Here is a 57,671-nt window from a genome sequence, read left to right as displayed (position 1 = left end):
AAAACAACAACTGGCATCCATTTAAACCAAAGAGTACTCCTTATGTCCTTTCTTTTTGTTTTAAGTTCAGATGGTTTATGTGGATCAAGAATCATATCTAATGCGTTTTTAGCCTCAGGATATCTGATTCCAAATAAAATAGATGAAAATGCTAAGAGTAAACTTATCGCATCAAATGCCTTATCCAATACTTGCTCTATGTTCATGCATTATTTTGATTTGCGACTGCTACTTGCCCGGTAGGAAGCAATCTCACCTGTAACAGGTTATAAGTATCCGGCATAATTTTGAATTTCTTTGCACTTCCTCGAACATGGGATATAGGATCAAGGTGTGGCCCATATTGATCGACTATTCGGTTCAGCTCCTCTAAGACATTGTTGGACTGAATTATTACATGGTATTCGTTTTGTGCTATGTTTAGGGTAGCCTGTTGAAGAATATCCCTCAGTGTATTTAGAATATGTTCATCTAGTTGATATCTGAACCTTGTTCATACATTTCTTATCAGTGCTCTTGCTTCTGTCTCAGTTAATTGGAACATTGAGCTAACTTCTGCCTCATTAGGTAAAGAATTTTGAAAGAAGTATGTAATCAGGTGAAGTAATCTGTGTTGCTTAATTTCGTCAGCTCTTGTCGGCAGTCCTTTACCTAATAACATCTCTTTATATTCCGTCAGTGCTGCTTGACATAATTTATTAAGGGACTGTTCAAAACTAATTGGATCTGCTGAGTCAAATAATTTGTAAAGCTTCTCCAGTTCCTCAGTACTAAAAAAGTTATCAGGTAAAGTAACTGTGTATGCCATAAAAACACCTCCGGAATCTAATTTTTGGTTCTGTAGTATGTATTCATTTCGACCCCTTCCATCATATTCCTGCAAAAAGCCCCACTTGAACACACAAAAAAAGTACCGTAAATTGTGTTTGCTAACCCAACCTAACGGTACTTTCGATTTGACTTGCTACCCCTTATACTATTAACAGTAAGTACAGTGGGATTTGGTTTATCATTAGAAAATATCTCAATCACATTTTCTCTTAATCAAAGTAGCCTGTGCTACACTCAAACACCTCATCAATTACGATTTTCCATTTCGCCCTCGCATACCTAAGAATAAGTATTGTCTTTATTTAGTCAATAACGGTTCTGTATGCCCCTTAGGAGCTGTGCTCCCTTAAAAATAAAAGTACCGTCAATAGCGCCATCAAGACAAAATTTACTGTACCGACGCAATGTAGAGTTAGTAGTCGTAACGAACTCCTGTCCTGCATAAAAGATGGTTTTATTCGGAAAAGTGCTCAATTTTCCGAACCATGGCCTGGCAAATCCACAATCCGTGGCTTTTTATTGCGGATGTTTAGAGAGGTAGTTTAACCTAAATCTCATCTTCCAATTCCAATTCAATTTCATTCTGAATTTGAACGTAATGGTTAACGCTGCTCCAACATTCCAAGAATAAATCCTGAATATCGTCAACATCTAGTTCAAAATCAGACCCTTCCGTCTGAAAACTAAGGCTACCTGTACCCAAATCGTACTCCGTATCAAAAATTAGATCTCCAGATTTATGCAGACCGGAAATATGAAGTGATACAGCTAAGTTAATTTTAGCAGCAGTAGAATCCTCATCAGCGAAGAGGATTGCTGATACGTCTACTTTGCTATCATTCTCTCGTTCAAAATATACTTCATCTTCCCACTCACATTCACATAGAAATTCAATAATCTCCTCCAACATGCTTTCGATCTCTCGTTTCACCCGACTAATCCTTACACAAAAAGTTTCAGTATCAACTTCTTCCAAACCTTCATAATCGTAAAAGGGATACTGCCTTCCATCATTTTCAAACGCATGATAAGGTGCGAATATAAGATCATCGTCCGGATGAATAATTATTTTTATTGGAATCAGTACAAGTTCGATATCTTCAGATACATCTTTAGTCTCGATTAATTTTGATATATTTTCAATTAATTCAATTGATTTACGAGATAGAGTTTGTCCGAACTTAATCCCATGCTTATACCTCTTCTTTGTTACTACTTTCTGCTCCACATCAAAGAGATCCGCAATCACTCCATCAGTTATTACTTCATCTATAAACATCTCTTGCAAATCATCTGGAGGAAGAGTTTCGATGTCCAGTATTTCGCCGTTTGCCTTCTTCATTACATAGGATCTGAAAACAGGTGTTTCACGCTCCATAAAGTATTTAAACCGGTCGAACACTGATTTATCCATAACATTCCTCCCAGAACTATTCGCAGTCTATTATACTCCATTATAAGCTTTCGATCATATTAATACTCTTCCACTCGAACAACGCTACTACTAATAAGTGCTAACTCTAACTTTTCACGTTCCGTGGTTGTTATGGTAATTTTCATTCGATCATTTTGACCCGGATAGCCTAAGATACAATCAAAATGTTGTTTTACTTGTTCATTCTGAAAGATATATATACAATTATACCCAATAAGAAACGGATAAGAATCCGATAATGTTGTTGGAAGCCGATCCCAGAAATAAGATGCAGGACTAAATCCCCTTGCTGGTTTTACTGCAATTGATGGAATAAGCCAATCTCTACCCACTTTTTTGGCTGTCCGTAATTTTCCACGGCGAATCCACTGGCGAACCGTTATTTCCGTCACATTATTAATTGCAGCAAACTGTTCCACATTAACATAATCACATTTCACGCTTAAAAGAGTAAATTCCTCTGTGAAAGTCATGGATTCTATACCATTCTCACCTATTTCAAACTCTTCACAGAAATAAAGTTTAAGGTCTATTCCATCATTTGTCCTCTCATAATCATAAAACCACCAATCATCAGTTAATTGTGGCAAACTACAATTATCAAGTGCAAATTGGAATCTCTTACACAAGTCAATCATTGTGCTTCTGCAGGGCTCTGGATAATGTTCTTCAGGATCAAGTACATTTAGCTCCATGTAATTCTTAAAAGCTAATTGAACATGTGCTTTATTGAAACAATGTGTCTCCTTGAACAAGGCTAAATGTTCCGTCACAATATTACCCCCTAAATTGTATTACTTCGATACAAAGATCGTATCGAAGTAATACAATTTAGTCAAGATGACATTTTCTTAGATTTCCAGAGTCAAGAGTAGCAGAACTCAGTACCAATAGTGGCTGGAAAGCCGTCGAACTGATAGGATATCGAACAATTCGCCACCGCATGGACAAGAAAGAACTGTTTCGCTTTCGGCAACGATGCCATGTAACACAAAAAGGAGCCTACCACCGTACTTCAGTAGCAAAGCTTATCGTTTAAACCAAAAGTTTGCCGGAGTTTGAACCAAATATTTGCCGAAAAGACTGCTGATTGGACAGTGTTTTCGTAGTAATAATAAACTATATTAAAGCATATTTTTGCCGGAAGTTTTTTATTAAATCAATCGATTGCCGAAAGTGCCTCACACCTTCTTTTCCACAAATTCTTTAATCTGATCATGATAATGACTCATTAATTCTTGTTTAAAGGTTACATGAGAATTTCCCAAAAGCTTTTTTAACATTGATATTGTCGGTACTGATCCGTTGGCTTGATAGTAATCATTTAAGACAATTTCTATTTTTTCTTTTTGCAACCGCATCTTCTCGTTCTTTTTATTTGTTCTATATTCTGTATATTTCGCAGTAAGTAATTTTGATTCTTTGGGAAACATTTTCCGAAGGTATGATTCTTGGATATCAAGTTCCCTAGATATACTATTAAATGAACGAGGATGGTCATTGCTCAAAAAATCCATTAATTTTTCTCGCACGATCTCCTTATCAATTTTTGACCATTTACTCTCGAGCATGAAATACTTTTTTGAGTCTTGTAGTAATTCACTAGGCTTTCTTTCAATTTGAGTAAACTCCCCTCCAGTGCACACGCTGATTAATTCTATCCCTAGAACGTAACAAAACCATAATAATAAATTAAAATGGGGGTTAGCTGCGCCCCTGCAATAAGCATTTATTTGTCTTCTCTTATTTTCCAACAAAAAAAGCCTGGATAATACTCTGTCATTATTATCACAGTAATTTTCTCGGAAAGACTGTAGTGCATTACATATTGAGGATGTGTCAACAAATTCTTTTGAATACATCAGTAATTTTCCGATACTATCACATAACCACACTTGGAATAAAAGCTCGTCTTCCGATTCAACTAGTCTGACTTCATTAACGGAAACCAAAGACTTGAAACAATAAATACAATGAGATAGCAAAGAGCGCTGATTAATAATTGGTATCTGCATATTGCAACCAGAGCAACTTGTCTGAAGCAATGTCTTATGTACTGGACATATTTTTATTAACTCAATCGACCATAATAAAGGGTCATAAAGAGCCTTCCCCTCTTTTTCCCATTCAGAATAACATTGTATACACCAATGTTTTTGCTTCTTAACAATTGCCTTATTTCTAGGGGTAAACACCCATTTATTTAGATTCATTTCGGAAATATCTGATCTCTGGGTTAACTTTGTAAGAGCATACTCCATATCCGTGCATATGGCCCCAAAGCAATTAATTGTATAAGCGTCTTTATAAAACGAACTATTCACTTTATTTGATTGGTAAGAATAGATTCTGGGATTCTCAAAATTCGGGGAACATTCATAGGAAACCAAAGACCCGACGTCAGTGCAATGAGCCTCTGACAGCCGGGTTATATAACTAACTAAGCCTTCTTTCATTGCCGTTCCCAATCCTCTTGGCTGCAGCGGATAAAGACGACTCCTAGTATCCATAATATGCTTAACTTTATCCTCGTCTATGCTAAGAACATCAAACAACAAATTATCCTCCATTATTAATTCCAGAGAAATTACACAGCATCCGCATCTGATTCTGCTTTAGTTTCTCCGGTGCTCCATCCGGTAGCATCTCTTTTCGGTTTTCTATTCCCCGGTTTTGGATTTTTTGATTTACCTTTACCGTTGGTCTTATTATCTTTCTTTCCCTGCGCCGTGGAAGACTTCTCTCCCTCCTCGTTTTCCTCTACTGGCAATGTATTTGCCATTAATAAGTTGTATAACCTAGTTCTTTTCTCATTACTATCTAATAACTTAGCCTCGCCTTCGGTCGCCTCTCGAGCCATCTTTATACACTGATCTAGGGAAAGCGCATATTCTCGGAAATCATCCATTGTTAATGACTCATTCCCCTTTAGCAATCCCATTTCCAATGTTTTAGTCAACCAATCTTTCAAGGTACCAATACAACCGATACATCTTTCGTAGAAAAAATCGGTGTTCCCAACAAGGTCGGGTTCACTCTTTAACGGCATGTTCTTTTGAAACATATATAGCGAACTCTCAAACCAATCCATATGCTCCGGATTATCCATACGATACCGTTGAAAATGAACATCGTCGCTTCGCCGCGATAACTGCCCACTTAAATTCGTAAATTGCAGCAGTTCATACGTTCCTATTAAAACAATCGGAGTATTTGAAAGAGAGGCCATTGATTTTATGGCATCCATCTGGCTTCTTAATCTCCTCCCGTTAGCCATTTTCATCATATGTTGAGCTTCATCTATTAGCAAAACAATTGGGCGACGATTTTTTAATGTTGATTCTACCGCAATTCTGAATTTGCGATTCGGGTCCTGCGCTTTTGTTTTTGGTAATCCATCTCTTTCACGTAGCGCATCGTAATCGATTTTATTGTTTATTGCTATTTCTCTAAATTCTTCAAGTAATCGAATGTAAAAGTCCTTCCAGTCAAAAATACCAGTATCTGAAGCAACAGCTTCTAAAGCAGCATATGGAATTACTCCTTTATCCATCTCAAGCACAGGCATCATTCTTTCGATGATCGTACTTTGCACCTTTTTATAAATGGTTGTTTTCCCCACTCCACTTGGACCATACAAAAACTGAATACTTCTATTAGAAGGATTAAAAATGTTGTCAATAAATTTATTGTAGGCTTCAGTTAATAACGGATGAGCAACAGTATATTTTTTAAAATAATTTATTTTCTCTTTAGTTGATTTATCGAGCAAATGCTTTGGAAATCCAAATGATTCTTCCTGCTCTACTTCACATCCAGTAACTTCATTCATTTTAAAACTCCCCAAAAATTTTATACTTAGATCCTTGATCCCGCAACGTTGCATTAAAAGAACTTGAATCTGTATCCTTCGAACCAGCCTTCTTGTCAGAAACAACTGCTAACGGTTTAGTCTTCGATTCTTTGTTTTTAATTGCTGCATAATTATTGATACTTTCGCTCGCTTTACCACCTTCAATCACTGTAAACGAACTTCTCATTTCACTATCTCGAAGGCGTTGAAGTAGCAAGGCTTCCTCTGCTTCAACAGATTTCAAAAAATTAGCCAACTTAGAGGCAGAAATATATACTTCCTCGCCGCGAAGCCTCATTCTACGTTTAAGCTCTTCTAATGCCTGTTGAACTTCCTTCTCTGTCCGATCTACAAATACGCTGTAATACTCAGAATTCATGTATATCCATGTATTACGAATATAAGCGTACGCTACACCCATGTTAAAGGGGTCATACCTAACTGGAACTTGTCTTCCAGCAAACTCAGGATCAAGCAAGCTCTCTGACCAGTAATATATGTGATTGATTTTAATCCCTTTACTGGGATCTAGCTTAGCTGTTCCTTTTTTAGTCGTTGGGAGAGTGAGCATATAAAACACTTCGTCATACGCCACATAAGTAGATGTCCTTTCCCCCGAAATGGCTATGCCATTTAAAAATTCATCTCTAGGCGTTCTCCCCAAGGCCGGATGTTCAATAGTATCATAAACTTCATAAGCAAATTCCTTCAGCCTATCAAGAAATCTTCCAAATGTCCAAACTGCTTTATATTTAGGATTAACTGCTGCTGTTACTTGCCGAACGTTCTTCATCAGTTGTGTATTTCCAAGCAAATTATCAATAAACATTGTATTATTAGTGCCAAATAATCTCTCAATTACAGAGCCATGCTTTGGTTTACCCTTACGCAGTGACTTACCTACATTATAGAGGGCGAGCAGCGTTTCAAAATAAGTACTGCCAAATTCCTTACCACCGTCGACTACTATGTGCTTAGGTAATCTTGAATGCCTTCGGACACATTCCCTTAGCACCATCATGTTCGAACGGTATCCGGGCTCATCAAATGTTAAATATATAGCTAGAATCCTTCGAGTAAAGGCGTCAACTAAAAAAGTAACCCAAGGCTTTCCTAAATTTTTTTGTGTTTTCGAGCACTTTAGCTCTATATCTAGCTGAGTATGGTCCAAGTGACATATTTCAAAAGGGTAATCGCCATGACGAGGGGTGGTTAAGAATAGCTCCAAATAATTTGGCTCAAGTGCATAGGCGACCTTCCTACCTTCCCTTTTTAAAGTAATATCGTATTGCAGCCGCTTCTTTATTTCCTTCAGAAAGCTTGTAAGGCTAGGTGCATGGTAACCCCTTTCTTCGCATTCCGTAACAAGCATCTTCCAGACTGTGCTTGCGTTTCGGTTTACAACAGTTTCATACTTGTCCTCGATAAAAGTATTCATTAACTCAATTAATTCCTTCGAGAATCTTCTAACATAATTACCTGGCTTCCCATCTCTTAATAGACCCACATATCCGTAGCCAAATAAATGCTCTGCATTTTTATATTTGGAAACCCAATACCGAAGAGTTCGTTCCGGGACATCCCCATACGGAATTCGGTAACCATCCAGTATTGGCTTTATTTTTTGATATCTGTCGTTGGCAGCTGCCAGATCCTCTTTTGATGCACTCTTTAATTTTTCGATAACCTCCTGCTTTTTTTTCGTTTGAGAAATTGAAAGGCCTTTAATTTTCCCCTTCTGAACTAATGTCATAAAACTTTCACGCGGCAGATCTATTTGTTTTTGACCTTCCTGTGCCAGTAAGGAAATACTCGTTTCTCCATCATTAAGAATAATATGGGCTCTTCCATCCCACTGGATGGTATTCCCCGGACAAACCTCCACTTTTGTAATTGGAATTGATCCAGCACCCACGTCCTCATCTAAAAAAGAGTAAGCTTGTGCCATTTCTTTATCGGGGAATATTCTAGCCCTATCAATTTGTGTGATACGTACTCTATTTAGATCAAAGTATAAATCATCAGAAACAATAAGTTTATAAATATCATCTGAGACAAAACCATTCTGATCATCTAGAAGCTCCTTTAAAGAAATTCCAGGCTGCTCCATCACACTATTGAGTAAAATCTTCTTGGCATTTTCGTCTACAACTAAAGAATCCGAAAGTAGATAATCCTCCAGAAATCTAATGTTATTTAAATAAACCCAATTAATATCCTTTGACGAACGAACTCTAAACGATAAACCAAGCTTCTTAGCATATTCTTCAGCTGGAGGCATATACCATGTTCCATCATCTGCTCGTACATAAAGATAAGGTTTCTCCTGCGAAAGCTTAATGAGTTCCTCTTCAGTTTTCCATTCTTCCCAACCAATAAAGTCTTCGCCGATTTCAAAGAAATCAGGATGATACATACGTCCGCTATTTTTCCCATTTACTTGGTACCTAATTGTAAATGGAGGAGGTTGATCATAAAATTCATACACGTTTAGATCATGCTCTTTTTCGTAAATCCCGGCAAACTCAACCCTATGGCTTTCAAATTGTATTGTTACCCCCATTTTTTTACTGGGGTAGTTCCCAGGAGTATTCCCCCGCCCACTATTTACCCGACGGGACGGCTCCGAGGAGCGAATAGTTTCAATTATTCTACGAGTCTCTGGACTTATCCCTTTCCTAGTAAATAAGTTCACCAAATTAGCAGGAAGCATGAATCCTTCTCCTATCCTAAAAATACCAATCAATCGCCGATAGTATAACAAATTTCTGCATTGGAAAAAATCTTCAGTTTTCTGAATACTTATTTATTCCCTGTGCTTATCTAGCCTTCTCCTGAAGTTTCCATTCTAGAGTCTTGATATACTCAATAACTTCAGCCTGCGTTTTCCTAGGTATGAAACCTGAATACCTACTATCGACCTGAAATATTTTTTCAAATTTATCGCTCTTAAAAGACTCAATCGGGATACAACGTTTTTTCCGATACCTCTCCAACAACTGGAGACATCTTTCCCAAACTTCCAATGTTTTATGAAGTAAAACAAGCCTATAAAAATGGTCGCAATCATTCATAAAAGGGTACTCGTGATATTTTTTATTTCGATCAATTATGAGCTTCTGTGTCCTGATTATATCTTCAACCTCCAAAATTAATTCGTTCATAATTTGCCTCCAGTAATCGTTTTTTTAGATGGTTCTTAACTTCAGCTTCCCGGAAAATAGCTGGTTTTTTCATATACTGTTCCAGTTTTGGTACAGTTGGATGTTCCCCTCGTTCGGAACTCCACATAAGTGCAGTGTCTACTTCTCGTCTAATATTTTCTAATCGATTACGTTTCCGCTTCTTCAAATATTGCTTCCATTTCATTGCCTGGGCTTTACAAAGGGCAGGGAAGTGATTGTATAGTGTCTTTTTATTACACCCGATTTCATCTGCCATAGCCTGTACGTGCATATAACCATTTGCTGAATTCATCACCAAATTCTTAGCTATCGACCTTACTTCGATAAGAGGACGAGTTGTTAACTTGATATTTATTTTCTTTTTTCTTTTCGCAAATATAACTGGGGAGTGATCATCATTAAAATGGCCTAAATAGAAATCAACAATATCGATTCCATACTTATTGCAAATTCGAAGTACATCTTCTAATTGAGGAAGGTTTCTTCCCTTGTACCATGTCCAAAAAGTCGTCTTCGGTACAGATAATTTCCTTGCCGCACCAGTAATATTTGAGTTTTCTTGATCTACAATGCGATTTAACGAAACTACTATCCCATCTTTATTCGGAATTTGCATACTCTCTAACAAACGCTCTACCATTTTTGCTTTACTATATTGTTCATAATCGCATCTATCCGTTTTTTCTGTATTTGCTCTCCCAAGCCAAGCATTACAGTGCGAACAGAATCCTGAAGAACTACGTCGATCAATTAATAAATTTGTTCTTGTACAGCTCGGGCAGAGATCTGTTAGAAACCGATGATGTTTTCTGCATATAGAGACTGCTCTTAGCGACCATATTAAGGGTTCATAAACAATGGCCGAATTTGACTGTTTCATTTCTTCATAACACTCAGGACACCATGCTCTCACATTTCTCAGTAATCCTCTTTGGGGTATAGCTTTTGCAAATCTCAGCAAAGTGAGTTGTTGCAGATTTGTATTCCCCGTTAGATCATTCAACATAGTCGAAAACTGTTCGGCAGCGACTGAGTTTCCATTAATCATGTGTGATGAATCATAAAATCCGTTTCCACCCCTCTTCGATATTTCATTTAAATAAAATTTGTTGAGGTACGGAGTGAGCACATCGATAAACAATCGACCGGTTTTAATACAATGTTCATTAGCCAATCTCACAATATAACCAGCGAGACTTTCAACCATCGAAGTGCCCAATCCTTGTGGTGATAGCTGAAATAGCCTAGTTGTTCTCTTCCAATCAAGAGAGGTATCCGTATCGTGCCAGGTCTTAAAATGATGTACTGCTTTCATCACCGAGGTACCTTCCGACGGTATTTAGATCCAGATTTTCCAAATCTCTTTCTTGCGATTTTTAAACAGTCAAGTGCCTCATGATATTCTGTCAATCGTTTTCCCTCGAAAGGAGTAATCATAACTTGTCTACAGACATCTCCATCCTCGATATTCCCTATAATCATTGTTGAGATATCATCAAGACGATATAATACCGGTATAGTTCTTTCATAATGTGTTGAGCATCCAAACCATTGTTCCTTTATTGCTCGCCTACATGTATACGTTCGTGTGTTAAATACAATACCATTTGGGGTTATTGTTGCTTTTTCCGATTTATACATTATTCCCACCCACCACCTGTAATATTTATATTTCGATAAATTTATAATAAATTATTGAAACACAGATATAACTAGTGGTTTTTTGGTTGCTACGCCATTTATTTCTTCAACGCAAAGAAACGCCAGATCCATGAATTAAGACGGCGGGCGTTATAAGTTATGATTTATTCTGGTGAATGGTGTAATTCCCACGACGTTTCGATTATACTTGAATGCTGATAAGAGGGCGGATCATGGAGACAATGGTATATGTATCCTTGAACGAAGTTGTTACGGAAGCAGTAGGCACGCAACCCAAAGATGCGTTGTTATTTGCACCTTCTAAGAAAAGCGCGGCGCAAGTTATACTTGAGCCGCAGGCGAATCGACGGAGAAGCAGTCAATTCATTAAAGAACGTCTTGAAAAAGCGTTCAAAAGTTAAATAGCTCGTGAAACGAAAAAGCACTTCACGAAGCATTTTCCTACCCAAATGTAAAGTAGCATCGATTAGAAAAACCAGCGACAGTCTAGGACTATTTTCCGGTCCTAGGCTGTCGCTGGTTTTATATTCGTACCAGTCTAAACCCATTTCAACGAACCTGACGTTTTTTGTCATTGAGCCAGCGTAGATCAGTACAATCAATCAAACACTCCGACCAATGAGTTCACAGTGCTTATCCAAAAAAAGATTTTTCAATTTTATACTTGATTAGAGCCTCATTCAATAAATCAAATCGAAACTTTCGAATTGTGTTATTTTTGTTCCGCAACTCATCAAGCATTTGTTGAAGCGTTCGGCCTCCCCTATCCCTTGAAATAATCGTATTGATCGCTTTAATTTGTCTGGGGAGTGGTTCGCGACTTTTATATTTCTCAAGATCGTTCTTGATTTCTTGCAGTGCGCTTCCAGGAGCAATTCCCCAACATATGATTAACAAGTTAATTGCATTAAACAGTTGCTTTGCAGCCGGATGCCATGTTTCATCGAGAACTGCATTTCCATTTGCGCTGCTTGTTCCCGTTCCAACGGTTTCAGATGCTAATGGGTCAAAAAGTGTTAATTTAGGATGATGAATCAATTCAAGAAAATGATTTGCTGCATAGATTCCGCATAAAAAAGTTCCGGTAACATCACCATTTTTCGCTCGATAAGAAAAGCAATAATAGCTGTCAGTAAGTGAGTCTTTAGTACAACTTCTACGTTCTTGCCCGTTTAACAAACGAACATGAGCAATGGGTTTTATATCATATTCCTGAACCAGCTTCTCTCTAACCTCTGGTGATCTGCACGGAAGCATCCCAAACACCTCATTTCTTGTTTCCCTTCCATTATTTACAGTACATCAACCCCCAATACTATACTGTTTGATTGGAAGCAAAGCCTGGTTAAAGTTATCTTTTATTTGTCGTTCAACATCTTCATATGAGCAACTCCAAAGCGAGCTTAAGTATTTCTGAACAAGCGATATATCTTGGGACGTAACAATCTTGTCTTCAATTTTGACAAATGGCCCATCAGTTTCCGTTAATAATCGGTTTCGAGGAATCTTTGCGATGATTTTACATCCGTTTGACGATTGGAGCATTGCCGGATTAACTGAGAAGTAATGACCTGCTGCAACAATTTCTTTAAGAAAGGACAATGAACCGCTATACCAATGAAAAACGGCTCCCTTTATTGAAAACTCTTCTAACATTTGCAGAACAGTAGCTTCTGCCCTTCTTGAATGCAGCGTAATAAATCGAGGGCGATCACTGATATGAGTCAACACGTGACGGAAACTTTGGATTTGTTTTGTTTTAGTAGCAATGCCTTCTCGTGAGAAGTCTAGTCCTATCTCTCCGATGTATGATGTCTTTTTCACAAGATCAATGAATCGTTTCATTTCAGTAGGCGTATGTTTATTTGCATAGAGTGGGTGTAAACCTAGAGCCACTCGAATATATTTAAAATCCTTTAAATGGGAATATCCCAATTCATAGTGACTCGGTAAATTTGTAACCGCAATTGTTGAAATACCTTTTTTTTCATTTTCATTCGCTACCACATAGGGATTTTTGTACAAATCTATGTGGCAATGAACATCAATCATTTTAATTCACATCCTTAAGTAAGACCAATTAATCGTTTGATATCGGTTGTCCCTTTGTCATTAATAAGTTCCTGTACCTCGGCCATCGCTCGAACAACAAGACTCGAATATTTATCAATTTCTTCGATAGGCACGCCACTTGAAAGCAGCAACCTTTTTATTTCCTCAATATTATATTTATGCCCAAGAAACGCCAACACAGCCCTAAAATCATAAGCAGAAGTTTTGTTGCCAGTCAAATCGATTTCATCACTACAAATATCTATCCCATAATTTTCAGAATCTGCATTGATTACATGCAATGATGCTCTTCTAAAAATACACGGAACGCATCTCCCACAACCTTTTGCATCTCTTCTAATCCAGCTGGACTTGTGACCGCTTTTTCCACAGGAGACTGAATCAGGAATCGCATTTCGTAGTATTTGTTGGTTTTTACATTGGCTAATTGCCTCTCCTTTTGTTTTCTCACCTAATGGATTTAATATTGGGTTAGATATCCCAACGCTTTGAAGAACATGACCCAGCATTCGTAAATAATTCGGATGAGCAGTTCTGGTGCTACAAGTTCCTCTTCGAGACGGTGTAAGTGGTACGTTTAAAGCGATTGTTCCATTCTCCGGTATCATCAATGGAATATCCTCACCGATACTCGCGGCTGCATAGATACCGATTGCAAGAAACAAAATGGAACGACTTCTGAAAGTTGTCTCCTTACCCGATGGATGCTGGCCGGCCCTAATTTGTAATGAATCTATCCTATTAGAGTACTGTGGCCGTAAATGATTGAAAAGATTGCTCTGATCCGTCTTTGGTCCACTTACTTGACCATCATAATGCCCTACTAACAAAATATTTTTCTCTGGGTTGCTCTCCAACCAATCAATAGCGCCAACTAATGAATCTAATCCACCTGAGAATAAGCAAACCATGTCTGCTTGCACATGTGGCAAGACTAGCCTTGGCCGACGTCTTCTTTCAGTTGGTCTATGTAAAGGAGAGCTATTAAGATAAAACTCTATATCCCAAACGTCCCCGGTCAAAAATGACATGCACTTATCTAGATTCTCCTTTGTCATTTGCCACTTCGTCAGCTCATATACAGGGATTTTAAGCTTAATATCACGAGTCCATTTATCCTCTGTTGTTTTTCTTCCAACAAATTTGTCTGTTGCATAAAACACAGAAGCCATAAATAAAAAGTCCAAAACTGTTAAATTTGGGATTCCGCATCTTTGGTATACTGTTTTAAAATCAAAATCGAGATTACAGGTTTCTTCAGTATCAGTATTATGAATGGATACTTTTGCTAGTTCGAGTTTGGTTTTCTCCGTCGCGCTTACCGTTACGTTTATCATGGCTAACCTCCGAACACATCTAGTGTTTTTTCTAACACTTGAACACAAATTGCTTCGCCTTCTTGTCCATTCCAATCGATCTGTGAAATGTCTCTATCAAGGGCTAAGACTGTTATTTCGGATTTAATATAATCCAATATATCATTGAGAAAAGCATCAGCTTGAGCATTACCAACTTTAGAAGCCAATCTTTCGTAAAAGGAGCGACAAAATTGTTGATACACATAGTAACCAAAAAACCTTTCCAACATCTCGGTAAGGTTGTCAGGTTGAGCAGATTCCTCTAATATTTGACCAATACCATCAATCCCCTCAGCCTCACTGAACAACTCATCCATAAGTTGAGAAAGGGCATTTCTAGCATCCACTTGATCAATAGTACTTGCGTCTTCTCCGAAATAGTCAATAAGTGAAAGTATAATATCAGATGTGGTCTTACCTTTTAAATGCTCTAGTCCTGTTTGTTTCAGTGCTTCGTCGAGACCAACACGGTTAACTAATGAAAGAAAAGAACCTAAGTTTCTCGCGACGGCCTGTGCGCTTTTAGCACCCATGCCGCCGTTTCTTGCCACACCTTGCGATCCGCCATTAGCACGAATAAACTGTCCCACTAATTGCTTGGAGTTATCCAAACCTGGACGACCTTCTTTAGCCAACCTTGAGACTTTTCCCTTCAAATCTCCCCACTGAGGGGTTGAAGGGGCATCATAACCTTTAGATGTACCCATTTAAAATTACCTCTTTCCTTCAATAGGTCTTAAAGCTCGACCAATTCGTGTCTCGGTCGATCTCAAGTGATTCATAACAGGTTCAAAATGCTCTTTCAACATAGGTTTACTTCTATTTAAGGCGGTCAAATCACTACCAACCGCTGGTGGAATAGCACCAGCAGGAACATTAAATAATGTGCGAGTAAGACTTTCAATACTTTCTACAACATCCTTCTCAATAAGCCCCCTCAATGCGTCATAACCAACTTTTTGATCTGGATTACGCTGAATATGCTTTTCAATCAGATTCAACAATAAAATACGATCATCTGCGTTTAACTTTAATGCAGACTCAACCGCAGGCCTCATCTTTCCTGCGTTAGAAGAAAGAATATCGTCAAGTATCGTCCTTACAAGTGGCGGAATCATAGATACCCCGGATAAAGTTGAACTCAACTTGTCTCTCGCTACCCAGAAATAATCTCTTAAATCTATCTCACTCAATAACGGTTCCATTGCGATCCAGCGGCGCATAAAAGAAGAAGACCATTGTGAATCAATTTTTTTAGCCTCTTCTTCGTTATCAACATTGCCATCAGGTGGTGCCAAAACCGCTTCAAGCTGCTTTAATTCGCTAGACCTTCCTTCTTGTTTTGCCTGCCATTCGAATAAATCCATAAATTGCTTAGAGTGTCCATATTCAAGAACCATCAATTTTACCAGAACGTCATCCCGGATACTTTGCAATCCTGCAACTTTTGCCAATTCCTTTCTCAGAAAATAGGCATTTAAAAATCGCTTAACTTGCCTTGGATTTCCCTTAAGTCCTTCAGTAATGAGCGGGGCAATGCTGGAACTGAAAATTAAACTCTCGCTTAGCGCAGTTGGAAGTTCGGCCTCTCCAAATGCTTCTTTCACGGCAGCGTAACCGAATACGGAATAACGATTCGCACACCTTTGATCTTCGCAAGCCTTGTGAACCTTTCCAAGTAAGGTTTCATCTTCAATGTCCCTAGCACAGAACAACAGTGCCATATAGCTTTCCACCTCAGCCGGTGACAGCTTAGGCAATCTATATGGAATTTGTATCAACTTCTCTAAGTAATCGGTTACAAGCCTCTCTGATGCCTCAGCAGGGTCCCGCTCATCCTTGAATTTCATTTGAGCATACCTAACCTCAATTGCATGACGCACTATCCGAGGATCAGCTCCTATTATAAATGCAGTTCTCTCAACATTTAAAAACAGCTTAATCGCTTCTAAATTTTCTATTATGCGTTCGTTTGAACACCTGTCTAAATCATCGATTAATACGACTAAGGATTCAATATTTGTATCTTTAAGCAGCTTTTCAAAGTCCTGACGAAAAGTTCGAACATCCATGGCACTTGCTTCGCTCTTATCTTCCTTGATCATTTCCTCCCAATTGATTTCAGATTTTGATTCACTTTCTTCTCCGCCTTCCTCTTCATCATCTTTTTTAGGCAGTATTGAACCCAATATTTTTTTACCAGAGCCCACTAAACTCGGTACAATACTTGCACCGCCCGTTATATATGCTGCCAGAGCAGGCATGCCGATTTCTTTTACACCGAATTTTGCTACACGCATCCAATTAACAGACTTTATTAGCCCAGCGACTTTTTCTTTAACTTTAGGTCCGAATCTCTTGTGTTCCCCAAGCTGTAATAAAATTGAGCTAAGCAGCGCAGACTTGGCATCGTCATATCCTTCAAAAAGCCAACCATTGAAATATAAAACTGCGATTTTTTCATATTTCTCTTTTTCGGGCGAATCCGGAGGATAATTTTCGGAATCTAAATCATGCTCTAACATTTTCATAATACTTGTTTTTCCACTACCCCAGTCCCCAAAAACCCCTAATGTAACAGGTAGTAGCTTGGGATTGGTAACAACTGATCTTATTAAGTCAGCATGTACTTTAAAACCCAACAAGTCTTGCGAAGTTTCATTATCCGCCCACATTGCAGTGCACCTCTTTATTAATTAATATCGAACGTACTCCAAGACATCTCAATAATTCGACATATTCCCTCTTTTTTCCTGCCAATTTGAACGTAGTACATCCATTTAACTCGGTTCTAAGGACCTATACCTCACAGCACATTTCATCACAAGGATTCCTACTTCAATCAGGCATGTCTCTGTGATAATATTGGAAGAGAATGTAATGAATTTGCTGAAAAAGAGTGATTACAATGCAGACCTTTCCTAAAGATATTACTGATGCGATGCGTACCTGTATCTTAGCTATTTTTTGGCCAAAAGAGCAGATCATCGATTTTTTTAAAAATAATGGTTGTACGAATCGTGACTTAAAAACCGTCTTAAGCCAGGGACTAGAAAAAAATCGAGCTGCCATTATTGATGAAGTTTTCGGCCAATTAAATGCACGTGACGATAAAGGAATTGGGCAATTTAGATCAATGCTAGCTTCCATTATTAACTGGGATCATTTTGATCCATATTATTTTAAACAGCTAAACCGTTTAGATGAGGCAGAGGCGAAACGTTGCATAAATCACTTGAAACAAGTTCAAGAGTTACGTGATGCAAAAACTAAAGAATTAAGGAAGCAGGCTGATGAAAGGAGAGCCGCGGCAGCTCCCAAGATCTCATTAGTCGATCTAGAGGCAGAATTTATTAATCTATACCGCGGAAATTCTTCAAATCAAAATAGGGGTTACCAGCTAGAAATCCTTCTAAAGAAGCTATCTGATTTCTCAAATTTGCCTTTTTCAGAGCCCTTTAAGCTTAACGGGGAACAATTAGATGGTTCATTAAAATTGGATGGGGAAAATTACTTAGTAGAAGCAAAATGGCATGATAGTTTGACGGCTAGCGATGCACTTTATCATTTTGCATATAAGGTTGAAGGGAAAATGTACGGACGGGGTTTATTCATTTCTATAAACGGCTACTCACGGGATGCCGTTAAGGCTTTAATTGCCGGAAAATCAATTAAGACAATCCTGATTGACGGCGGTGACCTTTCAATGGTATTCTCCGGAAACATATCATTTTTCGAAATGCTGGATGCAAAAATAAGAGCAGCACAAACAAAAGGTTTAATATATATTGATCCTTTAAACTTTAAGAGCAAGATCGAATAGAAAAAAAGAGATGTTCCGATGGTACAAGGGGAAACGCGAGACATCATCGCCCCCTTTCTTTTTTTCCTATCCCCAGTCCTCCGTAAGATCCAATTCTCTGTTGCAGATATCGCATCGAACCTTGATAACTAGTCCAATGCTTGTTGGAATGAATGTGTAAGAAAACTTTGCTCCTGACACATCTACTGCCTTACATGTGTCCCATTCCCTAATCTTTTCGTCCATTTTTTTAGTGATTTCGAATATCATCCTAATCCCTCTTTAATTTTCATCATCCTTTATAAAACCATCCACCTTCCTGCCCGAACGGTAAATTAAGAACATCATAAAACCAATCGTTATCGATTCGATGGCCCTATTCCAGTCATGGTTCAGTAAAAAACCTGTCCCCAATCCAAGCATTATTATAATTAAAACTTTAAAAATTGGATTCTCAAGCTTATCTAACCACCGATTCATCAACAACCATCCAATCCATGTAAAATTGTGTAGTGCCAAGTTTTCATAAAAACTCATTTGTATCTCTACCCTTTGTCCGTATTTTAGCACAATCTCAGAATAACTACTCATTATTTCGTTAACGATTAAAAAGGAGTTGATCGTTTATCTGGATGCCTACCGATAATTCTGTAAATTTGTCGAAACTGCTATAATAATAGGAAACGACAAAAAGGACAGATTATATGAACAAAGAATGGCTTTTGAACTATTTGAACACCCAAAAAAATCGTACTTTTGATATCCATCGGCTGGAGAAAGCATTTATGTCCGCCGTTGGTATAGATGCCTTTTCCTATAAAAAGTTTGCCAGTTTTGTGCGGGATTTAGAATATGATGGAGAGATTGTACCTGTAAAAAATAAACAAAATATCCACAATGGAAAGGACCCCCACCTCCCTGTGGAATGGCGATTGATAAAAAAACAGATTGAATCGAGGTGGAATATAGGACAGTTTATGACCTTGGCTTCGCTCATTGATTTGTCCTTTTATCAATCCCACCCTGGAGAACAAACTGAAGAAGCCTGGAGTCGCATTTTGGCCGTAGCCGCTTTCCTAGAAAGCCACGGCCCTAAAATTTGGGTTTCCCGGGAAGAACGATCGTACCAGCTGTTCCATGATGAAAAATGGATGGATACCAGCGAGGGGAAAGAATTTTTGCGGCGGATCAAAAAAACTCTTCCTGACCTTTATGCTCGGGTCTATGGTGAGCCTTTTGTGTATTGGCTCCAGCCCCGTATGCTGACAGAGGACGTACGCCGCATCTTGATCGTTGAAAACCGCTCCCTTTTTCACTCATGCAGAAGGGTGCTAGAGGAAAGCGGGAACATATATGGCCTAAGCCCAGAACTCTTGATTTTTGGACGGGGGAAACATATTGTCTCTTCCTTGTCATACTTGGAAGACTTGCGAGTCCCTGTTCCTTTAACAACCATTTGGTATGCAGGAGACTATGACCCTAGCGGCTTTGCTATTTATGATAGTTTGAAACGCTCCTCCCCCGACTATCCTATTCAGCTAGCGATAACGTTATATGAAGAAATGGCTCAGCAAGCCAAATCGCCTGTTCCTGTAAAACCGGGTCAAGTTCAAAACCGAGAACAAGTCGCGCTTTTTTTTGAAGAAGTAAAACCGTATCCACTTATTTTGGATAAGGCCGAACAATCATGGAGCAACCGGGTTCGCTTCCCTCAAGAAGCAATCTCCTACGAAAACATGCAGAAAGGGGGCCTCACATGAACGCTGAAATTTGGGAAGGGTTCCGGGAACGAACCACCATGCTAAACCCCATTTTTATGTTAGGAAAAGGGATGGAAGTCGGGGCCACCTTGGCGCCTTATCTCCCCCAACTGTTGTTGGCAATATTACTGGAGGTCTTTTACCGGGAAATCAAGGATGATGGGAAGCGATCTCGGTCTGATCTCGTTGCCATCGCCAAAACAATCATGGAACATCAAAACTTACCCCATGACGATGACAAAGCCGAACGGTTAATTAGTGGCCTTGTGTCCTACGGAAATCCCAATCTACGGAACCCGTTCAACGCCAAAGTGTTCGACCCATCGAGTGGATTGTTTAGCGATAAACCATTCTTGTATTTGACGATCGATACCGAATACCGAAAACGGGAAGCCATCTATAAATTGACGCAAACTTCTCAAAATATGATCTTTTTAAGTCGAGAGGTCATTTTAGAGTTTTCCATTGAGTTCGAACAGCTTTATACCTTAAAACTGATCCGCAACAATAATTTTCGGTCCGCCCTTCAGTCACTAGATGTATTGATTACGAAAATCAAGCAATTGATCGCACAAGAGTATGATTACCGGAGGCATCTGCACCGCAATCCCAAAATCCTCATGGAACAAGGAACGCAGGCAAGAAAAGAACGACGGAATGAAATTGAGCGTCAGTTTGAAGAATCCAATCAGCGATTTGATAAAATGATTCGGATGCTGGCTAACGTGGATTTGGCCACACCGGAAGCCCGTTTCCACATTCTCGAAATGGAAATGAAAGTCCATGCTACCATGGCTTTATCGGCCAAACTGCATGCAGAACTTTACCAAAATATTGAGTTGGAGCTTTCCATTCGGAAGTACCGTCCGTCGGCCTTTATGAAGCGGCGTAACGTTTCTTTTAAAACCGATATTTGGGAAAATGAGTTGCTGGTAAAAGGAATTCCGGCCAATACAATGGAGAAGTTGCTCTCCCCCTTCTTTTCCCCTCGAGCGCCTTTTATTTATCCAATGGGGTTAGTCTGGAGCGAACAGGAAGTACGTCATCATGATGATGAGATCCAAGAAGAGGATGAGCTCGAAGAACAGTCCTTGGAACCGAAAGAAACCCGAGATTGGTCCGCTTTATGCCGGTATTGGGCCCCGGTAGTCCGTGATTTGATTTACACGGGAGAAGTCAGTTTACGGGACATCCCTGCAAAAGAATGGACTATTGAAGCACTGGAGTTGTGGATGATCTTTAAAACGGATGTGCTGGAAGTCCCTCACCTGTTTACAACCCATCAACCTTATGAGGATGAGCGGATGGAGCTGATTCGGCATCTCATCAACACAGATCCGTTTTTTAGCGAGATTGCAGGAAAAACCATACGGGCTCGTTTTGAACGAGGAGCTCCCCTTCAGTTTTTTGGGGTTCGCATCTCCCCTATCATTATCAGCATCAAAGATCCTGCCGAGGAGGATACTTCCAATGCCATTTACAGCAGAACAACTTCATAAAAGCGCGTCCATTTATTTTTATTTGCTCCGTCATAAAATGGTCGACCGAAATCAAGATTTTCTGGCTCCCTATTTTTCCGAACAAGAAATTCACGAGGCCACGAACATCATTGCCAAACAATCTGGAACTATGATTCTGGAGACACCAACGAAACTCCATTTGGTTGTGGAACCGGAAGGTAGTGTGTACGCCTCTTCTTTTACACAGTTAAAGGACAAGCATTCACGAATTAAAAACAGGGACGAATTGGATTTGCTTCACATCCTCCTCATGGTGCTGCTGTCTGAAATGGATGGGGATTTATTGATTCGTAACGAGCAGGAAATCAGCGGGGTTACCATTCATAAATGGATTGAGCTGGTGGACCAAACCATGGCCCGATGGGAACAAGAGTTGCAGAAACAGCCGGAAATTGAAGCCGAATGGGGCATCGCTATTGTTCAGATTAAGGACATGTGGTTTGCCAAACAGCCGTATGAAGACGGAGTCGGTAAGCCTGTAGCGTCTACGAAAACAAAGTATTCGTATTGCACCTTAGCTGCAAACTTGCTGGTGGAAGAACGGCTTCTTCGAATTATCGAAGATGACGATCAAACCATTCTACTCCCAACCGATGAACTTTATGACCGGCTTGATCTTCTCTATCACGACCATGACCGGTTTAAACAGCTAAAATCCATTATTGATGCAGGGAGGAACCAGGATGCCAGCAATTAATGCCTTGCGTATAACCGGGCCGCGCTATAACAAACAGCTTAAATTTTACTTGAACAGCATGTTCGATTTCAATGCCGACCACACCCTTCTATCCATGATTAACAGCGGCGGAAAGGGCGTATTGCTGCAATTGTTGTTTCAAGTGGTCCTTCCCATGGTCTCTTGGGGCAAGGAGGGGACTTCCACCGTACGCCACTTCTTTTATGATGAGAAGGGAAACTTTAAACCATATCCTTTTTATGTATCTGTCGAATGGGTACTGGATACGACTCCGAAGCGCTATTTAGTTACGGGGATTGCATTTTTTGCAACGAAATCCATGAAAAAAGAAGATAACACCGAAAACGTTGAGGTGGACTATACGACCTTTGTTCGGGAATATGGGGAACACGAACGCTTTACTATTCGTGATTTGTCATATTACGACGAGCAGAACCGCTCAATTATGCCTTATAAAGAGTGGTGCGATCTTCTTCGCTCCGGAGCAGACGAATTCCGATATTTCACAAACTCCTCCAAAGATAAAAGAAGATACAAGGAAACGCTGGCGTCCTACGGCATTTATGCGGATGACTGGGCAGAAATGGTCAAAATGAATCGAAATGAGGCCGGGATTCAGGATTATTTTGAGAAGGTGTTTCCCAATTCACGTACCAATATGGGGTTGTTTAAAGAGCTTTTAATTCCAACGATTGCCGAACGCATGCACAACGATTCGGAAAGCAACACAGATCTGGCCAAATTATTTAAAGATGCAGCTGTTATTGCTGAGCAGCTTCCATTTTTGCGAAACCGGGAAGAAGCACTACATGTGCTTATTGAAATGTGTATTGAGCTGGAACTTGCTGTTTCTGCTTGTGTTACCGCCAAAGAGGATTTGGAGAACACAGAAAGTGAAGGTGTCCAGTTGTTCAGGTCGATTGAGGAGCTTCTCCGCATGACCAAAGCGGATATAGCACAAAAGCAAACCGATCAGAGCGCCTTACAGAAACAAAAAGAAGACTTTACTTGGCAGCAAAGTAATCTAGGCTATGTACGCGCCTTACGGGCGGAACAGCATCAGCTAGAAGTGTGCAAAGAGGCAGAGAATAGAGACAGTGAAGCCAAAGCTGAATTGAAGCGTAAACAGGATACCCATAAAAAAGCTCAGCTCCAAAAACTAAGGAAAATTCAGCACGACTGTTGGCAGATTGTCCAAAACATCAAACTTCAAATGGACGCCATTGAAAACTCTGCCGAAGTGAACGCGAATAAACAAAAGTTGACTGAACTTCGGCAAAAGGCCCTTTCCGAGTGGAACATCCTCCGTCAGGAATTGCAGAATGTTCAAGAACAATATGAAGCGTATAATAATCATCTGACTCAATCTAAAACCGAGCGCGATCAGACCTTGAAGAACCTTAATGACGAACTAATTCAAACAAAGGCAACGATACAAAGTCTGGCAACACAAATCGATGAATTCGAATCCAAAACCTGTCAGATGGAAAACTTACATGGAGTCGCCATTCGTTTAGATCCGGAAGGGATCTTTAAATCTGAACAAACCGAGCTCGAATCCCGGGTTGAGCAAGTGCGGAAGCTATCCTCAAAAATTGAACAGCTATCGCAAGAAAGCACAGAGCTTTTTGGCCGCGTGCAAAAGGAAGAAGAGCAGTTTACTCAAGCTTCCAAAGCAGCATCTCATTTATATGAACAGTACCATAAACAATATCAGAGCGAAGAAACCCTGACCGGTGAGTTGATTCGCGAGCTAAGAGCTGTCCCTTTAGAAGAAGTGCCTGTACCGGAATTTTTACGCGCTCAAAAGGCGGTTTTGAAGGCTAAGATTCAGCACTGGGAACAACGCAAATTGCAGTTTAAAGAAGAGATCTGGACCTTGAATCAGGAGCTAGACTTGGACCTTGGCACCGATGATTCGCCGGTTTGGGTACCTAACGCCAGTCTGCTTCTGGCCAAACAAAAACTCGAGAAGCGTGGCTTCGCGATCATGTTGGGCACAGAATATGTTCATCATTTAGAGATTTCCAAACGAAGAGATATGTTGGCATCATTTCCTCTTCTCCCTTATGCACTGGTGGCGTATAAGAATGAGGATATTCAGAGTATTCTACAGGCAGATTTATTCCAGGACGACGTTCATTTTTCTCCCGTCCCTCTTTATGCTGCTGAACGCCTTGAGGGCAGTGAGACCCATCTGTTTGCGATATCAGCAAACCAGGCTTATGAGCTGTCTGCCGTTCCCGGGGCATGGGATGCACGGAAACAAACCATGATTGTTCGGCTGCAGGACTTGACTGATCAGATGGGGAAGTGCCAAAAGCAAGAAGAGATTCACCGACAACTGTTGGAGAAGGTGAAATCAACTCTCCTTCACACCACCTCTACTCTCCTCTTACAAGAGTATGAGAAGAAAAAAAGCGAGACTCAACATGTGGAATTACGCCTACAGGAAAGCCGGAATCTCTTGCAGGTGAAGGTGGAGTTAGTTGATCAAGCGAAGGAAGAGAAGGAACATTTGGAGTTAGCTGTTCGTGAGCTTCGATCCCGTGTACAAGAGTTGGAGACCTATGTGACGGATTATTGGAGAACCCTGGATCGCATGAATGAAAAGGACCGGCAGGAGAAACAGGAACGGAGTTTGGGAAAACAGTATGATGAAGTAGTCGAACAAGCCAAGAACGTGGGGGATTTGCTATTTAACTGGAGTATAGCTTATTCCAAATGGAACCAAGAAATTCAAGGGAAAATCGAACAAATTCGTTTCTATGTGGACAATGCAGCGCTCCCTTCCGTTTCCAAAACCGAACCATCGGAAGAGCCTCCTCATCTGCACGTTCACAGCGAAAGTCTGCTCCATATCATATCAACCATGAGAAGCATTGACCAGGATATTTCCATGAATAATGCGGAGTTAATCCGTTTGCAGACCGAAATGAAGCGAGCCCTCGATGATTTGCAAAAAGCAAAAGACCATCTCGAAGGTGTTGAACTGAATTGGGATCGTATCCCAGTTCCTATAGAATCGGTCGATTGGCTGGAACGTCGCGAACGTGTCTTGGAAGAGGAAGTCAAAGCAGCCGTTAATGCAGAACGAGCCTATGAAAATGCATTGGGAAAAGCTCAAACCAGTCTGGACCATTTGGTGAAAGACCGACAGAAAGCAGAGAGCAGCGTAAAGAACCCTGATCCTTGGGGAAATGTTGTGATCGAAGCCAAAGAACTGGAAATCGAACGCGGCCTTGCTGCGGTCGAAGCAGAGCTTCAAACCCTTGCAACTCAAATCAAAAATCTTCAAGGTAACGCAAATCGTTTTGAGTTAATGCACAACAGATTGGAAGCATACCTGGATAAGGATGACGTTCAAGCAGAGGTTTCACTAGATTTTTCTTTACTGGATAAAATCAGGCAAGATCCTAATATCATCTCTTCCTGGAATGATTCCCGGAAGAAGAAAGAAGACGTGTATAAATCGGTTATGAAAAAGGCCGATGAGATTTGCAAAAAACATCTGTCAGTTATTGAGGGATCTTCGTGGGACGAGTATTTAAAAGAAGTCATGGTCGGCCAATATCGCCTGCTAAGAGACTCGGAGCCTGAAGAAAAGTTGGAAATCTTGAAAGAAAACCGAAATTACGCCCTCTTTGAGTTGGAAAAACAAAAAGACGATATCGGGATTGCGGAAGAGGCACGTAGAAACTGGGGAAAACATGCCTCTAAGTTTTGTATTTCGATTATCAAAGGGTTACGGGAGATGACCCAGCGAATGTCCATTCGAAATAGAGGGAACCACAAATTCGATCTCCTGCGCCTTCGGCATGCGGAACGACTGCCGAAGCTAGTCGAAGATATCGAAATCTATATGTTCGAGTTTTTTGATAATGTCTTAAAAGAACTCTTAAGAACCCATTCAGCCATTGAGGGGATTGATATGGGGATCATCAAGAAAAAAATTAATCCAAGCGACTTGGTATTCGCGGCTCTTCATAATCAATTTCCAATCTTGGAAATCTACAATCTGAATACGGACAATACCTTTTTGACGGAACAGCCATTGAGCCACTATTTTACGGAATGGGAAACGATGAATACGGGATCACATACAGAGACTGCCGGTAGCGGTGGCCAATTGGTTGCGGCCCGGACGCTGGTCATGATGATGCTGTTAACCTTCAAACGTAAGAGCACCGATCAGCGGTATTCGGTCCTCATATCGGATAACCCGTTCGCCAATGCCATATCGCCCCACGTAGTGGACCCGATATTTGTCATTGCGGATTTGTTAAAATTCCAGTGGCTGGTTGTCACTCCTCCGGAACTGGTTAAGCTCGGCATTTCTCAAAAGTTCCCTGTCTACTGTTCCCTGGACCTACAGAAACAAAAGAGCGGCAAAGATGCCGTCACCCATCACGTCCATCACGGATTCAGAAAGTTGGAGCAAGCGCCGCGGCTTATATAATAGTAATAAATGATGGCGAATATGAACGTTTTAAAAAGAAATAGACGTGGCCTAGATATTTGGGGAGCACTTCATAACGGAACAGGTTACTTGTTGAATCGAGCTCTCTCCATCACAATCGGTGCATGATTTGTATATGGCGTTACGAAACTTTAATCGAAATGTAACTTCTGGCACCGCCGTTAACCATATCTGGATAAGGCGGTGCTTCCCGTTTTGGAACGCATGTATCAGCAGGAAATAAAGTATTAGACTTGTGAACGATTCATTGGCAGCAGTTGGCTGATTGCCGTGTTGGTGAGTCAACGGGCCAACTCCAGCACAAGCCGCGTCTGCTTGGCCAGAGACTACGAAATGTTCCGTCACCGAATCAGTTGTTCCAGTATCTCACCTTGTTTATCGCTAATGAAGATTTCACTTACCTTTAGTCCTATTGCCATGGGAAACATCCTAACGATTTTTGATTCATTGTGTACCACATCTATTGGCAAGATTGGCCTATTTCGTTGAGGTTTACGTATTCTAGAACTAGTGAGGTACTAGACACTAAAAAGAAAGCTAAATACCTGTTGACTTTACAAGGTTATTTGGGGAAAAATTTGCAGTGATTTTGGTATCGAAAGCTTCTAAACATTGTTCCCATGCCTTAAATTCTCCAACCTTTCTCAATCCTCCAATATATCGATTACGTACAAGTTCCATAAGATTAGAGGAATGCAGAGATAAGACACCACAATTTTTGAGGATTGGTAACAAATATAGCTTGTTGACATCGATGCGAACACAATGCCATGACTTGCTAATGATTCCGTTTCTCTTCATCGTGTCACAATAAGTGTGTGCGGGATCATTAGCTCCTTGTAGGAACGCCTGTTCAAGCTCTGATGCCAAAGTATACTCAATCGCTCGCATTGTAATAGGCGGATAATCCTCCCATGGGTGAATCCCGACCCCAATCCCAGAATCACTTTTAAGTTCTTCGGAGATAAGTTTATAAAACAGCTTTATTCCGGCCTGCTTTAAAAGATCGGGCGTGTTTTCAGCCGTATATGTACTAAAGGACTGGTATAGCCTTGACAATGAATCTTTACGTTCAATCTTTACGGCATTATCGATCCTGTACCCGTCCTGAGATTTTACACGAGCATGGTTTTTACTTTTAAATGTTTGGAAGTAATCAGGTTTCGTTAGATCGCTTGCCAAGCGTGGAATTTGCGATAAAACGTTTGTTAAGAAGTTGAGAAAACTGTTGCAAATGCCCTCTTCGGTAAGCTGTTCGGCTCCCGTGATCGCTTCCTTAAGTGAGTCTTGCAGTTCTTTGTTAATCAACTCCAACCCCTCACCTTTGAAAGAACGGTTGATGACCTCCTTGAGCCTTTGCCTGAACGCTTCTTCTGCGAAATTTATTCTCCTATCCTTCATTCCTGGAATTCCTAACACGGACTTCGAGGGATGAAGAATATTCATTGAAGTATCAATAATGCTTTTCCTAAGTGGTGCGAACTCCGCTTCGAAGCTTTGCATAGCTGTTTCAGCTTCCCGCTGCATATCTGCATATTCTTCCTCATCATCGCACGGTTTTTTCAGGTTATATAGAAAGCATGCATCGCCGGCAGCTACTAATGGGGCAATACCTTCTACAATTTTTTTGAATCCCGCTCGCGCGGTTTCACCACCGCTGTCGGTTAAGACGAGCATGACAAGATGTGCTTCTGCTATTTGCACCAGTTCATAAGAATCTGACACGCCCGGCGTATCGGTGATAATCAAGTAGGATAATTTGTTTTCATTCAAGATTTCTGCCGCTAGTTGGCTTGGCTGAACAAAAATTTCAATATATTCAGAGGGTGAAATTTCTGCGCCTGACTCGCGTTTTTGTTTTAAGTACGCATTGATTTCGGTCACAAAATTAATTAGGCTTTTTTCATCTATTCGCGAATATTGCCTCTCTTCTTCATTTTCTGTATTGAACTGAGCATACGGCTCCATTATTTTTGACGAAACGATGATTTTTACCGCGCACTGCGTGAAGTCGTCACCAGCCCCACTGAACGCGCGACGAAGGACAAAGCACTCATGTTCTGCCACAAACACAGAAGAAGAATAACTCTTTCCTGTCCTTGGGAGTCCAACGATAGCTATAGACTTATGATCCCCAGCTTCAATCGGAACTGTATTCCTGATTGGAATACGGTTGTGCTTCACACCCCACTCTTGGATTTCCAATAAATCAAAAATCGGCCCGGACTCAAGTCTCTTTATCGGAACGGGGAAATCTATGTAACGATTTTGCAAATTTACTACCGCTGAAGAGCTTACTCCGAACAAATCTCCTATTTCCTTTGTCCCAACAATGTTCTCAGAATTAATAATTGCCATATGCCACCCTCCAATTTTTAATTTTAATCACAATTTATATTTATTTTTGTGAACGTTGTTCACAAAATCACTGTATAATAATGCCAAGAGATTGTCAATGCCTTAATCTGTGACGAGGATTGCAACCTTTGATTCGTAAGTATTTTCCTGAGAGGGGACTAGATAGCGTTATTTCGGCATCGCCACTTCGATGCAAGAGCCCACGCCGCCTACATCGTTTGGTCAAGAAGGAGCCCTCTCATCGGTACAGACAGGTAGGCATGCTGCTGAGAGCGGTACTAGCTATGTACGGCTTCAGTTGCAATTGATCGCTCTGCAACAGTGCTTCTGCGGGCTGCTGATCGAAACCGGTTAATTCAATTTGACGGCAAATGCCTCATTCAAGCACCGCCGAAACGCTTGCAGCCATGCGATGAACGACAAAAAAGAAGCCGTAGTCTTCGCTCCAGATTCATCACGAGGAACTGCAAGCTAATGACGATCTAGCTCGTCGTCTGAAGGCGTGCTCGAATACGAGCAAGCCCATAGTAACGCTTGCTTTAGTTCATTAGTCTTTCGTATGTATATGACTTTTCTCCAAGATTCAATGGTATCAGCCATAAAAAATAAAAATGAAGCTGTCCCAAAAGGGTGCATTCTGATGAGCCAGTCCCAAAATCGGAACGAAAAAACCTCCAAAACCACTATATAAGTAGGGATGGAGGTTATCATTTTGCTTATAATCGAACTTCAGTGGGGGCTGAAAAATCACAAAAATGCTTTTGGGACACTCTCTTTAGCTTTTTTCTTGTAGGTGGTTTGCAAAAACAGCATGTTAGTCTAATACTTTATTTTCATCTAACAGCATGTATAATTAGTAATCAGGTCAGGGCAACCTAACGTTCATCTTTAATAAGATCCAAATAATCCCTAACGACCTCATGTAACTCCTCAATTGGACCAATCTCTCTGTTCTTATATGCGTGAATAGCATTACGGCGTTGGTAACCCATTGATTACGTTCATCCCGTTCAACGTCCATCCAAATCTTTTCCTTGAAGAAGATTATAGGTTTGTCGAATTTAGCTCCATCAGGATCGACTACTTTGCCTTTGCACATAATTGCTTTCTTATCTACTCGTAATCAGTCAGATATACGGAGAGAAAAAGCTTCATCGTGTTTTCGAATGCAAGGTATGTGAAAATGATACTTGGCAGTCCAACAGTAATAAAGGGATTGGGAATAAACTTCATCCTAGAATTTGATATAGCCTCAGTGATGAATTCGATCACGTACTGTACAGGTTCACCATTCTTTTCTCTCTTGATAGCTACTCTGGCGGCTTTCAAACATCGTCATCTTGGTTACTCATTAAAGATTAGTCAAACTGATAATGCAAAACTATATCGCGGCTCAGCCCTATAATTAAATTGGTAAATCAAAACTTCTGGCCACATATTAGGGTTTATACTCCTTCCTAGTTCAATTGCTAGTCCAGCTGGACCACTATATAGCAGATGAATTTTCTTATAACCATTTCTCCTGATTAACTCTTCTGTTTTTTCCTTAAAAATCTTTTGTACTTCCTTGACTTGGTCTCTATACAAAATCCTTTTAACATGTGGATTTTCGATATTAATAATCAATTGATCGGCTTCTGATGCTATATTCTCCACATCTTCTTGAGTAATCACCCCACTTATTGCTATTGCCACCACTAATTGTTTTGAATTACCGATGCTAAGTTGCATTGATGGGTTTATTGGTTCAAGCATTTGGCCTTCTGGCAATTTACTAACCCATAATTCCGAGTCACGTTCATATTGATAAATCGTGAATGGTATGGTATCAGACAATAAAATGCCCAAATGAATTAATAAAGGTATCGGAGATAACGCGAAAACTTCTGCAACTTCATATTCTCCCTTTTTGATGCACTCAACGAATTTTTTATAGAGTTTTTTGTTATCATCTTTTCCTTCAGCCCATCCTTCAGGGGAGAAATCATTGAATTCGTCCTGATTTTCCACAGCCTGCAATATAATATTTGGAGTCTGTTCTAATTGAGGAATAGTCGCCATTGGAGGACCTAAACGTTTATGAACAATCGCCAGGCTTTTCCTTTTCTCATCAGTCCATGATCTTACCCATGCCTCATGATTAGCCTTCATCTCAAACAGCTTGTCCGGTGGAAATTGTTCCTTGGTATGATCATCGTCGATAAGTTTTGAATGATCATAACACATCAGCATTAAATTCCTTACATCTTCCAAGGTATCATCAGTAAATCCGTATTGTTGCGCAAATTCATATCTTGGGCCTTTATGGCCTATAATATGGGCTATTATTCCGACGTTAGTTAATTTCCCGTCTGTGTTTGCAACCAGCCGCTTGTTACACCCTTCAAATGTGCAGATCCCCCCAGAAACCATCCATAAATGTAATAGTTCTGCTCTAGTTAACTCCCTTCGCTTTTTTTCACTTTGATTTTTCTGTCTTCTGGCCATTTTTGTCCCCCCTATGCATCAATTTTTGATGCGGCAACTAATTCGATCCTGATTGCTCCATTATTATTAGTACCTTGCCATATTTTCATTTGGGAAGTTCCTAATATGATAAAAAAAAGCACACTTATATTTTGTGTAGGAAACTTTAACAATCTTCTCCACGTTTGAAAATCAATATGCGAAGGATAGGGAGATGGTTCAGGATGTGTATGCCATTCCCCCAAATAAAAGCAAGTATTTTTACTTTCCCCCCACTTTTTATCGAAGAAATCCTGGTGTCCATTAGGATGTCTATAAAAATGATTCCTACGCCGATGATCAGTAGGCATTGGACTTGATACATCATCAATAATAAAGTTATTGCTTTCATCCAAAACTCTCCCCACCAATATACCTCCTGCTTCACAAGAATTTTTCTCAAGTTGAATAAACGACTTCATTACTTGATAAGAATTCAATGTAATTTTTAAGAAGTGGTTTGAAGGAAGCTGGTACTGGTGGTCTAACATAAAAATTCATGACTCCTTTGCTGAACATACCGGACATTTAGGGTCAATAAACATAGAACGCCGTTCCATAAGCTCCCCATCAGTCATAGAGTATCGCTCACTAAGTTTAAAACCTTGATCTAAGAATGTATCCGCTTCACCTTTCCACGAGAATACTTCATTTCCTTGTATTTTCGCCCGAAACACATTACTTACGGACCGAAGCACCAATATTGCAGTTTGTTCACTATCCAGAAAACTATAGGGAGTAAAGTATGATCCGCACCCATTTAAGGTTTTTGAAAATGATTGATAAGGTGCAGCGAAAGAAGATAAATTTCTAATTGCCTCACCTTCAGAGATACGCCTGAATAGACATTGGTAGCAACCTTTTTTTTGATGATTAAGAGTCACTAGAACATGTCCACCAATGCCTAGAGGCTCAACCCATGCGTACAGTACTGGTGGAGCATTATGAATCTTATGAAAAACACGGTTAATCATCATTTCAATATTGGGTGAACCTAAACAAATGATAACTATGTCGGTCTGAGCCCAATCAATTAACCCCTTCTCAATGACATTACGAATATCGTTAAACATCGGCTTAACAGTAGTCAAAGGATATTTGCTTTCTATCTCATCTTTCAAGGCAGCCACTTTTGAAAGTTCATATTTTTTTGATTTATCAGCATCTGAATATATATTATTTACGCCGAGCTCATGTCGATAAACATTTTCAATAGACAATAGTTCTTTGTCTATAAGCGTGATTTCCCCAAACCCAAGTTTAGCCAATCCCATTCCCACAACACTACCAACAGAACCGACACCTATTACAACTGCATGTTTTTTTGATAACTCTGTATCTCCACCGGTTCTGGTTAAAAGAAAATTTTTATTATGACGTTCAATATCAAAATGATATAATTTAATTTCGTTGGGTTTCCGTATTAATGGATGCAGATCGACACGAGCTTTTGAATTTCTAACCATTCCTTTTGGATAACTTAACACAATACCAATGAGAGATCTTTTTTTATTTTCAATCGGCATTGAAATTACAAAAAAATCCATGGTTGAATTACTTTTAGGAGTCCGTTTTAAATATCGAAGTAAAGCTTCCTTATTCTCTTTAGATATATTTGAAAATAAGTTATTATAAAAAGTATCGTAATCCCAGTTTTCCCCGGGTTTAGGTGGCATAAAAAAAGTTCCCGTTAGCAGTGGGACAAATAAGCAACGCCTTCTTATGTCGCTTTTGCCTAGCTCGTAATTATAAAGTTTTTGAATATAAGAAGTCGGATCAAATGACTTTTCGTTTATAAAAAAATAATAGTTATCCTCAAAAGACAGCCAATTAAAATCTAACTCTCTCACCGAGTCATTCTCTTCATTAATGATACAATGTGCCGTAACCGCACTACTTCTGCCCCAGTACACTTCAAACTCTTCTAGAAATTCTTCTTTAACATCACCCGACAAGTTCTTTTCCAATACTTTTATTACCTTTTTCAGACAATCTAAAACAATGGCCCCTGGATATTCTTCATCAAGTACTAAGTTCTCATTTCTTGTAAAACAAATAAACCCATCTTTCTCTATATGTGGGGCAAAACCGAATTGCTTATTAGAATCGAAAAACATAGGCAATTGTGAAGGGAAATCGGGGGGAAGACCGACCACAAGTGTAGTCGGTCCTTCCAAAATCTCAACTTGAATTCGAAATGCAGTTGCAACTTTCCGATACGATTCCAGATGTTCTTCTGGAATAAGCGTGATCTCTTCAACCAATTCGCGACCATACTCTTTAATGTATTGAATTGTCTCGCTGAGCATGTCAATGTCCTGTTCTAATGTATTCCTCATGCTGACTCCGAACTGGGTATAACAGCTGGTGCAGAAGCTTTTTTACCCGTATCATCCTTTGAAGGAACCGGGAAAGAATCTCCAAATTGTTTCTTAAGTATTTTAGCAGCTTCTGATGGGTCAACCTCAGCTTTTGCTGCCTCTAATGCTTCTAGAAGTTTTTCAAGCTTATCTTTAAACACTTTCAATTGTTTTAAAGTCATTTTTTCCAAAAGATTAGGATATGGTGATACTGGTAAACTAACTGTCACAAACGGATAAGGAACCCACTCGCCGTTCTCCAATTCATACTTTGTAGTAAATTGCGATATAAAAGATGATATTACATGAATGATTGCGTCCAAGTCACGATACTCTTTTTTTCCAGAAAACAAGTCCACAACCTCGGTTTTAATCTGAATGTTATGATACACAATTGACGTCAGAGCAATTCCCGTTGGTTTACCATTGGCTGTATCACTGAACTGAACATCTTTCCACCTTTTTAAATAACGAATTATTCGGCGAAACTGCTTTCGGTCATCTGAATTTGGGAATCGATTACGAATTTCTTTAATTAAATCTTTTGGATTTGATTCATCCCATTTTTGATTTTCAATTGGGGTACTGAGTTTTCCTTTTGCCAAGTATACTTTGTCATCACTATTGTTAGCTGCATAAACAGTAACATCTACATGATACCCAGCCGCGTATGTCACAGTAACACATGGCGTTTTCATCGTAACGTCATTTGTATGACCTACAAGTGCATCATAGACCCATTTTTTCGCTTCGACAGGCGACCCAACGTCATCCTTCGACATATCAAAAAATAACCCTAGATCAATATCGTACTTACCTTCTACCAAAGGCTTTATTCCAGTTTTCATCGCGTAACTTCCCTGGTTAAAATGAGAATACGATTTGGCATCCTTTGGCATCTTAGATTCGAGTCTTTCAATTATAATGTCGCGCTTTTCTTTTAAGATACTGTCTTCATCACTTAATTTAATATTGTCATGAAATTCTTCAAATTGTTTTTGGCAATGTGACAAACAGATTCCTCCTAATTATTTGTGAAATAAATGTGAACAAGCAGGAATTCGCAAATAATTGAAGAAATAAATAGTGTCAAATATCAACTTCTTATTATCTGCATATGATTTTCCTGAGAATCAATAGAAGCTCCTTTCCGGCCTCTCTTTGCGAATTGATCGCAAAATCAGGTCTATTTCTATTATAATTGGTTAATTTTGAAAGATCAATAAACAGTCCAACATATGTTCCCATTGCAGATACTCTCGACCTGTATCAAGTCTCTTACCTTAGTTCCCACTTTTCTCAACGGAAAAAGCCCTAGTCTATTATTTCATTTAGGCACATACCTCAATGACAAATACGACTGGGCTTATGAAGATCTAGGAATTTATTTTTTTCTTTGAAAACGCAACAACTTTAAATTTGTATAATCAAGCAACTCATCTTTGGCAATTTGCTCAAGTTTTCGGTAATTTTCCAACAAAAAAAGCTCATCATTTTTCAAGCCGACGCGTAGTTCTGCTTCTCGGTTTATAATCAACCAATTCATATCAACCAAATACATATCACTCAACAAAACTAACACATCAAATGATGGCTTAGCTTTTCCCGACTCAATTTCGCTAAGTGTTCCTTGAGAGATATCCAAGCTTTGTGCAAATTCGATTTGCGTTAATTTATGTTGTTTTCTTATTGATTTTATTCTTTCTCCAACAGAAGGGAAATTATCCACCATTACTCCACCTTAAGCGGTTATATTGATAAAACAAAAGCATACTTCCGTCCGATTTCGGACAAAAATATGCATTAGTCTTTTAAGTATGGAGCCGAGGGGATTTGAACCCCTGTCCGAAGATAACGCCACATAAGTTTCTACGAGTGTAGTCACAGTTTTAATGTCACCCGAGCAGCGCCCCGTAACCGGCTCTGCGTTGGGTCAGCCTGATTATCTTCTTCCGTCGACCCCAGGCGGAGACCGAACGGCGTATCCCACTATAGTTGAGCCCCTCTCCCAGTCACATGGGCGATGCTGAGGAGGAGCACGCTAACAGGTTATTAAGCTGCTAAAGCGTAAGGTTGTTGTTGTTTGCCGTTTAATAGGCTTTAGCGTTGATGAAGTGGACGCGTCCCCACTACTCGCTACTCATGCTCGAACTATCCCCGTCGAATCCATAAACGGCCCCGAGCAAAAGAAATTAAATATTAAAGCAAATGTTTGCCGCGAGTTTATTAAAGCATATGCTTGCCGCGGCGGCAAAGCTTTGGTTTAACTCTCAAAGCTCCTTTTCGTTTTTGTGGATTTACCATATGGAGGCGAGGGGAGTCGAACCCCTGTCCGAAGGCAACGCCACATAGGTTTCTACGGGTGTAGTGACAGTTTTGATGTCACCCTAGAGACTCCCTGTCACCGGATTCCCTTCGGGTCAGCCTGATTATCTTCTTCCGTTGACCCCAGGCGGAGACCAGACGGCGTATCCCACTAAAGTTGGGCCCTATTCCCGGCACATGGGCGATGCAGGGATAGAGCTAGCTCACAGGTTATTAAGCTGCGAAAGCTAAGTTGTTGTTTTGTTTGCCGTTTAATTGGCTTTAGCGTTGATGAAGTGGACGCGTCCCCACTACCCGCTACCCATGCTCGATCTACCCCCGTCGAATCCAAAAACGCCCCCGAAATAAAAGGGTGTTGGATCAAGGTGCAGCCTGCAAGGGCCTGCTGTTGTTCGTTATCACCATTCCTTCTCCATAATAAGGAACGTGATCATCTCTTACATCAATTAGTATACCATGTTTGCGCTTCTCGATGTTTATGGACTTGATGGAAACGCTGGGAACTTCGCCTTAGCCGACCAAACTTACCTTGCGACCTTCTGCTTCTCGCGCAGCGCCCGTTGAATATCACGCTGAGCATCACGCTTCGCGGCCGTGTCGCGCTTGTCGTATTGCTTCTTCCCTTTGCCCAGGCCTAGCAGCAGCTTCGCATATCCGTTACGGATGTAAATCTTGAGCGGTACGATCGAGTACCCCTCTTGCTTGGACAAGCCCAGCAGCTTGTTGATTTGCACCTTATGCATCAGCAGCTTGCGCGTCCGTGTCGGGTCCAGCGGATTGAACCGGTTCCCCTGTTCGAACGGGCTGATATGCATGTTGTGGATATGGATCTCGCCGTTCCGGATCGTTGCGAACGCATCCCCGATATTCACCCGGGCGTTCCGAATCGACTTGATCTCCGTGCCGGTGAGCACCATGCCCGCTTCGTAGGTATCTTCGATGAAATAGTCATGGGAAGCTTTTTTGTTCTGCGCCAGCACTTTACCGTCACTTTTCTTGCCCATGTTCTCACTCTCCTCTGAAGCCCCACAGGGCAGTTTACCAGACATTTATTGTACCAACTTAGGCGGTCAAAAGCAAGGATGAGCGCCCTCCAGCCACCCACTTCACGCCTTCCCCCGTGGCAGCTTATCCGCATACCTCGCCCGCAGTTCCCCCAAGTACTCCAGTTTGGCCAGCACCTTCTCTTTATTCAGCAGTCCGATGCTCAGAATCATCTGCTCAATCAGCAGCAGCGGCGTCACCATCGAATGAAATTCTCCCAAGTCCCCCCGGCTCACGTAAAAAGCAGCATCCACCTGCGCCCCATACCGGAACTCCTCGCGGTCCGTCACCATGACGGCCGAACATCCGATGCGCTTGACGCAGTCGAGGATCACCTCGGTCTCCGGCAGCAGCCGGGTGAAGTTGAACAGCAGCACCACATCCTCCCGCTGCACATGCGCCAGCGACTCCAGCAGCTCATGGCCGCTGGCCGCCATCATCCGCACCGACATCCCGAATCGGGACAGCCGGTAAAATAACAGCTCTCCCAACGCCACGGAAGGCCCCGGCGCGTAGACGTAGATCCGTCTGGCTCCTGCCATCAAGGCGGCGGCATGCTTCAGTTCCTCCGGGTCGGTCCGCTCCGCCGACTCCCGCAGGTGAAGGCTCGTTTGCTCCAGCAGCTTCAGCGGCAAGCTCGACGGATCGAGCCGGGAGATGGTCGCCTCCAGCTTATGCGCCGGGGTCGTATCGATGGCCTGGCGAAGCCGCAAGCGGAAGTCCTTGCCGTTCTCGTATCCCGCCGACCGCCAAAACCGCGACACCGTGGCAATACTTGTGCCCACCCGATCCGCCAACTCCTGCTCCGTCATGAACAAAGCCTCGTCGGGATGCCGCTCGATGAAATCGGCGATTTTTTGATGGCCGGGGGAGAACTTCACTTGCTTCGCAAATAGTTGATTCCGATACTTCGACATGGGCTCCGCTCCTTAGGGTCTCGTTCTGTTCTGCTCCTATTCTAACAAGCCATTGTTATGTAAATTTATTTACATCATTTTCACTATGTAAAAAATATTACAATCCGTTGACATACACCCATGTCTCATTTAATACTCGGCCTCTACACTTTGGGAAGAACGACTCATTAAAGGAGGTTTTCCCTTCATGAACCGCAAAACCCTGTACACCCTCACGTCCTCGCAAAAAATGATGATTTTCGTCCTCTCCATGTCCCTGTACGGCTTGTCCAACATGTTCACCGAGCTCATCCCCGAGTTTCGCCTCGGGCCGATCGAACTCTCGGTGGAGTACTTCGCGTTTATCCCGCTCACGTTGTGTATGCTGTTCCACCCGCTGTATGCGGCGGTCGGGGCGGCGCTGGGCGAGGTGATTTTCGGCGAGCTGATGCTGGGACAATTCGGCGGACTGGGCGAGCTGGAAAAATTCCTGACCTTCTCCTTCGCCATGTACGTCGCCGGACGGATGGTCCGTAACCCGCAAAACCGCCTGCAAGTCGGCACCGCCGCCATCACGGGCGTCATCATCCATCAACTGTGCAGCAGCCTGGTCGACATCGGCAAAGTCTGGATCGGCGTCGAAGAATTCGAAGCCGTCCCCGGGCTGGCGCAAAGCGTCGTGATCGTCGAAGGCGTCGGCTTCCTGAACGACGTGCTGTTCTCCGGCATCCTGTTCGCCCTGCTGCCTACCCTCTACCTGGTTCCTAGACTCTATGGAAAAATCGAACCGCTCCTTGGCATCAAACCGCGCGAAAAATCCACCAAATACGAAGCCGCCGGCGTCATTTCGCCGAAGCTGGTGTTGAGCGGGATTGCGCTGGCGCTGATCGCTTTTGGCGCGGAATCGCTGTCCGAGACGGACTGGAACTTCGGCGAGTGGGACAGCGGGTTGGCTGACCGGCTGGGCTCGGGCGCTATCTGGCTTAGTATTGCCGCCGCAGCCGTGGTAGCCGTTATCGTCCTGCTGATCATGCGGGCCAAGCGGGCGCGTAGCATTCAAACCGGGGACGAGTCCGAGAACTTGCCGTATGCTTAATCCGAACAACGAAACCCGCGGCCCTGTGATCGACATCCGCAACGTGTCGTTTACTTACCCGGGCTCGGAGCTGCCTGTGCTGAACCAGGTGAACCTGACGATTGAACCCGGTTCCTTCACCGCCATCATCGGCGGCAACGGCTCCGGCAAATCGACATTATGCAAGCTGCTCAACGGGCTCATTCCGCATTATTATTCCGGCGACTTTGAAGGCGAGGTACACATTCACGGCCAATCCACCGCGCAAAAAACCGTCGCCCAACTCTCTCGCCGCGTCGGCTACGTCTATCAGGACTTCGACAACCAGCTCGTGCGGCCCACCGTACTGGACGAGGCTTGCTTCGCCCCGCTGAACTACGGGCTGCCCGACTACAAGGATCGGGCGCTCCACGCTTTGGAGCTCTGCGGCCTCACACACTTGCAGCACCGTTACATCTGGGAGCTGAGCGGCGGACAAAAACATCTACTCGCCCTGGCCGGAGCCCTCTCGCTGGGCGCAGAGATCCTGATCGTCGACGAGCCGGTGTCCCAGCTCGATCCGAGCCATGCCCGTCAGGTCTACGAAGTGCTGCAGGAGCTGAACCAGAACCACGGCAAGACGATTATCGTGATTGAGCATCATTCGGAGTTTATCGCCGACTACTGTCAGGAGGTTTGCCTGTTGGATCAAGGCCGGGTGTTGTGGAAACGCCCGGTCACCGCAGCCCTGAACAGCCTCGACGATCTGGAGCGGCTGGGCATTCAGCCGCCCGAGGTCACCCAAGCCGCGGCCTATCTAGCAGCCCTGCAGGACACCAACATACCAATGCGATGGAATCCCAACAACAAGCAAGCCCAGCAGGCAACTTATCCGATCACGACCGAAACCGCGATCCCTTATTTTCAGCGGCAGCTTCAAACACTACCGAATGAAACGCCTGCTCCTTGGGTCAGCACTCGTTCCCTGTCCGCCGATGATAATCATCAGCCCGACAACCAACGGAACCCCGTCATCCAGTTCAACGGCGCTTCCCTGAACTACCGCACGATCCGCAAAGCGGAGCGAACCGTGCTGTACGGCATCGACCTGACGCTCTATGAGGATGAACGGATCGCGCTCATCGGGAACAACGGCGCGGGCAAGTCTTCGCTGCTGAAGCTGATCGCCGGGATTGCCAAGCCGTCCGACGGCAGCGTTGCCGTCCTCCAGCAGGATACCCGCAGCATCTCCATCGAGCAGCTGTCGCGGGACGTCGCCTTCGTCTTCCAGAACCCGGAGGACATGTTCATCGAGGACAGCGTGCGCAAAGAGATCGCCTACTGCCTGAAACGGCGCGGCTACCCGGACGCGGACGATACCCTGCAACGCATGCTGCACAGCTTCCGGCTGGAGCCGTTGCAGGACCGCGACGCGCGCCTCCTGAGCGGCGGCCAACAGCGTCGCGTCTCGCTCGCCATCGGGGCGGCGATCCGGCCCGCGATCATGCTGCTCGACGAGCCGACGGCCAATCTCGATCTGGCCACCCGCGAAGAGCTGCTCCGCACGCTGGAGGAGCTGAACCAGCACGTCCGCACGGTGCTGATCGCCACGCATGACATGCAGCTCGTTCATCGCTGGGCGACGCGCGTCATCGTCATGCACGACGGCCGGGTGCTGGCGGACGGGACGGCGGCGCAGGTCTTCGCCAACCCGGAGCTGATCCGCCGCGCCGGCCTGGCGCTGACGCAAAGCATGGAGCTGTCCGCCGCCCTTGGCCTCCAGCCGCCATGCGGTTCGCCAATCGAGCTGGCCGACCGCCTGAACCGCATCCTCACCGGAAAGGAGATCCACCCGCATGCAGCTCGTCCGCAATTGGTTTAACAAAATCTCGCTCGACCGCATCCAGCTCGAATTAATGAACACGGCCTACGGCAGCGGCCATGCTTCCCTTTCCCGGCTGGATCCGCGGGGATTGCTGATTTGGTATCTGTTTTATGCCATCGTCCCGTGGTTTCTTAACAGTTACGTTGTCTTAGCCGGCATGTGCCTGTTCGTCATCATCACGACGGTGTTGTCCCGGGTCACGCCGTTCATCATCATTGTGCTCTGCCTTGGCTTGATCGGACAGGTGGGCTGGCTGTTTATTATCTCGCTTTTCTTCGGAGGAGACATTTCTTCCGCCCTGCCGCTGCTCAAGCTTACGCTGAAGCTGTCGATCGTCTCGCTGGCCAGTATCACCGTGTTCTCGGGCATGGATCCGGAAAAAATCAGCGACGGCCTGCTCGCCCTTGGCGTCCCCGCCGCCTTCTCGTTCAGCTTGTCCTACGGCTACCGCATTCTGCCGGTATTGTTCGAGGAGTTCCGCAACGTGCTGCTCTCCTACCGGCTGCGCGGCAAAGCGCCCGAGCGGCACGGAGTTCTGTACTGGCGGCTTGGCGCGTACTATTTGAAGCTGCTGGTGTACGCTTTTTTCCCGCTGATGCTGGCGACAGCCAAACGCTCCCGCACCACCGTAGAAGCGCTGGAAACGCGCGGCTTCTCGTACGGCATGAAGAACCCCGCCGCCAAGAAGCTCAAGCTGTCGCATTTGAAGCTGCAGCGGCGCGATGTTCTTTTTCTGGGCGGATCGGCGCTTTATGTGGCGTTATTGTTCTGGACTTCCGCTTCATTTATCTAACCAACAAGGAGTTGTTTCGATGCGCATCGACCTGCACACCCACGCGAAATTATCCAAGGCCACCGATTTCTCGCCGGCCTATTACGAAGAAATGATTGCCGAAGCCAAGGCGAACGGGCTGAATGCCCTCGCTTTGACGGAGCATTTTAATACGCGCAACTTCCATGAGGTCTACGACAACCTCGACCGCCTGTACCCCTTCAATGGGGAATACTACGAGGCTGACGGCCTCCGCATCTTCCCCGGCATGGAGGTGGATATCCGCGAAACCGGCCATATTCTGCTGATCGGGCGCAAGGAGCATATTCTGGAGGTTCGCCACGCGCTGGACAACTATACGGAAAAAGGTTCCTTCATCCCCTTCGACGAGCTGATGACGCTGGCCGAACGCTACCCCTTGCTCAAAATCGGCGCGCATCCGTTCCGCGTCTCCACCCCGCTCCATCATCTGGAGGCGGAGCAACTGCGGCGGTTGGACGCTTTTGACCTGAACGCCAAGGATATGTACGAATACGGCAACGAAGTGAACCGTGCCAACGTCGAACGCTTCGCCGCCGAGCTGGGTAAGCCGGTGACCGCCGGGAGCGACACCCATCAGTGCCTGCAATACGGCAGCTTGTATAACGAGCTGCATCGCCCCTGCGATTCCGTCGCCGAGCTGAAGCAGGCCATCTTGAGCGGGGCCTACGAGCTGCGCATCGCCGACAGCCTGCCCCTCCAGGTCAAAGCCTCCGTCATGCTGAAAAAACTGCTGAAACGCCTGGCGCAGCTGGAAGAGCCCACCCCTACGTTAGCCGATGCCTAAAAGCAACCAGCCCCCGGAGCCATAACTCCGGGGGCTGTTCTTTGCGAGCCTTACTTCTTCGTAATCAACAGTTGCACGCTATGTGCGTTGTAGATGGCTTTGACCTGCGTTTTAGCCGGCAGGCCTTTCGTTTCGATCGAAGCGAAGGTGCTTTTCGGATCGCGTTTGCCGCTCGTAATCACCGTAATGCGCTGCTTATCGGAAAGCTCCACGCCGGTGAGATCCACCCGCAGCTTGCCTCCATACGTGGCCGTGCCTTTAATGCGGAGCGGTCCGTTGTCCGGTCCAGCTAAAGCCAACTCCAACGTCCCTTTAGACGATTGTTTGAAGTTGCTGGAGACGATCAGCTCGCCGGGAACGTTTTTCTGCAAAATCCCGCCATTGTTCACGACCGGACCGTTCCCTAAGGCCGTAGCCGAGCTGCCAATCAGCGTGCCTTGCTCCAGCTGCACTCCGCCCGTAAACGTATTGTTACCCGTGAGCTCCAATGCGCCGGTTCCTTGCTTCGTCAATTTCCCGGCGCCGGAAATGTCGTTGCGCCACTGGTCAGCCGCATGGAATCCGCCTTTCGCAGCATCCATCGTCACCGTCACGTCGTTCACGAGGGCGCCAAAACCATCCGCCGCCGCAAACAAATTCAAGCGGCCCCAGCCTTCCTTGTCGTCCAGCAACGGGTACCCGGATGGCAGACCGGTCGTTGCCAGCACCCAACGGCGTTGCGTGTTATCCAAATAAGGCAAACGAGTTTCGAGTAGCACTTCGGCCCCTTTGGGCACCGTCACGGCTTTGCCCTGATCTTGAATCTGCGGAAAATCGTACGTCAGCCGCTCCGTGAATTTCTGCTTATTGCTCTCGTAATTGCTATAAGGATCGGTTCCCGTAACGACCTGGTTCAGCAGCTTCGTATGCGCCTCCTTGTAGGCGGCTTCCTTCAAGCCCTGATTCTCCGGATCGTTCAGGATCGAGGCGGACAACGCCGTAGCCAGCACCCGTCCCCCGATCACGTCGAGCGGAGAATGCATCCCGGCCACGATACGGCTATGCCCCAAATCGGAAGCGCGCGTCAGCAGCTCCTGATACCGCTCCGGTACAGCATAAGCCATGGCAAACGCCGCCAGGTACGCTGCATTGGTATGTCCGCTCGGGAATCCGCCGTCATTGGTCGGGTCCGGATTTTTGGCGGGAATAAGCGTCGGCAGTACGCTAACCTCCTCGCTCCAACGGAACGGACGAGGGTATTGATAGTACCCTTTGGCCGGATTCGAAGAGGAATAGTTACCCCGCACGGTATTTACGAACTTCACCATGTTCCCCAGTTTGGATTCGGGATCGCCGGCACCCGTGCCCTTATCGTCGTATTTAACTTCGGTCGCATCCGCCGGGATATCGAGGATCGTCGTTTGGGCACCGGTTAAATGGCGATAAACGTCGGCCAGCGGGCCTAAACCGTCGATTACGCTGTAGCTTTGGTTTCTCCGGTCGTCGAGATACGCCGCTTTCCCTTCAGCTTCGGTGCGTTTGGCCGTGATCTCAACGACTTTACGAATATTCGCGTCCAAGACCGACTGCTCCAGGATCGTGCCGCCATCCCAGGTCTTCCCCGGGGTCCACAGCTCAAGATAACCCGAGAGCGCCTCGATGGCCGGGTTGGTTTCAACTGTCGCATTTTCCTTTACGTTATTCTTGTACCGATCGGCAAAAGCCCCCGAAGATGCCTCAACCGGGGCCACACTAGTGGGGTACACCTGAGCGGCGACGTTCGCACTCGCCACGCCCGCGCTCCCCAACGGACTTGCCGCCATCAGCGAGAGAAGTAGTGTCGATACGATGGATGTTTTTAACCTTTTCATGACGATGATCCTTCCTCCTTGTTGAATTGCTTGCAAGACCCAAGGTCGCAAACCTACCCTTCCTAATGTAGGGGACAAGTGTTATGCGAGTGTTAGCGGGAGGTTTGCGCAAGGTTAATGCTTATGTAATTCAATTTATATGGTCATTAATCTTCCAACAGCACACAGCCACGGAAGAAATTGGGCGCAAAAAAAACAAGAAGGCGAGCAGTTCAAACCGCTTGCCTTCTTGTTTAAGTTTCTTATGGGCGCGATAACCCTGCCCCGCCCCATTGTATTCGATTTTTCGCATACAAAACGGTGCTAGCCTCCAAAAACACGAAATCTATTCGGTTTTTCATACAGATTCTAGGCCAACGCCCTCCTGATGGGCAATTGTACTTGGTTTTTCATATACATTCCGTTGAAATCGCCGAATTTCCCTCATTATATTTGATTTTTCGCATACATTTAGGACCTAACGCAGCTGACCCTTCGGGCTTCCCCCAGATTCCGCACTGAGAAATCAAAGCCTGCGCATCTGACTCAAGGCCAGATATGGCCTACTTCTTCTTCTTGCCCTTGCCGCCCCGCTTGCGGCCCGGGGCGGCTTCTCCGGCGCCGACAAAGACCCCGCTCGCGGAAGTCTTCTTCCGCCGCGAGCCCTTGTCCTCGCCGGTGCTGCGGTATCCGCGACCGGCATCGCGAGCCACGGCGACCGTCCCGGAGGCGTAGCCTCCCTTGCCGGAGCCGAAGCCAAACGCGGGCGCGCCGTCCGACGCGGCGCCCGGGCCCTCGCCCGCGCCGCTGTCCGCGCGGGCCACGGCGCTGCCAAGCGCGACGCCGCCGCTGCCTTTGGCAGCTCCGCCGCGCTTGCCGCGCTTCCCACCGGGGGCGCCCGCCCCGGCGCCTACGCCCTCGGCGGCGGCGAGGATCCCCGCCGCCGCTCCACCCCGGCCGGGCTTGCCTGCGCCGCGGCCGCCCTTGCCCTTGCCGGCGGCCTTGCTGCCACCTTTGCCCGGCTTGCCGCCGCGGCCACCGCCGCTCCGGCCGCCGTCAAAGGCTCCGCGCCCGCCGCCGAACTCGCCGCGCTGCCGCGGCTTCATGTCGACCATCTCGAAGTCGATGGTATGGTCGTCCATGTTCACGCGCGCTACGCGGATCTTGACCTCGTCGCCGATCCGATAGATCTTCGACGTGCGTTCCCCGATCAGCGCCATGTGCTGCTCGTGGAAATGGTAATAGTCATCCGTCATCGCGCTAAGCCGGATGAGCCCTTCCACCGTGTTCTCCAGCTCGATGAACATGCCGAAGCTCGTGACGCTGCTGATAATGCCGGGGAATTCCTCCCCGACCTTATCCAGCATGAACTCCGCTTTCTTCAGCTGTTCCGTATCGCGCTCCGCCTCCACGGCGATACGCTCCCGCTCAGACGATTGCTGCGCGATATCTTGCATGCGGCTGGCCAGATACTCCATCCGCGCTTCGCTTAACGCGCCGTTGCTCTCGATCACCTCGCGAATCACCCGGTGGATCACCAGGTCGGGATACCGCCGGATCGGCGAGGTGAAGTGCGTGTAGAACTCCGCCGCCAGCCCGAAGTGCCCGGTGCTTTCCGCATCGTATTTCGCCTGCTTCATCGAGCGCAGCATCATCGTACTGATGACCGTCTGCTCCTTCGTACCCTGGATGTCCTCCAGCAGCGTCTGCAGCGCGCGCGGGTGTATTTTGTTGCCTTTCCCGCCTTTGACCGCGTACCCGAAGTTGGCGACAAACGCCATGAAGTTCATCAGCTTCTCCTGGTCCGGATCCTCGTGAATCCGATAAATGAACGGCACCTTAAGCCAATGAAAATGCTCCGCCACCGTCTCATTCGCCGCCAGCATGAATTCCTCGATAATCTGTTCCGCGATCGAACGCTCACGCTTTACAATGTCGACCGGCTTGCCGTTCTCATCGACGATGACCTTCGATTCCTCGAAATCGAAGTCCACCGCGCCCCGCCGCATGCGGTTCCCCCGCAGCTTCAGCGCCAGCTCCTTCATCAGTTGGAACGTCTCGACCAGATCGGCGTAACGCTCCGTTACCTCCGGATCTTCCTCCTGCAGGATTTTGCGCACATTGGTGTAAGTCATCCGTTCCTTCGTGCGAATCACGCTGGTGAAGATATCGTGCTTCACGACCTTCATCTGCTCGTTAAATTCCATTTCACAGGACAACGTAAAGCGGTCCACCTTCGGATTCAGCGAGCAAATCCCGTTCGACAGCCGGTGCGGCAGCATCGGAATGACGCGGTCCACCAAATACACACTGCATCCGCGGTTATAAGCTTCTTGATCCAGCTTGGAACTCTCTCTTACGTAATACCCAACGTCCGCGATATGCACGCCCAACCGGATATTCCCGTTTGGCAGGCGCTCCACATTGACGGCGTCGTCCAAGTCTTTCGCGTCCTCGCCGTCGATCGTTACGATCACCTTGTCGCGCAAATCCCGCCGACCTTGGCGGACGATTTCCGCCTCCTCGATCTCGTCAGGCGCATCCTGCGCCTCTGCCATGACGTCCTCCGGGAACGCCTCCGGCAGCTGATGCTTGCGGATAATGGACAGGATATCGACGCCCGGGTCATCCTTGTGTCCGAGGATCTCGATAACCCGTCCTACTGCGGCGGAGCGCCCCTCCGGGTATTCCACGATTTCGGCCACAACCTTCTCGCCGTCCACCGCCCCGCCGAAGCCTTCGCGAGGGATAAACAAATCCTTGTTGATCCGTTTGTCATCCGGGATGACGAAACCAAACGATTCGTTGTTCTGGAAGACCCCCACTACCTGAGTAACCGCGCGGTGTACGATGCGTACGACCTCGCCTTCCAGCTTGCCGCCGCCCGCGCTTTTCGAGCTGACGCGCACCAGCACGGTATCGCCATTCATCGCGCTCTTCAAGTCATTCGCATGGATGTAGACATCCGGATGATCGCGATCCTCCGGTATGAGAAACGCAAATCCCTTGGCATGGGCCTGCAAACGCCCGCGCACCAAATCCATCCGTTCCGGAACGCCGTAACGATGAGTGCGGGTTAATATAATTTGTCCTTCCTGCTCCAAGCGGTTGAGCATCTTCAGGAACTCTTTGAAATCGCTGGCATCCGTAATGCCAAAATGCTCCTCCAGTTCCTGATACGTCAACGGTTTATACGCGGTTTCCCGCATAAATGCGAGCAGCTCTGCTTCTGTGATTAATTTCAAATGATTTCACCTCAAACCCGGCTTGTCCCTTGGGTTGCCGGGGTGTAATTTTGCACGTGTCTTTCCATGATATTCCTTTACCCGTATATCCCCTAGTATACACGAAATTCGTCATTGGCATCCGTTTTCACCCGGGATTCCCGTGAAATTACATGGATTTCATGAAAAAAGCTTAATTTTTATGAAAATCCAGCCGACAATATAATGGAGGAATTCCACGAATTAGGAGAGGGAGAAGGTATGGAGAACAATAGCATTCTGCAACGACGCAACAAGTTATTCGTCAAAATCATTTGGGGAATGGTCGCCCTCGGCGTCCTGACCGACATCATGATCCAAGTCGACAGCAAAGTCCTGTATACGTTGATCATCGTCGGCGGAATCTGCTGCTCCATTGCGACCTACATGACTTACGCGAACAAAGGGACACGCTACGTCATGTTCGTCATTCCTGTGATCACCCAACTGCTGACGTTTCTGCTGATCTATCATGATCCGGACCCCATTGTCAGCACGTATTTGCTCGTCTACGTATCCATTGGCATCATGACGTTGTATTCCAATTACAAACCGATTATTTTCGCAGGCGTATTGGGTATAGGGATCACCATTTATTTCTTCAACGTTCCCTTCTACCACGATAAATTATTCCCTCGGGAGTCGCTCAGTTATCTGTTGCTGTTCCTGGGATTTCTGACCGTGGCTTTAGCTTTTGCCGCTCGGTTTAGCGAACGCCTGCAGCAGGATGTATTAACGAAGCAGCGTGATACCGCAGAAGCTAAACGCCGCAGCGATGAATTGCTCACGAATTTGCAAACCTCGCTGGACGTATTGGGCCGTCTGAGCACACAGCTGCGGGATAACGTGAACGTCACCGGCTCGATCTCGAAGGAGATTACAACAACCTTTGGCAGCGTCTCCTCCACTCTGGAGCGTCAGACCCTGGGGCTTACGGAAACGACCAAATCCGTGCAAGAGGTTGGCGGGGCCGTGGAGGTCACAGCAGAGATTTCGGCTCAGCTTCAAGCGTTATCCACCGATATGCTTCACAATACAGAGGCAGCCGGGGCGAAAATGAATTCCTTATCCGTACATATTGAGCATCTGCAGCAGGTGATTGCTGGAACGGTCACGCAAATGCAGAAGCTTCGCGATCAGAACGAGCAAATCAGCCAAATCGTCGAGACGATCCATGGGATCTCCACGCAAACGAACCTGCTCGCCATGAACGCCGCCATTGAAGCGGCACATGCCGGGGAGCATGGTAAAGGTTTTGCCGTTGTTTCTACGGAAATCCGTAAGCTGGCGGAGAATTCGCAGAAAGCAACGCAAAGTATTAACGACATTCTGGCGGACGTCATCGGGCAAATCAACAACGTCGCCGAACAGATTACACTTGGCTCGACCGCGATCCATTCCGGGCAGGAAGAAGCACAAGAAGTCCAGAGCTATGTGGAGAAGGTGTCCGGCAATGCCCGGACGGTCAATCAGCAATCCAGTGAGGTTGATCGTTCCGTACGGCAGATGCAGGACCGTTACGGCAGCATCATGGCGGAAATCATGGAGCTGGCTGAAAGCACCGAACATAATATGAGCGCGGCCCAGCAAATTTTGGCGGGCATCGAAGCCCAGGATGGTAAAATCCACGAGATCGTTCAACATTATCAGGATCTCGACACCTTGATTCTCTCCTTGTCGGCCACCGCAACGGGCGAAACCGCAGAGGCGCCTCAAGCGGTTCAATCGGCGTCCGTTCCGTCAGCTAACGCTAAGCAGCCGATCCCGGTTGGTTCGTAGAGATGAAGAAGGCTTGCCCGCGGGCAAGCCTTCTCTTGTATTTAGGTTATGTAGATAAGACCGTTTCTTGATCTAAGCTTTCGAGTGTATCCAAATACCACGCAAAACGTTCCGCATTCTCGTAAAATTCCGCCACATGAATAATGGCCGGTACGACATCGTCCCCTTTGTAAAATTGGCGTTCGCCAACCTGGGACATCGGGACATGAAAGGAGATGCGAAGCGCCCGAAACAACGTGGGCTCGAGCAGCGTGACGTAATGGCGAATCCCGTTCTGCTGAGCAAACAATACAATCGTTGCGAGTAGCCTGTTCAGGTTTCGGCCGCGATACCGTTTGAGCAGCGCCACCTTATCAACCTCGGCGATTTCCCCCGGGTCTGCGAGTAATATGGCCGGATGGTCATCAAACGGCACCAATTCATTTAAGGGCTCGTCCGATCTAGGCACATAGGGCTTGAATTCTACGGTCCCCACCGGTACCCCCGAGGCGTCATAAACGAGGCACCGACCCAAGACGTTGTCGGCAAATTCCGGTTCAAAGCCCTTCTCCATCCAGGCTTCCATCCAAATCGAGTGAAACAAGGTTCCTTCCTCCAGCGATTCCACCAGTTTGTACAATTTCCTTCCTCCTCTCATTGTCTGTACCAAAATTGTAATATTTTTACCTATGGCAAGCCACGAAAATCCTACATAATCTAACATTTATTACTAATAAATTCCTTTCAATATTGTTACGATTTGTTTTCATAAAACAACGCAAAAAAAGCCCCCGTCTCCCGAGGGAAACGAGGACTTACTCTGGCTAGAATTGTTGTAGGTTAGTCCAACACGACAGCAACGACGATTGACAAGATGAAGAAACCCGCTGCCAATCCGACCGTGATCCGTTCAAGAACGAGCTCCATGCCGCGCGCTTTCGTTTTTCCGAAAAGATGTTCAGCACCCCCGGAGATGGCACCGGCTAGACCCGCGCTCTTCCCTTTCTGCAGCAACACAACTGCGATCAAACCGATCGAGAAAATAACGAGCAATACCTTCAGCAAAATATCCATTCAATCCACCTCCTAAGTGAGAAACATCCTTCATCTATTCCAGAAACTCAGATATTTACGATACAAAAACAGCATTATTATTGTACCATAGCGTCCATCGAATAACAACCGTTTTCCCATTGTACCGGTTCCCTTGATCTATCTAAAACGAATGTCCTGCATCAGTCAACGAAGTTTGTCATTATTCCCCAAAAAGCGACGAAATTTGAGTCCTATAGTTCTCTATTTTGTGCCAAATTACCCCTTTTTTTCGTGATAACATGAACTTAAGTCATATTTTCACAAGCACACCAGGAGGGTAATTTATGTTCAAGTTCAAGAAAGAGAAACGTGAGTCCCAAGAGAAGTCCGGATCTTTTCAACGCAAGCTGTTGATGATTATTCTTGCGACCTCTCTCCTCCCGCTCCTCGGCGCAAGCGTATTCTTCGTCAGCTATTTCGGGGACGTCATTACGCAGAACAACGAAGAGTTGGTCCAATCCACACTGGATATGAACATCGCCAAAATCGACGAATGGATCTCGGGCAAATCCAAAGCCGTCGAAAATCTCGTCCAGCAGGATCCGGAGTTCCAGACGTTCCAGCCGGATCGGATCTTCCCGATTCTGAATGTGCTCGAGCAAAGCGATGAACAGTCGGAAGGCTTCAGCGTGATCGACAAGAACGGGACGCTGACGAATATGCTCGGCATGAGCGCCGACTCCTCGAAGAGCCCTTACTTCATCGAAGCCAAGAAGAACAAAGTCACAGCCTACTCCGAGATGAGTTATCTGGAGCCGCTGGACAAGTATTTCATCGCCGCCATGGTACCGGTCAACAATAAGAGCGGGCAGTTCTTGGGTGGTGTCGCCTTCTCCGTTACCCCGGACGTGTTGTCCCAGCTAAGCGGCAAAATCAAGATCGCCGACACCGGTTATGCTTACGTCATCTCGAATACCGGCGTGTATTACAGCTATCCGGACACCGAACGGTTCAACAAGAATATCCAGGATTACGCTAAGACGCCGGCGCTGAAGGAAACCGTCAAGACCATCCTCGGCAATCCGAGCGGGCATGTCACCTACCGCGACGAGTCGGGGAAGGAAGTTATTACATACTTCGGCACAGTGCCTAGCACCGGCTGGAAGATGGTGATTACCGTGCCTACCCAAGAAATTTTCGCGGAAGTGAACAATGCACGCAACCTGTCTATCGCCATCGCCGTTGCCACCGCCATCCTCGTCTTCGTGATCGCCTTCTTCTTGGCACGCCAAATCGTGAAGCCGATCCGCTTAGTCTCCGCCGTCATGAAGAAAGTCGCCGACGGGCAGCTCAGCGAGCGGGTAAAGGTCACCTCGAAGGACGAAATCGGGCAGATGAGCGGCAACATCAACCTGATGATCGATTCTCTGGCGACGATGGTGAAGCAGATCAATCGTACGATTGGGGAGGTCGCCGCCGCTTCCGACGAATTGCTCAATGCCACACGTCAATCAACCGAAGCTACCGCGGAAATCACCACCGCGATTCAAGGCGTCGCCGGCGGTACGGAAACTCAGCTTATGGGCGCGGAGCAGTCCGCACGGGCGACCGAGGAAATGGCCGTTGGCGTCCAGCGAATCGCCGAAGCTTCCGGCAGCGTCTCCGAGCGGGCCGAAACCGCCGCCAGCGAGGTGGAGAATGGTTATGTGCAAATTCAGTCGGCCATTGAGCAAATGGCGCACATTCAATCGACTGCGAATCAAACGGCGACCGATATCGAGCAGCTAACCGCCCATTCCACTGAGATCGGGGAGATCGTGAACGTCATCTCCGATATCTCGAACCAAACGGCGCTTCTGTCGCTGAACGCCTCCATCGAGGCCGCACGGGCCGGGGAGCAGGGACGAGGTTTTGCCGTCGTAGCCGGTGAGGTCAAGAAGCTCGCCGAGCAGACCAGTCAATCGATCGCCCATATCGTCGAATTGATCCAGTTCATCCAGGGTTCCACGTCTCAAGCTGCGGAATCGGTCAAGAACAGCATTGAGGAGATCAATAAAGGCATCCACCGAATGGAAAATGTTGGCGTATCGTTCGGCCAGATTCGCGAGTCGATCCATCACGTCTCCTCTCAAATCCAAGACGTGTCGGCAACAACGCAGCAGATCTCCGCAGGCACCGAAGAAATTGCCGCCTCAGTTGGCGATATGCTAAGCACGGCCAAGGATTCTGCACTAAGTGCGCAATCGGTTGCTGGCTCCTCAGAGGAACAAGCCGCGATTATCAAAGGCATCGAGGCTTCCGCGCAATCGCTAAACCAGCTAATGAATGAGCTGAAGGAGCAAATTCGAGTCTTTAAAGCTTAAGGCTAGACGCGTAATAACCGGCATATTGCCTCGTTAACTACACTACCTTGTGAAAATATGAACAATTCAAAGGACGCCTCGGATCTCAGGCGTCCTCTTCTTTTTTGCTACAATTAACTAAGTTTATATACACGCGCCTCGTAAGGCCGCAAATCCATGCTCCGCACGTCTGCGTCTGCAGGCACATCGTCATAGTTTACGATAAGCAGCTTGGCCGCTTGGGTCTTCTCCGAAAGGATGGGCGATGCTTCTGGTGTCGTCCAGTCAAACCGGGTTGGTTGGTCGTAGAAATTCAACACCACCAATAATTGCTCTTGTCCCAACGTCCGGGTGTATGCATACACCTGTTCATCGTCGGCGTTTATGAGCTCATATCTCCCGTAAACAATCACCTCATGTTGCTTGCGAAGTTCGATCAATTGGCGATAGTAATGGAAAATCGAGTTGTCATCCGCCAGCGCCTGCTCCACATTGATGTCCTGGTAATTCGGGTTGATCGCCAGCCATGGCGTGCCGGTCGTGAATCCCGCATGCGGGCTGCTGCCGTTCCATTGCATAGGGGTGCGCGCGTTGTCCCGCCCCTTGGCGTAAATCGCCTCCATGATTTCCTCCGGCGTACGGCCTTTCTCCAGGTACTCCTTGTACATATTTAACGTCTCGATATCGCGGTACTCGTCGATCGTCTTGAACCGAACATTGGTCATGCCGATTTCCTCGCCCTGATAAATGTAAGGCGTGCCTTGCAGTGTATGCAGCAGCGTGGCCAGCATTTTAGCCGATACGTTACGATACTCACGGTCATTACCGAACCGTGATACAAGGCGCGGCTGGTCATGGTTGTTCAGGTAGATACTGTTCCATGCCTTTCCTTCCAAATCGGTCTGCCATTTAGAGAAGATCTGTTTGAAATCGGTCAACTTCCACGGTTTGCCCCACCATTTACCGTCGGATCCCGAATCGATACCCATCAGCTCGAACTGGAACACCATGCTAAGCTCGCCTCGGTCGGTTCCAGCGAAGAGGGCGGCATCCTCCGGCGTAACATCCAGGGTTTCACCCACCGTCATGATATCGTATTTAGACAAAACCTCGCGGTTCATTTCCTGCAGAAACTCGTGAACCCGGGGGCCGTTGATGCAAGTCCCGCCGTCTGCGCCATCCGGCAACCCCGGCGGCTTGGAGATCATGTTGATCACGTCCATGCGGAACCCGTCGATCCCTTTATCGAGCCACCAGGTCATCATGTCGTATACTTCACGGCGAACCTTTGGGTTCTCCCAGTTCAGGTCCGGCTGCTTCTTGGAGAACATATGAAGGTAATATTCGCCGGTGGCATCGTCGTACTCCCAAGCCGGTCCGCTAAAGAACGAACCCCAGTCATTCGGAGCTTCCCCCTCCTTACCTGGATGCCAAATATAGTAATCCCGGTATGGATTATCCTTCGATTTACGCGATTCGACGAACCAGTGATGCTCATCCGAGCTGTGATTGACGACCAGGTCCATGATGAGCTTCATGCCCCGCGTATGTAGTCCGTCCAGCAGCTCCTCCCAATCCCGCATCGTGCCAAAGGAATCCATGATAGATTGATAATTACTGATATCGTACCCATTGTCGTCGTTCGGCGATTCGTACACCGGGCATAACCAGATTACGTCCGCGCCCAGCGTTTTCAAATAATCCAGCTTAGAGATGATCCCCCGCAAGTCGCCGATTCCATCCCCGTTGCTGTCCATGAAGCTACTCGGATAAATTTGATAGACGACACTTTCCTTCCACCACTTTTTGTCCATAAATAGGTCCTCCTCTGGATAGATCTAATTAGTTTTGCCCTTCACCGTGCTATTTTGCATTTACTAGTACATACAGCAGTTTGGGTAAACGTTTACGTATCGGTGAGCAAGAAATGCGCTCGAAAAATAAGAACATGTAATGGCCTTATTTCTCCAGGGTTCATGTTTACCGCGATAATAGCGGTACTTTTTGTCCTTATTTAGTTGCTCGGGCCATAAATTGCCTCGTATTTATTACCGCTATTTCCGTTGGCAAACAGATCCTGACTTCCTTACTCCCTCGTGCTTACCGTGCCGCGCCCGATGATCTGATGGGGCATGATCTCGCTGCCCTCGGGTTGGCCCGTCTCAATCCGCGCCATTAGCTTGGCCGCAGCCAGACGGCCCATTTCCGCCAGCGGCTGGGCAACGGTGGTCAGCGGCGGATAACACATCTCGGCCAGCTTGAGATTGTCGTAGCCGATGACGGAGAGCTGCTCCGGAACGGCTATGCCCAGGCGCGCCGCCGTGGAGATGACGGCGATCGCCATTTCGTCGCCGGCGGCGAACACGGCCGTTACCTCCGGCGATTGGCGCAGCAGCTGCTCCGCCGCCTTGCAGCCGCCGGCAAAGTGGAAGCGCCCGTCCAGCACGGGCGCCTCACCCGCCGGCAGGCCGTGATCGGCCAGGGCCGCCCGGAACCCGGCGATGCGCGGCTCGCCGGCGATCTCGTCATGGGCCGGTCCGCTGATCATCGCAATCCGGCGGTGCCCCTGCCGGATCAAATAAGCACAGGCGTCGTACGCCGCCTGATGGTCATCCACCTTGACGTAAGGGATGTCGGCATACTCGGACTTCGTGGATACCAGGACGACCGGCACCTCCATCGCCCGGAGCGTCTGATCATACTCCTCTTTCAACACGCCACTCGAGAAGATAATTCCGTCTACCTGCTTCTCCCGCAGTACCTGTAAATATTTCATCGTTCGCTTGCCGTCTTCGGCTGTATTGCATACGACCACACTGTAACCGCGCTCCTGCGCCGCTTCCTCGATCCCATGCAGGATCTCCGAGGAGAACGCGCTGGATACGCTCGGAAACAACACCCCGATCGTCTGAGTCCGCTTATTAACGAGTCCTCGAGCGATTGCATTTGGCTGATACTTTAGCTCAGCCACCGCATCCAGCACCTTCACCCGCGTCTCTTCCGAATAACCCGGTAAATCGTTTAACACCCGGGAGACGGTCGCTACCGATACGCCTGCCAATCTGGCAACGTCTTTAATGGTTGCACTCATGCTTGTATCCACTTCTCCATTCAACGTAAACGTTTACGTTATTCTTCTTCAATATACCGAACTTCCGCTTCAGTTGTCAATGAAAACAGCCAGGTACCTAATTAAGCACGTCTTCGATTCGCTATAGTTTGACATCATACGACATATTTCTGCATTTCTCTCTTTCGCTAAAAAAAAGAAAGTGCTATTCTAAAGACAGAATCCTTCATCACGATAAAGCCTCAAATTATACATACTAAGGAGCGTGCCCTATGCGAAACAGCAATGAAGTCCTTCGTAACTTTATCCGCTACTTCGCCAACATGATCATCCAAGGGGCACTGATGGGAGCGTTTGCTATAACCCTCAGTGCGCTGATTGCCGGCGAGCCCATCTTGACGAGCCGACACCTCGTCTTGATGCTGCTGATCATCGTTGCCACCATCGGTTTTGGCATCCGGAATTTCCTAGCTTATGCCAAGCCTTTTAAGGAAATTGAACGATTCATTTCGCAAATTGCCGCAGGCAACCTGACGCACCGGATCCGGATGGATCAATTGGGCAGCTTAAAGCGTTTCGGCGTGCCGATGGAGGGGATGCGGGAGCATCTGGGTCAACTCGTGCTCCAAGTGAAACAGACCTCAACCGAGGTCAATCTAAAGATTCGCGATTTGCATGAACGGCTCCAATCGAATCGGGAACAATTTGACCAGATCGTTGCGGCGATGGAGGTTATCGCGGCTGCCAGTAAACAGCAATACTCCGCCGCCAAGGAAAGCGCCAAAGCCGTTGAGGAATTGGCTACCGGGATCGGGCATATCTCTGAAATCTCTCTGTCGGTCACCGAATCCTCAAGCGGGGTTGCTTCCATGGCAGAGATAACCCGGCAAGAGATGCTGGCGATGAACGAGCAAATGGGCAAGATGAATCAATCCTTTCGCGTTCTAACCGAAACGATCTCGCAGTTTCTAGGACGCAGCGAGGATATCGCAACTTCTACGGATGCCATCACGGGGATTTTGCAGCAGACGCATATTCTGGCTCTGAACGCGAATATTGAAGCCGCCCGAGCAGGCGAACAAGGCAGAGGATTTGCCGTCGTCGCCACCGAAATCCGCAAGCTGGCTTCCGAGGCGAACCGCTTCGCCGAGGAGATCGGCGAATTGCTGGAGAAGGCCGAGGAGGAATCCAACCAATCGAAGTCGGCCATGGACACGTCCCATCAGGAGATCCAGGCAGGGATCACGGTTCTCGGGAAAACCGAGACGGTGATGCACGATATTCTTACTCAGGTGGAAACGATCAATACCGAAATGAGCGGGTTCTCCGCGACTGGGCAGCAAATGGCGGCCGGAAGCCAGGAGGTGGCTGCAACCGTCGATGAGATGGCGCGTTCCTCCTCGGAAACCACGCGGCATATCGACGACATCGTCATGCTGACGGCGCAGATCCACGAATCCATTCAAACCATGTCCACCGCCGGTGATCAACTGGAGACACTCGGAAGAGAACTGCAAGGCACAATCGAAAGCTTCCGTTTGGATGAGTCGCGGAACTCGGTCGCTTAAACCCGTAGAGCGAGGTTCGTCCCAGAAATTAGTGGAATTGGTCGCGGAAATGTTGCATTTTGTGCAAGATTTGAGCGGTCAAACAGGCCTGTGGATGTGAAATATTGCATTTTCTACAACATTCC

General features: G+C 45.6%; 40 protein-coding genes and 2 other RNA genes. 13 read left to right on the top strand and 29 right to left on the bottom strand.

Going from position 1 to position 57,671, the window contains the following annotated elements:
- Nucleotides 1-493: 493 nt before the first annotated feature.
- The 7 genes from M0651_RS13965 to M0651_RS13935 all read right to left on the bottom strand — a co-directional run bounded on the left by M0651_RS13965 (nucleotide 494) and on the right by M0651_RS13935 (nucleotide 10,619).
- Nucleotides 494-808 (bottom strand): hypothetical protein, encoded by a 315-nt coding sequence (locus M0651_RS13965; protein ID WP_248552359.1) that lies wholly within the window; start codon nucleotides 806-808, stop codon nucleotides 494-496.
- 570 nt (nucleotides 809-1,378) lie between these two features.
- Nucleotides 1,379-2,245 carry a hypothetical protein gene (locus M0651_RS13960; protein WP_248552358.1) on the bottom strand — a complete coding sequence of 289 codons (867 nt, stop codon included), beginning with the start codon at nucleotides 2,243-2,245 and terminating at the stop codon, nucleotides 1,379-1,381.
- A 59-nt stretch (nucleotides 2,246-2,304) separates the two neighbouring features.
- On the bottom strand, nucleotides 2,305-3,039 hold the full coding sequence (locus M0651_RS24195; RefSeq protein WP_248552357.1) for a helix-turn-helix domain-containing protein: 735 nt from the start codon (nucleotides 3,037-3,039) through the stop codon (nucleotides 2,305-2,307).
- A 408-nt stretch (nucleotides 3,040-3,447) separates the two neighbouring features.
- Nucleotides 3,448-4,821 (bottom strand): TniQ family protein, encoded by a 1,374-nt coding sequence (locus M0651_RS13950; RefSeq protein WP_248552356.1) that lies wholly within the window; start codon nucleotides 4,819-4,821, stop codon nucleotides 3,448-3,450.
- 32 nt (nucleotides 4,822-4,853) lie between these two features.
- The gene (locus M0651_RS13945; RefSeq protein ID WP_248552355.1) at nucleotides 4,854-6,098 is read right to left on the bottom strand and encodes an AAA family ATPase; all 1,245 of its coding nucleotides are present in this window, start codon (nucleotides 6,096-6,098) and stop codon (nucleotides 4,854-4,856) included.
- 1 nt (nucleotide 6,099) lies between these two features.
- On the bottom strand, nucleotides 6,100-8,832 hold the full coding sequence (locus tag M0651_RS13940; protein WP_248552354.1) for a TnsB C-terminal domain-containing protein: 2,733 nt from the start codon (nucleotides 8,830-8,832) through the stop codon (nucleotides 6,100-6,102).
- A 425-nt stretch (nucleotides 8,833-9,257) separates the two neighbouring features.
- On the bottom strand, nucleotides 9,258-10,619 hold the full coding sequence (locus tag M0651_RS13935) for a TniQ family protein (protein ID WP_248552353.1): 1,362 nt from the start codon (nucleotides 10,617-10,619) through the stop codon (nucleotides 9,258-9,260).
- A gap of 559 nt (nucleotides 10,620-11,178) precedes the next feature.
- Here M0651_RS13935 and M0651_RS13930 point away from each other — a divergent pair.
- On the top strand, nucleotides 11,179-11,367 hold the full coding sequence (locus M0651_RS13930; RefSeq protein WP_248552352.1) for a hypothetical protein: 189 nt from the start codon (nucleotides 11,179-11,181) through the stop codon (nucleotides 11,365-11,367).
- Between the two features lie 232 nt (nucleotides 11,368-11,599).
- Here M0651_RS13930 and M0651_RS13925 read toward each other — a convergent pair whose 3' ends face one another.
- Genes M0651_RS13925 through M0651_RS13905 form a run of 5 tightly spaced genes read right to left on the bottom strand, consistent with a single transcriptional unit; the run spans nucleotide 11,600 to nucleotide 17,072 of the window.
- The gene (locus M0651_RS13925; protein WP_248552351.1) at nucleotides 11,600-12,223 is read right to left on the bottom strand and encodes a UCP028583 family protein; all 624 of its coding nucleotides are present in this window, start codon (nucleotides 12,221-12,223) and stop codon (nucleotides 11,600-11,602) included.
- Nucleotides 12,224-12,268: 45 nt separating this feature from the next.
- Nucleotides 12,269-13,018 carry a Qat anti-phage system TatD family nuclease QatD gene (gene qatD / locus M0651_RS13920; protein WP_248552350.1) on the bottom strand — a complete coding sequence of 250 codons (750 nt, stop codon included), beginning with the start codon at nucleotides 13,016-13,018 and terminating at the stop codon, nucleotides 12,269-12,271.
- Nucleotides 13,019-13,032: 14 nt separating this feature from the next.
- A complete protein-coding gene (qatC, locus tag M0651_RS13915; RefSeq protein WP_248552349.1) occupies nucleotides 13,033-14,376 on the bottom strand; it encodes a Qat anti-phage system QueC-like protein QatC in 1,344 nt (447 codons plus the stop codon).
- Nucleotides 14,377-14,378: 2 nt separating this feature from the next.
- Nucleotides 14,379-15,104: a Qat anti-phage system associated protein QatB gene (locus M0651_RS13910; RefSeq protein ID WP_248552348.1), complete on the bottom strand. Its 726-nt coding sequence runs from the start codon at nucleotides 15,102-15,104 to the stop codon at nucleotides 14,379-14,381.
- Nucleotides 15,105-15,110: 6 nt separating this feature from the next.
- A complete protein-coding gene (locus tag M0651_RS13905; RefSeq protein ID WP_248552347.1) occupies nucleotides 15,111-17,072 on the bottom strand; it encodes a KAP family P-loop NTPase fold protein in 1,962 nt (653 codons plus the stop codon).
- 233 nt (nucleotides 17,073-17,305) lie between these two features.
- Between M0651_RS13905 and M0651_RS13900 the strand changes: the two genes are divergently transcribed.
- Nucleotides 17,306-18,220, top strand: coding sequence for a restriction endonuclease (locus M0651_RS13900; protein ID WP_248552346.1), 915 nt, complete (start codon nucleotides 17,306-17,308; stop codon nucleotides 18,218-18,220).
- 261 nt (nucleotides 18,221-18,481) lie between these two features.
- Here M0651_RS13900 and M0651_RS13895 read toward each other — a convergent pair whose 3' ends face one another.
- On the bottom strand, nucleotides 18,482-18,736 hold the full coding sequence (locus tag M0651_RS13895; protein ID WP_248552345.1) for a hypothetical protein: 255 nt from the start codon (nucleotides 18,734-18,736) through the stop codon (nucleotides 18,482-18,484).
- Between the two features lie 167 nt (nucleotides 18,737-18,903).
- Between M0651_RS13895 and M0651_RS13890 the strand changes: the two genes are divergently transcribed.
- From M0651_RS13890 to M0651_RS13875, 4 genes are read left to right on the top strand one after another with little or no spacing between them, the layout of a single operon-like run.
- Nucleotides 18,904-19,959, top strand: a complete 1,056-nt coding sequence (locus M0651_RS13890; protein ID WP_248552344.1) for a Wadjet anti-phage system protein JetD domain-containing protein — start codon at nucleotides 18,904-18,906, stop codon at nucleotides 19,957-19,959.
- Nucleotides 19,956-21,458 carry a hypothetical protein gene (locus M0651_RS13885; protein ID WP_248552343.1) on the top strand — a complete coding sequence of 501 codons (1,503 nt, stop codon included), beginning with the start codon at nucleotides 19,956-19,958 and terminating at the stop codon, nucleotides 21,456-21,458. The genes M0651_RS13890 and M0651_RS13885 overlap by 4 nt, the downstream gene beginning before the upstream one ends.
- Entirely contained in the window at nucleotides 21,430-22,176 is a 747-nt protein-coding gene (locus M0651_RS13880) for a DUF6063 family protein (protein ID WP_248552342.1), read from the top strand. Before M0651_RS13885 ends, M0651_RS13880 begins: the two co-directional genes overlap by 29 nt.
- Nucleotides 22,163-26,635: a CCDC158 family protein gene (locus M0651_RS13875; protein ID WP_248552341.1), complete on the top strand. Its 4,473-nt coding sequence runs from the start codon at nucleotides 22,163-22,165 to the stop codon at nucleotides 26,633-26,635. The genes M0651_RS13880 and M0651_RS13875 overlap by 14 nt, the downstream gene beginning before the upstream one ends.
- A gap of 558 nt (nucleotides 26,636-27,193) precedes the next feature.
- Here M0651_RS13875 and M0651_RS13870 read toward each other — a convergent pair.
- From M0651_RS13870 to M0651_RS13820, 10 genes are all read right to left on the bottom strand, one after another.
- Nucleotides 27,194-29,014: a hypothetical protein gene (locus tag M0651_RS13870; RefSeq protein WP_248552340.1), complete on the bottom strand. Its 1,821-nt coding sequence runs from the start codon at nucleotides 29,012-29,014 to the stop codon at nucleotides 27,194-27,196.
- Between the two features lie 1,362 nt (nucleotides 29,015-30,376).
- Nucleotides 30,377-31,501 (bottom strand): SAVED domain-containing protein, encoded by a 1,125-nt coding sequence (locus M0651_RS13860; RefSeq protein ID WP_248552339.1) that lies wholly within the window; start codon nucleotides 31,499-31,501, stop codon nucleotides 30,377-30,379.
- An 11-nt stretch (nucleotides 31,502-31,512) separates the two neighbouring features.
- Complete coding sequence (locus M0651_RS13855; protein WP_248552338.1) at nucleotides 31,513-32,010, bottom strand: Mov34/MPN/PAD-1 family protein; 498 nt, start codon at nucleotides 32,008-32,010, stop codon at nucleotides 31,513-31,515.
- Between the two features lie 6 nt (nucleotides 32,011-32,016).
- Complete coding sequence (locus M0651_RS13850; RefSeq protein ID WP_248552337.1) at nucleotides 32,017-33,858, bottom strand: ThiF family adenylyltransferase; 1,842 nt, start codon at nucleotides 33,856-33,858, stop codon at nucleotides 32,017-32,019.
- On the bottom strand, nucleotides 33,855-34,892 hold the full coding sequence (locus M0651_RS13845; RefSeq protein WP_248552336.1) for a nucleotidyltransferase domain-containing protein: 1,038 nt from the start codon (nucleotides 34,890-34,892) through the stop codon (nucleotides 33,855-33,857). Before M0651_RS13845 ends, M0651_RS13850 begins: the two co-directional genes overlap by 4 nt.
- Before the next feature lie 371 nt (nucleotides 34,893-35,263).
- Nucleotides 35,264-35,611, bottom strand: a complete 348-nt coding sequence (locus tag M0651_RS13840; protein WP_248552335.1) for a helix-turn-helix domain-containing protein — start codon at nucleotides 35,609-35,611, stop codon at nucleotides 35,264-35,266.
- Nucleotides 35,612-35,694: 83 nt separating this feature from the next.
- Nucleotides 35,695-36,059: a transfer-messenger RNA gene (gene ssrA / locus M0651_RS13835) on the bottom strand.
- A 122-nt stretch (nucleotides 36,060-36,181) separates the two neighbouring features.
- Nucleotides 36,182-36,545: a transfer-messenger RNA gene (ssrA, locus tag M0651_RS13830) on the bottom strand.
- A gap of 183 nt (nucleotides 36,546-36,728) precedes the next feature.
- Nucleotides 36,729-37,208 (bottom strand): SsrA-binding protein SmpB, encoded by a 480-nt coding sequence (smpB, locus tag M0651_RS13825; RefSeq protein WP_155606970.1) that lies wholly within the window; start codon nucleotides 37,206-37,208, stop codon nucleotides 36,729-36,731.
- A gap of 102 nt (nucleotides 37,209-37,310) precedes the next feature.
- Nucleotides 37,311-38,165 (bottom strand): MurR/RpiR family transcriptional regulator, encoded by an 855-nt coding sequence (locus M0651_RS13820; protein WP_248552334.1) that lies wholly within the window; start codon nucleotides 38,163-38,165, stop codon nucleotides 37,311-37,313.
- Nucleotides 38,166-38,352: 187 nt separating this feature from the next.
- On the opposite strand from M0651_RS13820, the gene M0651_RS13815 reads away from it, so the two are divergent.
- The 4 genes from M0651_RS13815 to M0651_RS13800 are packed head-to-tail and all read left to right on the top strand — an operon-like array spanning nucleotide 38,353 to nucleotide 42,681.
- On the top strand, nucleotides 38,353-39,240 hold the full coding sequence (locus M0651_RS13815; RefSeq protein ID WP_248552333.1) for a DUF8171 family membrane protein: 888 nt from the start codon (nucleotides 38,353-38,355) through the stop codon (nucleotides 39,238-39,240).
- Nucleotides 39,233-41,080, top strand: coding sequence for an ABC transporter ATP-binding protein (locus M0651_RS13810; RefSeq protein WP_248552332.1), 1,848 nt, complete (start codon nucleotides 39,233-39,235; stop codon nucleotides 41,078-41,080). Before M0651_RS13815 ends, M0651_RS13810 begins: the two co-directional genes overlap by 8 nt.
- Nucleotides 41,055-41,876 carry an energy-coupling factor transporter transmembrane component T family protein gene (locus M0651_RS13805; RefSeq protein WP_248552331.1) on the top strand — a complete coding sequence of 274 codons (822 nt, stop codon included), beginning with the start codon at nucleotides 41,055-41,057 and terminating at the stop codon, nucleotides 41,874-41,876. Before M0651_RS13810 ends, M0651_RS13805 begins: the two co-directional genes overlap by 26 nt.
- A 19-nt stretch (nucleotides 41,877-41,895) precedes the next feature.
- Complete coding sequence (locus M0651_RS13800) at nucleotides 41,896-42,681, top strand: PHP domain-containing protein (RefSeq protein ID WP_248552437.1); 786 nt, start codon at nucleotides 41,896-41,898, stop codon at nucleotides 42,679-42,681.
- 50 nt (nucleotides 42,682-42,731) lie between these two features.
- On the opposite strand, the gene M0651_RS13795 is transcribed toward M0651_RS13800, so the two are convergent.
- Nucleotides 42,732-44,531 (bottom strand): acid phosphatase, encoded by a 1,800-nt coding sequence (locus M0651_RS13795; protein ID WP_248552330.1) that lies wholly within the window; start codon nucleotides 44,529-44,531, stop codon nucleotides 42,732-42,734.
- A 542-nt stretch (nucleotides 44,532-45,073) separates the two neighbouring features.
- Nucleotides 45,074-47,719, bottom strand: a complete 2,646-nt coding sequence (gene rnr / locus M0651_RS13790) for a ribonuclease R (RefSeq protein ID WP_248552436.1) — start codon at nucleotides 47,717-47,719, stop codon at nucleotides 45,074-45,076.
- Between the two features lie 276 nt (nucleotides 47,720-47,995).
- On the opposite strand from rnr, the gene M0651_RS13785 reads away from it, so the two are divergent.
- A complete protein-coding gene (locus M0651_RS13785) occupies nucleotides 47,996-49,552 on the top strand; it encodes a methyl-accepting chemotaxis protein (protein ID WP_248552329.1) in 1,557 nt (518 codons plus the stop codon).
- Nucleotides 49,553-49,598: 46 nt separating this feature from the next.
- Here M0651_RS13785 and M0651_RS13780 read toward each other — a convergent pair whose 3' ends face one another.
- On the bottom strand, nucleotides 49,599-50,171 hold the full coding sequence (locus M0651_RS13780; RefSeq protein WP_248552328.1) for a GNAT family N-acetyltransferase: 573 nt from the start codon (nucleotides 50,169-50,171) through the stop codon (nucleotides 49,599-49,601).
- Nucleotides 50,172-50,371: 200 nt separating this feature from the next.
- A complete protein-coding gene (gene secG / locus M0651_RS13775; RefSeq protein WP_155606956.1) occupies nucleotides 50,372-50,605 on the bottom strand; it encodes a preprotein translocase subunit SecG in 234 nt (77 codons plus the stop codon).
- 305 nt (nucleotides 50,606-50,910) lie between these two features.
- Between secG and M0651_RS13770 the strand changes: the two genes are divergently transcribed.
- Nucleotides 50,911-52,929 carry a methyl-accepting chemotaxis protein gene (locus M0651_RS13770; protein ID WP_248552327.1) on the top strand — a complete coding sequence of 673 codons (2,019 nt, stop codon included), beginning with the start codon at nucleotides 50,911-50,913 and terminating at the stop codon, nucleotides 52,927-52,929.
- Between the two features lie 113 nt (nucleotides 52,930-53,042).
- On the opposite strand, the gene M0651_RS13765 is transcribed toward M0651_RS13770, so the two are convergent.
- Nucleotides 53,043-54,722, bottom strand: a complete 1,680-nt coding sequence (locus M0651_RS13765; RefSeq protein WP_248552326.1) for a glycoside hydrolase family 13 protein — start codon at nucleotides 54,720-54,722, stop codon at nucleotides 53,043-53,045.
- 272 nt (nucleotides 54,723-54,994) lie between these two features.
- Nucleotides 54,995-55,999 carry a LacI family DNA-binding transcriptional regulator gene (locus M0651_RS13760; RefSeq protein WP_248552325.1) on the bottom strand — a complete coding sequence of 335 codons (1,005 nt, stop codon included), beginning with the start codon at nucleotides 55,997-55,999 and terminating at the stop codon, nucleotides 54,995-54,997.
- A 251-nt stretch (nucleotides 56,000-56,250) separates the two neighbouring features.
- Here M0651_RS13760 and M0651_RS13755 point away from each other — a divergent pair, with 251 nt between their 5' ends.
- Nucleotides 56,251-57,546, top strand: coding sequence for a methyl-accepting chemotaxis protein (locus tag M0651_RS13755; RefSeq protein ID WP_248552324.1), 1,296 nt, complete (start codon nucleotides 56,251-56,253; stop codon nucleotides 57,544-57,546).
- Nucleotides 57,547-57,671: the final 125 nt, after the last annotated feature.

Origin of the sequence: Paenibacillus mellifer, assembly GCF_023195895.1 — a bacterium.
Taxonomy (GTDB): domain Bacteria; phylum Bacillota; class Bacilli; order Paenibacillales; family Paenibacillaceae; genus Fontibacillus; species Fontibacillus mellifer.
The sequence above is the reverse complement of the archived record's forward strand: the minus strand, read 5'-3'. Positions and strand labels throughout refer to the sequence as shown.

Bases quoted from the DNA above. Each gene is read 5' to 3' on its own strand.
- M0651_RS13965 (WP_248552359.1), bottom strand. From the start codon at position 808: ATGGCATACACAGTTACTTTACCTGATAACTTTTTTAGTACTGAGGAA.
- M0651_RS13960 (WP_248552358.1), bottom strand. From the start codon at position 2,245: ATGGATAAATCAGTGTTCGACCGGTTTAAATACTTTATGGAGCGTGAA.
- M0651_RS13945 (WP_248552355.1), bottom strand. From the start codon at position 6,098: ATGAATGAAGTTACTGGATGTGAAGTAGAGCAGGAAGAATCATTTGGA.
- M0651_RS13940 (WP_248552354.1), bottom strand. From the start codon at position 8,832: ATGCTTCCTGCTAATTTGGTGAACTTATTTACTAGGAAAGGGATAAGT.
- M0651_RS13935 (WP_248552353.1), bottom strand. From the start codon at position 10,619: ATGAAAGCAGTACATCATTTTAAGACCTGGCACGATACGGATACCTCT.
- M0651_RS13930 (WP_248552352.1), top strand. From the start codon at position 11,179: ATGGAGACAATGGTATATGTATCCTTGAACGAAGTTGTTACGGAAGCA.
- M0651_RS13925 (WP_248552351.1), bottom strand. From the start codon at position 12,223: ATGCTTCCGTGCAGATCACCAGAGGTTAGAGAGAAGCTGGTTCAGGAA.
- qatD (WP_248552350.1), bottom strand. From the start codon at position 13,018: ATGATTGATGTTCATTGCCACATAGATTTGTACAAAAATCCCTATGTG.
- qatC (WP_248552349.1), bottom strand. From the start codon at position 14,376: ATGATAAACGTAACGGTAAGCGCGACGGAGAAAACCAAACTCGAACTA.
- M0651_RS13910 (WP_248552348.1), bottom strand. From the start codon at position 15,104: ATGGGTACATCTAAAGGTTATGATGCCCCTTCAACCCCTCAGTGGGGA.
- M0651_RS13905 (WP_248552347.1), bottom strand. From the start codon at position 17,072: ATGTGGGCGGATAATGAAACTTCGCAAGACTTGTTGGGTTTTAAAGTA.
- M0651_RS13900 (WP_248552346.1), top strand. From the start codon at position 17,306: ATGCAGACCTTTCCTAAAGATATTACTGATGCGATGCGTACCTGTATC.
- M0651_RS13895 (WP_248552345.1), bottom strand. From the start codon at position 18,736: ATGAGTTTTTATGAAAACTTGGCACTACACAATTTTACATGGATTGGA.
- M0651_RS13890 (WP_248552344.1), top strand. From the start codon at position 18,904: ATGAACAAAGAATGGCTTTTGAACTATTTGAACACCCAAAAAAATCGT.
- M0651_RS13885 (WP_248552343.1), top strand. From the start codon at position 19,956: ATGAACGCTGAAATTTGGGAAGGGTTCCGGGAACGAACCACCATGCTA.
- M0651_RS13880 (WP_248552342.1), top strand. From the start codon at position 21,430: ATGCCATTTACAGCAGAACAACTTCATAAAAGCGCGTCCATTTATTTT.
- M0651_RS13875 (WP_248552341.1), top strand. From the start codon at position 22,163: ATGCCAGCAATTAATGCCTTGCGTATAACCGGGCCGCGCTATAACAAA.
- M0651_RS13870 (WP_248552340.1), bottom strand. From the start codon at position 29,014: ATGGCAATTATTAATTCTGAGAACATTGTTGGGACAAAGGAAATAGGA.
- M0651_RS13860 (WP_248552339.1), bottom strand. From the start codon at position 31,501: ATGGCCAGAAGACAGAAAAATCAAAGTGAAAAAAAGCGAAGGGAGTTA.
- M0651_RS13855 (WP_248552338.1), bottom strand. From the start codon at position 32,010: ATGTTAGACCACCAGTACCAGCTTCCTTCAAACCACTTCTTAAAAATT.
- M0651_RS13850 (WP_248552337.1), bottom strand. From the start codon at position 33,858: ATGAGGAATACATTAGAACAGGACATTGACATGCTCAGCGAGACAATT.
- M0651_RS13840 (WP_248552335.1), bottom strand. From the start codon at position 35,611: ATGGTGGATAATTTCCCTTCTGTTGGAGAAAGAATAAAATCAATAAGA.
- smpB (WP_155606970.1), bottom strand. From the start codon at position 37,208: ATGGGCAAGAAAAGTGACGGTAAAGTGCTGGCGCAGAACAAAAAAGCT.
- M0651_RS13820 (WP_248552334.1), bottom strand. From the start codon at position 38,165: ATGTCGAAGTATCGGAATCAACTATTTGCGAAGCAAGTGAAGTTCTCC.
- M0651_RS13815 (WP_248552333.1), top strand. From the start codon at position 38,353: ATGAACCGCAAAACCCTGTACACCCTCACGTCCTCGCAAAAAATGATG.
- M0651_RS13810 (WP_248552332.1), top strand. From the start codon at position 39,233: ATGCTTAATCCGAACAACGAAACCCGCGGCCCTGTGATCGACATCCGC.
- M0651_RS13805 (WP_248552331.1), top strand. From the start codon at position 41,055: ATGCAGCTCGTCCGCAATTGGTTTAACAAAATCTCGCTCGACCGCATC.
- M0651_RS13800 (WP_248552437.1), top strand. From the start codon at position 41,896: ATGCGCATCGACCTGCACACCCACGCGAAATTATCCAAGGCCACCGAT.
- M0651_RS13795 (WP_248552330.1), bottom strand. From the start codon at position 44,531: ATGAAAAGGTTAAAAACATCCATCGTATCGACACTACTTCTCTCGCTG.
- rnr (WP_248552436.1), bottom strand. From the start codon at position 47,719: ATGCGGGAAACCGCGTATAAACCGTTGACGTATCAGGAACTGGAGGAG.
- M0651_RS13785 (WP_248552329.1), top strand. From the start codon at position 47,996: ATGGAGAACAATAGCATTCTGCAACGACGCAACAAGTTATTCGTCAAA.
- secG (WP_155606956.1), bottom strand. From the start codon at position 50,605: ATGGATATTTTGCTGAAGGTATTGCTCGTTATTTTCTCGATCGGTTTG.
- M0651_RS13770 (WP_248552327.1), top strand. From the start codon at position 50,911: ATGTTCAAGTTCAAGAAAGAGAAACGTGAGTCCCAAGAGAAGTCCGGA.
- M0651_RS13765 (WP_248552326.1), bottom strand. From the start codon at position 54,722: ATGGACAAAAAGTGGTGGAAGGAAAGTGTCGTCTATCAAATTTATCCG.
- M0651_RS13760 (WP_248552325.1), bottom strand. From the start codon at position 55,999: ATGAGTGCAACCATTAAAGACGTTGCCAGATTGGCAGGCGTATCGGTA.
- M0651_RS13755 (WP_248552324.1), top strand. From the start codon at position 56,251: ATGCGAAACAGCAATGAAGTCCTTCGTAACTTTATCCGCTACTTCGCC.